Origin of the sequence: Dongia sp., assembly GCF_041910485.1 — a bacterium.
Taxonomy (GTDB): domain Bacteria; phylum Pseudomonadota; class Alphaproteobacteria; order Dongiales; family Dongiaceae; genus Dongia.
The window spans coordinates 1-56,474 of sequence record NZ_JAYRQR010000054.1; the positions used below are offsets into that span (position 1 = coordinate 1).

General features: G+C 62.2%; 52 protein-coding genes (1 of these 52 running past the window's edge). 30 read left to right on the forward strand and 22 right to left on the reverse strand.

The genetic code is table 11. From position 1 onward, the window contains the following. The 3 genes from ACE3PP_RS18090 to ACE3PP_RS18100 all read left to right on the forward strand — a co-directional run. The coding region (locus ACE3PP_RS18090; protein WP_374384667.1) for an exodeoxyribonuclease VII large subunit at positions 1-833 on the forward strand (833 nt) is incomplete at its 5' end. Beyond that, positions 830-1,636: a M23 family metallopeptidase gene (locus ACE3PP_RS18095; RefSeq protein ID WP_374384668.1), complete on the forward strand. Its 807-nt coding sequence runs from the start codon at positions 830-832 to the stop codon at positions 1,634-1,636. The genes ACE3PP_RS18090 and ACE3PP_RS18095, both read left to right, overlap by 4 nt. 67 nt (positions 1,637-1,703) lie before the next feature. Then, on the forward strand, positions 1,704-2,903 hold the full coding sequence (locus ACE3PP_RS18100; RefSeq protein ID WP_374384669.1) for a hypothetical protein: 1,200 nt from the start codon (positions 1,704-1,706) through the stop codon (positions 2,901-2,903). Positions 2,904-2,906: 3 nt separating this feature from the next. Here ACE3PP_RS18100 and ACE3PP_RS18105 read toward each other — a convergent pair whose 3' ends face one another. Further along, positions 2,907-3,605: a pyridoxamine 5'-phosphate oxidase family protein gene (locus tag ACE3PP_RS18105; RefSeq protein WP_374384670.1), complete on the reverse strand. Its 699-nt coding sequence runs from the start codon at positions 3,603-3,605 to the stop codon at positions 2,907-2,909. Positions 3,606-3,718: 113 nt separating this feature from the next. On the opposite strand from ACE3PP_RS18105, the gene ACE3PP_RS18110 reads away from it, so the two are divergent. Both ACE3PP_RS18110 and ACE3PP_RS18115 read left to right on the forward strand, forming a co-directional pair. Then, a complete protein-coding gene (locus ACE3PP_RS18110) occupies positions 3,719-5,215 on the forward strand; it encodes a PLP-dependent aminotransferase family protein (protein ID WP_374384671.1) in 1,497 nt (498 codons plus the stop codon). Positions 5,216-5,248: 33 nt separating this feature from the next. Further along, the gene (locus ACE3PP_RS18115) at positions 5,249-6,163 is read left to right on the forward strand and encodes a C13 family peptidase (protein WP_374384672.1); all 915 of its coding nucleotides are present in this window, start codon (positions 5,249-5,251) and stop codon (positions 6,161-6,163) included. Positions 6,164-6,167: 4 nt separating this feature from the next. Here the strand turns inward: ACE3PP_RS18115 and ACE3PP_RS18120 are convergent, their stop codons facing one another. Next, complete coding sequence (locus ACE3PP_RS18120) at positions 6,168-6,644, reverse strand: DUF1203 domain-containing protein (protein WP_374384673.1); 477 nt, start codon at positions 6,642-6,644, stop codon at positions 6,168-6,170. 149 nt (positions 6,645-6,793) lie between these two features. Here ACE3PP_RS18120 and ACE3PP_RS18125 point away from each other — a divergent pair, with 149 nt between their 5' ends. The 5 genes from ACE3PP_RS18125 (at position 6,794) to ACE3PP_RS18145 (ending at position 11,290) form a co-directional block, all read left to right on the forward strand. Next, positions 6,794-7,627 carry a GyrI-like domain-containing protein gene (locus tag ACE3PP_RS18125; protein ID WP_374384674.1) on the forward strand — a complete coding sequence of 278 codons (834 nt, stop codon included), beginning with the start codon at positions 6,794-6,796 and terminating at the stop codon, positions 7,625-7,627. 3 nt (positions 7,628-7,630) lie between these two features. Further along, positions 7,631-8,671, forward strand: a complete 1,041-nt coding sequence (locus ACE3PP_RS18130) for a serine hydrolase domain-containing protein (RefSeq protein ID WP_374384675.1) — start codon at positions 7,631-7,633, stop codon at positions 8,669-8,671. A gap of 65 nt (positions 8,672-8,736) precedes the next feature. Then, positions 8,737-9,717 (forward strand): ATP-binding cassette domain-containing protein, encoded by a 981-nt coding sequence (locus ACE3PP_RS18135; protein ID WP_374384676.1) that lies wholly within the window; start codon positions 8,737-8,739, stop codon positions 9,715-9,717. Further along, positions 9,714-10,511 carry an ABC transporter permease gene (locus ACE3PP_RS18140; protein ID WP_374384677.1) on the forward strand — a complete coding sequence of 266 codons (798 nt, stop codon included), beginning with the start codon at positions 9,714-9,716 and terminating at the stop codon, positions 10,509-10,511. Before ACE3PP_RS18135 ends, ACE3PP_RS18140 begins: the two co-directional genes overlap by 4 nt. After that, a complete protein-coding gene (locus ACE3PP_RS18145; RefSeq protein WP_374384678.1) occupies positions 10,508-11,290 on the forward strand; it encodes an ABC transporter permease in 783 nt (260 codons plus the stop codon). Before ACE3PP_RS18140 ends, ACE3PP_RS18145 begins: the two co-directional genes overlap by 4 nt. 54 nt (positions 11,291-11,344) lie before the next feature. Here ACE3PP_RS18145 and ACE3PP_RS18150 read toward each other — a convergent pair whose 3' ends face one another. The 6 genes from ACE3PP_RS18150 to ACE3PP_RS18175 all read right to left on the reverse strand — a co-directional run bounded on the left by ACE3PP_RS18150 (position 11,345) and on the right by ACE3PP_RS18175 (position 18,679). Further along, positions 11,345-11,974, reverse strand: a complete 630-nt coding sequence (locus tag ACE3PP_RS18150) for a transposase (protein WP_374384680.1) — start codon at positions 11,972-11,974, stop codon at positions 11,345-11,347. Between the two features lie 371 nt (positions 11,975-12,345). After that, on the reverse strand, positions 12,346-13,074 hold the full coding sequence (locus ACE3PP_RS18155; RefSeq protein ID WP_374384681.1) for a hypothetical protein: 729 nt from the start codon (positions 13,072-13,074) through the stop codon (positions 12,346-12,348). 200 nt (positions 13,075-13,274) lie between these two features. Further along, positions 13,275-14,567, reverse strand: a complete 1,293-nt coding sequence (locus tag ACE3PP_RS18160; RefSeq protein ID WP_374384682.1) for an HlyD family type I secretion periplasmic adaptor subunit — start codon at positions 14,565-14,567, stop codon at positions 13,275-13,277. A gap of 245 nt (positions 14,568-14,812) precedes the next feature. Then, the gene (locus ACE3PP_RS18165) at positions 14,813-17,191 is read right to left on the reverse strand and encodes an adenosylcobalamin-dependent ribonucleoside-diphosphate reductase (protein ID WP_374384683.1); all 2,379 of its coding nucleotides are present in this window, start codon (positions 17,189-17,191) and stop codon (positions 14,813-14,815) included. Between the two features lie 205 nt (positions 17,192-17,396). Then, complete coding sequence (locus ACE3PP_RS18170) at positions 17,397-18,212, reverse strand: alpha/beta hydrolase (RefSeq protein WP_374384684.1); 816 nt, start codon at positions 18,210-18,212, stop codon at positions 17,397-17,399. A 74-nt stretch (positions 18,213-18,286) separates the two neighbouring features. Next, complete coding sequence (locus tag ACE3PP_RS18175) at positions 18,287-18,679, reverse strand: hypothetical protein (protein WP_374384685.1); 393 nt, start codon at positions 18,677-18,679, stop codon at positions 18,287-18,289. A 69-nt stretch (positions 18,680-18,748) separates the two neighbouring features. Between ACE3PP_RS18175 and ACE3PP_RS18180 the strand changes: the two genes are divergently transcribed. Together ACE3PP_RS18180 and ACE3PP_RS18185 are read left to right on the forward strand one after the other, a co-directional pair. Beyond that, on the forward strand, positions 18,749-19,720 hold the full coding sequence (locus ACE3PP_RS18180; RefSeq protein ID WP_374384686.1) for a fatty acid desaturase: 972 nt from the start codon (positions 18,749-18,751) through the stop codon (positions 19,718-19,720). Between the two features lie 158 nt (positions 19,721-19,878). Beyond that, entirely contained in the window at positions 19,879-20,307 is a 429-nt protein-coding gene (locus tag ACE3PP_RS18185) for a cold-shock protein (protein ID WP_374384687.1), read from the forward strand. 176 nt (positions 20,308-20,483) lie between these two features. Here the strand turns inward: ACE3PP_RS18185 and ACE3PP_RS18190 are convergent, their stop codons facing one another. Then, positions 20,484-20,981: a GreA/GreB family elongation factor gene (locus ACE3PP_RS18190; RefSeq protein WP_374384688.1), complete on the reverse strand. Its 498-nt coding sequence runs from the start codon at positions 20,979-20,981 to the stop codon at positions 20,484-20,486. Between the two features lie 272 nt (positions 20,982-21,253). Here ACE3PP_RS18190 and ACE3PP_RS18195 point away from each other — a divergent pair, with 272 nt between their 5' ends. The 5 genes from ACE3PP_RS18195 to ACE3PP_RS18215 all read left to right on the forward strand — a co-directional run bounded on the left by ACE3PP_RS18195 (position 21,254) and on the right by ACE3PP_RS18215 (position 29,041). Next, positions 21,254-22,429, forward strand: a complete 1,176-nt coding sequence (locus ACE3PP_RS18195; RefSeq protein WP_374384689.1) for an NAD(P)/FAD-dependent oxidoreductase — start codon at positions 21,254-21,256, stop codon at positions 22,427-22,429. 25 nt (positions 22,430-22,454) lie between these two features. Continuing rightward, positions 22,455-22,982, forward strand: coding sequence for a glycine cleavage system protein R (locus ACE3PP_RS18200; protein WP_374384690.1), 528 nt, complete (start codon positions 22,455-22,457; stop codon positions 22,980-22,982). A 9-nt stretch (positions 22,983-22,991) separates the two neighbouring features. After that, positions 22,992-23,945, forward strand: a complete 954-nt coding sequence (locus tag ACE3PP_RS18205) for a GlxA family transcriptional regulator (protein ID WP_374384692.1) — start codon at positions 22,992-22,994, stop codon at positions 23,943-23,945. Positions 23,946-24,029: 84 nt separating this feature from the next. Further along, complete coding sequence (locus tag ACE3PP_RS18210; protein WP_374384694.1) at positions 24,030-27,329, forward strand: EAL domain-containing protein; 3,300 nt, start codon at positions 24,030-24,032, stop codon at positions 27,327-27,329. A gap of 113 nt (positions 27,330-27,442) precedes the next feature. Then, positions 27,443-29,041, forward strand: a complete 1,599-nt coding sequence (locus tag ACE3PP_RS18215) for an alkaline phosphatase (protein ID WP_374384695.1) — start codon at positions 27,443-27,445, stop codon at positions 29,039-29,041. On the opposite strand, the gene ACE3PP_RS18220 is transcribed toward ACE3PP_RS18215, so the two are convergent. Then, positions 28,985-29,356, reverse strand: a complete 372-nt coding sequence (locus ACE3PP_RS18220) for a hypothetical protein (protein WP_374384696.1) — start codon at positions 29,354-29,356, stop codon at positions 28,985-28,987. The two genes, ACE3PP_RS18215 and ACE3PP_RS18220, sit on opposite strands and share 57 nt — an antisense overlap. Before the next feature lie 251 nt (positions 29,357-29,607). Between ACE3PP_RS18220 and ACE3PP_RS18225 the strand changes: the two genes are divergently transcribed. Beyond that, positions 29,608-30,948, forward strand: coding sequence for an NAD(P)/FAD-dependent oxidoreductase (locus ACE3PP_RS18225; RefSeq protein WP_374384697.1), 1,341 nt, complete (start codon positions 29,608-29,610; stop codon positions 30,946-30,948). Between the two features lie 50 nt (positions 30,949-30,998). Here the strand turns inward: ACE3PP_RS18225 and ACE3PP_RS18230 are convergent, their stop codons facing one another. Further along, on the reverse strand, positions 30,999-31,676 hold the full coding sequence (locus tag ACE3PP_RS18230) for a FadR/GntR family transcriptional regulator (RefSeq protein ID WP_374384771.1): 678 nt from the start codon (positions 31,674-31,676) through the stop codon (positions 30,999-31,001). Positions 31,677-32,079: 403 nt separating this feature from the next. On the opposite strand from ACE3PP_RS18230, the gene ACE3PP_RS18235 reads away from it, so the two are divergent. The 5 genes from ACE3PP_RS18235 to ACE3PP_RS18255 are packed head-to-tail and all read left to right on the forward strand — an operon-like array spanning position 32,080 to position 37,250. Further along, on the forward strand, positions 32,080-33,549 hold the full coding sequence (locus ACE3PP_RS18235) for a glutamine synthetase family protein (RefSeq protein ID WP_374384698.1): 1,470 nt from the start codon (positions 32,080-32,082) through the stop codon (positions 33,547-33,549). Between the two features lie 51 nt (positions 33,550-33,600). Next, positions 33,601-34,536, forward strand: a complete 936-nt coding sequence (locus ACE3PP_RS18240) for a glutamine amidotransferase (protein ID WP_374384699.1) — start codon at positions 33,601-33,603, stop codon at positions 34,534-34,536. A gap of 29 nt (positions 34,537-34,565) precedes the next feature. Beyond that, on the forward strand, positions 34,566-35,402 hold the full coding sequence (locus tag ACE3PP_RS18245; protein ID WP_374384700.1) for a GXGXG motif-containing protein: 837 nt from the start codon (positions 34,566-34,568) through the stop codon (positions 35,400-35,402). 49 nt (positions 35,403-35,451) lie between these two features. Next, entirely contained in the window at positions 35,452-36,834 is a 1,383-nt protein-coding gene (locus ACE3PP_RS18250) for an FMN-binding glutamate synthase family protein (RefSeq protein WP_374384701.1), read from the forward strand. An 11-nt stretch (positions 36,835-36,845) separates the two neighbouring features. After that, positions 36,846-37,250 (forward strand): hypothetical protein, encoded by a 405-nt coding sequence (locus tag ACE3PP_RS18255; RefSeq protein WP_374384702.1) that lies wholly within the window; start codon positions 36,846-36,848, stop codon positions 37,248-37,250. A 50-nt stretch (positions 37,251-37,300) separates the two neighbouring features. Here ACE3PP_RS18255 and ACE3PP_RS18260 read toward each other — a convergent pair whose 3' ends face one another. After that, the gene (locus tag ACE3PP_RS18260; protein WP_374384703.1) at positions 37,301-37,903 is read right to left on the reverse strand and encodes a hypothetical protein; all 603 of its coding nucleotides are present in this window, start codon (positions 37,901-37,903) and stop codon (positions 37,301-37,303) included. Positions 37,904-38,072: 169 nt separating this feature from the next. On the opposite strand from ACE3PP_RS18260, the gene ACE3PP_RS18265 reads away from it, so the two are divergent. The 5 genes from ACE3PP_RS18265 (at position 38,073) to ACE3PP_RS18285 (ending at position 43,421) form a co-directional block, all read left to right on the forward strand. Further along, a complete protein-coding gene (locus tag ACE3PP_RS18265; RefSeq protein ID WP_374384704.1) occupies positions 38,073-38,219 on the forward strand; it encodes a hypothetical protein in 147 nt (48 codons plus the stop codon). Between the two features lie 190 nt (positions 38,220-38,409). Continuing rightward, entirely contained in the window at positions 38,410-40,098 is a 1,689-nt protein-coding gene (locus tag ACE3PP_RS18270; protein WP_374384705.1) for an APC family permease, read from the forward strand. 15 nt (positions 40,099-40,113) lie between these two features. Beyond that, complete coding sequence (locus tag ACE3PP_RS18275; RefSeq protein WP_374384706.1) at positions 40,114-40,998, forward strand: phytanoyl-CoA dioxygenase family protein; 885 nt, start codon at positions 40,114-40,116, stop codon at positions 40,996-40,998. Positions 40,999-41,204: 206 nt separating this feature from the next. Next, positions 41,205-42,548, forward strand: a complete 1,344-nt coding sequence (locus ACE3PP_RS18280; protein WP_374384707.1) for an NAD(P)-binding domain-containing protein — start codon at positions 41,205-41,207, stop codon at positions 42,546-42,548. A gap of 162 nt (positions 42,549-42,710) precedes the next feature. Next, complete coding sequence (locus tag ACE3PP_RS18285; protein WP_374384708.1) at positions 42,711-43,421, forward strand: methyl-accepting chemotaxis protein; 711 nt, start codon at positions 42,711-42,713, stop codon at positions 43,419-43,421. A gap of 7 nt (positions 43,422-43,428) precedes the next feature. On the opposite strand, the gene ACE3PP_RS18290 is transcribed toward ACE3PP_RS18285, so the two are convergent. The 4 genes from ACE3PP_RS18290 to ACE3PP_RS18305 form a co-directional block, all read right to left on the reverse strand. Then, positions 43,429-45,804, reverse strand: coding sequence for a DUF1989 domain-containing protein (locus tag ACE3PP_RS18290; protein ID WP_374384709.1), 2,376 nt, complete (start codon positions 45,802-45,804; stop codon positions 43,429-43,431). A 141-nt stretch (positions 45,805-45,945) separates the two neighbouring features. Beyond that, positions 45,946-46,656 carry a hypothetical protein gene (locus ACE3PP_RS18295; RefSeq protein WP_374384710.1) on the reverse strand — a complete coding sequence of 237 codons (711 nt, stop codon included), beginning with the start codon at positions 46,654-46,656 and terminating at the stop codon, positions 45,946-45,948. Continuing rightward, a complete protein-coding gene (locus ACE3PP_RS18300) occupies positions 46,646-47,203 on the reverse strand; it encodes a tetratricopeptide repeat protein (protein WP_374384711.1) in 558 nt (185 codons plus the stop codon). Before ACE3PP_RS18300 ends, ACE3PP_RS18295 begins: the two co-directional genes overlap by 11 nt. 57 nt (positions 47,204-47,260) lie before the next feature. Further along, complete coding sequence (locus ACE3PP_RS18305; protein ID WP_374384712.1) at positions 47,261-47,974, reverse strand: hypothetical protein; 714 nt, start codon at positions 47,972-47,974, stop codon at positions 47,261-47,263. Between the two features lie 121 nt (positions 47,975-48,095). Between ACE3PP_RS18305 and ACE3PP_RS18310 the strand changes: the two genes are divergently transcribed. After that, positions 48,096-49,181, forward strand: coding sequence for a M14 family metallopeptidase (locus ACE3PP_RS18310; RefSeq protein WP_374384713.1), 1,086 nt, complete (start codon positions 48,096-48,098; stop codon positions 49,179-49,181). An 8-nt stretch (positions 49,182-49,189) separates the two neighbouring features. Here the strand turns inward: ACE3PP_RS18310 and ACE3PP_RS18315 are convergent, their stop codons facing one another. From ACE3PP_RS18315 to ahpC, 4 genes are all read right to left on the reverse strand, one after another. After that, positions 49,190-49,717, reverse strand: a complete 528-nt coding sequence (locus ACE3PP_RS18315; protein WP_374384714.1) for a GNAT family N-acetyltransferase — start codon at positions 49,715-49,717, stop codon at positions 49,190-49,192. 2 nt (positions 49,718-49,719) lie between these two features. After that, entirely contained in the window at positions 49,720-50,280 is a 561-nt protein-coding gene (locus ACE3PP_RS18320) for a helix-turn-helix domain-containing protein (protein ID WP_374384715.1), read from the reverse strand. Positions 50,281-50,410: 130 nt separating this feature from the next. After that, the gene (gene ahpF, locus ACE3PP_RS18325; protein ID WP_374384716.1) at positions 50,411-51,994 is read right to left on the reverse strand and encodes an alkyl hydroperoxide reductase subunit F; all 1,584 of its coding nucleotides are present in this window, start codon (positions 51,992-51,994) and stop codon (positions 50,411-50,413) included. Positions 51,995-52,093: 99 nt separating this feature from the next. Next, complete coding sequence (gene ahpC, locus ACE3PP_RS18330; RefSeq protein ID WP_374384717.1) at positions 52,094-52,657, reverse strand: alkyl hydroperoxide reductase subunit C; 564 nt, start codon at positions 52,655-52,657, stop codon at positions 52,094-52,096. Between the two features lie 294 nt (positions 52,658-52,951). Here ahpC and ACE3PP_RS18335 point away from each other — a divergent pair, with 294 nt between their 5' ends. Further along, a complete protein-coding gene (locus tag ACE3PP_RS18335) occupies positions 52,952-54,124 on the forward strand; it encodes a helix-turn-helix transcriptional regulator (protein ID WP_374384718.1) in 1,173 nt (390 codons plus the stop codon). Between the two features lie 4 nt (positions 54,125-54,128). Here the strand turns inward: ACE3PP_RS18335 and glcF are convergent, their stop codons facing one another. Beyond that, positions 54,129-55,424 (reverse strand): glycolate oxidase subunit GlcF, encoded by a 1,296-nt coding sequence (gene glcF / locus ACE3PP_RS18340; protein ID WP_374384719.1) that lies wholly within the window; start codon positions 55,422-55,424, stop codon positions 54,129-54,131. Positions 55,425-55,427: 3 nt separating this feature from the next. Beyond that, a protein-coding gene (locus ACE3PP_RS18345) for an FAD-binding protein (protein WP_374384720.1) crosses the window boundary here: on the reverse strand, positions 55,428-56,474 show its 3' portion. Its footprint extends 96 nt past the window's final position; only the last 1,047 of its 1,143 coding nucleotides appear in the window; its start codon lies beyond the right edge, outside the window — the gene reads right to left on this strand; the stop codon is at positions 55,428-55,430.

The window sequence follows — 56,474 nt, forward strand, 5'->3', positions numbered from 1 at the left end:
GCGGGTCGATCGAGGATCTGATGGCTTTCAACGAAGAGATCGTGGTGCGCGCGGCGGCCGAGAGCGCCATCCCGCTCATCTCCGCCGTCGGTCACGAAACGGACACGACGCTCATCGACTTCGCCTCCGACCGCCGCGCGCCAACGCCGACGGCCGCCGCCGAAATGGCTGTGCCGGTGCGGGCGGAACTTGCCTCGCTGCTGGGCGAGATCGGGCATCGCTTGGCCAGCACCGTGACGCGGCGTCTGGGCGAGGCACGCATCACGGTCGAAGGCCTGGCGCGGGGGCTTCCGGAACCCATGCGCCTCATCCAGGAAAAGGGCCAGCAACTCGACAGCTGGGCCGAACGCTGGGCCAATGCGCGGCGTCCCTACTTCCACCGCCGCCTCGATCGCCTCGCGCAATTGCGGGCCGAGTTGAAGACGCCCCACCAGCAACTGGCCGAAGCTCGGAGTGCCGTCGACCTCACCGCCAACAAGCTGGGCAACGCCTTCAATCTCGCCCTCGAGCGGCAGCACCGTTCGCTTGAGCGGGTGGCGAGCGGGCTCACTCCGCGCCTCCTCACCGATCTTGCGACGCGCAAGCGCACGCTGCTCGAACATCTCGGCCAATTGCTCGACAGCTACTCCTACGAAAAGATTCTCGAACGCGGCTTCGCCCTGGTGCGTGATGCAGCGGGCAAGCCGGTCCTCGCCGCCGCATCGGTGAGCGACGGCGATGCGCTCACCCTGCAGTTCCGCGACGGCTCGGTCGAAGCGGTCGCCGGCAAGGGGCCAGACAAACCGAAACGCGGCAAGGGTTCCGCATCGGGCACGCAAGGGTCATTGCTGTGAAGCTGCATCTGATATTGGGCGCGGCCATGTGCCTGCTCGCCACCTCGGCAAGTGCTGTCGACCTTCAGGGTCATCTGCAACCCGGCGGCTTTGCCGTGGGACATGTGGAACCCGGCGCCACCGTGCTGCTGGGCGAGAATCCGATTGAGGTGGGGAGCGACGGCACGTTCGTGATCGGCTTCGGCCGCGATCAGGGCACTGCCGCACAGCTCACCATCGTCCATGCCGATGGCAAGGTCGAACAGCAGGAACTTTCCGTGGCACCGCGCAGCTACGAAATCCAGCGCATCGACAAGCTGGATCAGAACATGGTGACGCCGGACCCGGCGACCGAAGCCCGCATCAAGGCGGACCAGGCCAAGGTCAAGGCCGCGCGCGCCAACCCATCGAACCGGCGCGATTTTCTGGCGACTTTCATCTGGCCCGCCGAAGGGCCGATCAGCGGGGTCTATGGCAGCCAGCGCATCCTCAACGGAACACCCAAGGCGCCCCATTTCGGCACCGACATCGCGGCCCCCGAAGGCAGCCCCATCGTCGCCCCGGCCGCCGGCATGGTGCGCCTCGCTGAAACCGATTTCTACCTGACCGGCGGCACCGTGATCATCGACCACGGCCTCGGCATCTATTCGAGCTATCTCCATATGAGCCGGATTGACGTCGTGCCGGGCGAGGAGGTCCGCCAGGGCCAGGTGATCGGCGCCGTCGGCAAGACCGGGCGCGCCACCGGCCCCCACCTTCATTGGGGGCTCAATTGGAACGAGGTCCGGCTCGATCCGGCCCTGCTTTTGCCGCCCCGGCCTTGATCGGCGGCTTGACGACTCGGCGACCGGCCCCATACTGGCCGTCTTCTTTAGAATGGGTTCCCACGGCATGAGCGAGATCGACGAACTGGTGGACTGGATCAGCAATCCGCCGATCAATCGTGGCATGGTGCCCTATGTCCTGGTGCTGAACCTTGAGGAGTTCACCCGGACCAAGGAAGGAATCGAATTCCTGAAGGCCTTTGCCGACCGGCTGGAGGAATTCTTCTCCGGCCGCGGCTGCCGGCTTTATCGCCTGAGCCTCGCCAGCCTTGTGATGACGGTGGCCGACCAGGAGGTGCTGGTCTCCGGCATCCTCTCCGACACCAAGCTGCAGCTCCTGCGCATGATCGGCCGGCAGCTGCCAGACTATTTCGGCGCGGTCGACGTCAACCGCATCACCCAGATCATCGATTTGCGCCGCGACCGGCCGCGCGCCTTGGAGCTGGTGCGGCGCCTCGCCGATCAGGCCGCCAATGTCGACCAAGTCTCGCACATGATGGATATGCTCCTCCTCGAGCATATCACCAAGATCGAGGCCGCCTACCGGCAGCTGGGCGACGCGCGCTTTGCGGATCTGTTTCTGCGCAGCCAGCAGATCGCCATCCATGAGGAAGGCAAGCCGCTGCATCCGGTGATGAGCGAGTTCTTCGCGAGCATGGCGGCGCTCCGGCAGCATCTCCTCGTCGGCGTCGACATGCGCCACAACAAGAACGTCTTCAACCAGATGACGGTAACCCTCGACCGCATCATCTTGAAGGCGATCGAAGGTATCAAACGCCCGGAACAGCGCGCCTCGCTCAACCTCAATATCGAAAGCGTCTTCTCCAGCGATTTCGACGTCTTCGAGAAGCGCTCGCTGAATTCCCTGCGGCGCTTCAATTTCGAGTTCCGCATCGGCGACATCATGCAGAACTTCAACGAGTTCCTCGCGGCCCGCGACCTCATTCAAGGACGCGGCGGCACGGTGGCGATCGATGGGCTGCTGCCCTCGCTCATCAACGTGATCGACCTTGCCCAGCTCAACCCGAACATGGTGAAGGTCTTCTGGCAGCCGGGCATCGGCGCGGAACTCATGCGCCGGCGCAGCTATTTCGACCGCATGCGACAGGCCGGCATCGTGCTGGCCCTGGCCCGCGTCGATGACGAGGACGGCTATATGACCGGCCGCGATCTGGGCTTCGGCATGTTCCAGGGCTATCACATCGACAAGCTGCTGAGCTCGCCGACGCCGGTTCCCCTGTCGGAATATCGCGGCGTCGGTCGCTAGGCCCTATTCCGTCATCTGCGCCACAAGCAATTCGTCGAAGCGGGCACCATCGCGATAGCGCGTGAGACCCGTCGGGAAATCGACGCCCTTCTTCAGGCGCGGATCGGCTTCCGGCTTTCCCACCACTTGCTGGATCGGGATCACGCCCGCCCAGCAATCGAGCGCATAGTCCGCCTCGTCATCCTTGGGGTGGCCGGTGCGGGTTTTCGCTGAGGCTTCCTCGATCTCCATCGCGATGACGGTGGTGCCTTTCAATTCCTGCGTTTCGTTGGGACGCAGCTCGGCCCGGCGGCCGGGATAGAGACGGTCGATGAAAAGGTCGAGCTGCGCTGCCTCTTCGCGCGGATCGTCGACCAGCTTCGCCGTGCCGAAGGCCATGACCGAGCGATAGTTGATCGAATGATGGAAGCCCGAGCGCGCGAGGACGAGACCGTCGAGATGGGTGACGGTGACGCAGGCCGGGACGCCTTTCTCCTGGAAGCGCAGCATGCGCGAGGCGGCGGAACCGTGCCAATAGAGTGTCCGCCCCTGCCGCCAGAAAGCAGTCGGCGTCACGAAGGGCTGACCTTCCATGACATAGCCGACATGGGCGATGAAGGCGGCGTCGAGGATCGCGAAGATGCTGGCCTCGTCATATTTCCCGCGTTCGTGCAGGCGTTTGACGCGGCTGCGGTCGGTCGGCGTAAAGCTGGCATCGGGCATGATCGGCGCTCTCGGCAATGGGTTGCGACATGCGCAAAGGATCGCCTGAAAAGCGGTTCCTTATAAAGATCCGGATCATGTTATAGTCTGGTACCACTTTGGGAACGCCCACCATGCCCAAGCCATCCGGCATCGGCTCGCTGCTTGCCGTCAGCCTCGACCCGGCGGCGCCGACGCCGCTCTTCCAGCAACTCTATGCCGACCTGCGTCAGGCGATCCTCAATGCGCGCCTGCGGCCGGGCGAGAAACTGCCGGCAAGCCGGGCGCTGGCCGATGAGTTGGGCATTTCGCGCAACACCGTGCTCGGCGCCTTCGACCAGTTGCTGAGCGAGGGCTATCTGGTGATGCGCGGCGGGTCGGGAACCTATGTGGCGAGCGATCTGCCTGACCTCCGCCCCGAGACGGCGCGCCGTTCCGGCACCGCCGCCGCCGCACCGAAGATCGCCCAGCGCGGGCAACGGCTGCTCGATGCGCCGCGCGCACGCCCCGCGCCGACACCTTCGCTGCTCGCTCCCTGTTTCATGCCGGGTCATATCGACAGCAGCGACTTTCCCTTTGCGCTGTGGTCACGGCTCCTTGCCAAAAGTTGGCGTCATCCGGCGACGGCCGTGATCAATGGCGGCGATCCCGGCGGCTATCCACCCTTGCGCGCGGCCATTGCCGACTATCTGCGCCAGGCGCGCGGCATCGATTGTGCGGCCGAGGATATCCTGATCGTGAGTGGCATCCGCCAGGCGGTCGACCTCACCTGTCGTTTGCTTATCGACGCGGGAGACAAGGTCTGGGTCGAGCGGCCGGGCTTTCCCGGTATCGGCGCCGCCATCAGCGCCTCGGGCGGGAGCCTCGTCCATGTCACCGTCGATGAGGAAGGGCTCGATGTCGAGGAAGGCTTGCGCCAAGCCCCCAAGGCACGCCTCGCTTGCGTCGCCCCTTCACATCAATATCCGCTGGGCATAGTGATGTCGCTGCAGCGGCGCCTCGCCCTCCTCGCCTGGGCACGCGCGGCGAAGGCCTGGGTGCTGGAGGACGATTACGACAGCGAGTTCCGCTATTCGGGCCGGCCCCTCGCCGCCCTGCGCAGCCTCGATGAGGATGGCCGCGTCATTTATGTGGGCACCTTGTCGAAGCTGCTGTTCCCCTCCTTGCGCGTCGGCTATCTGGTAGCACCACCCACGCTCTCGGAAGCGTTCCGCCAGGTCCGCGCCGTGGTCGACGATCAACCGGCGATGGCGACGCAGCCGGCGCTCGCTGAGTTCTTCGCGAGCGGTCACTTGGCCGCCCACGTCCGCCGCATGCGCCGCCGCTACGCCCATCGCCAATCCCTGCTGCTGGACGCGGCCACGCGCCATTTTGGCGACAGGATCGTCATGAAGCCGGATGCGGCGGGCCTGCATCTGGTAGCAAGGCTGAACGACCCCATTTTGCGCCGGTTGGGGGATGCGGCGGTCGCGCAGAAAATTGCCGCTGCGGGCGTGACGGTCTCCCCCCTCTCCGCCTATGATGTGGGGAAGACGCGCCAGAATAGCGGATTGATGTTCGGCTATGCCGCCGTCCCCGATGACCGTATTGCGGCCGGGGTCAAGGCCATCGCCGCCGCCCTTCGCTTGTAGTACCGGCGCCTTTGGATTTAGGGATGGATGTTGATGATGCGTTTCGGAAAATTCCTGTCGGTCCTGCCGTTGATCGCCATGCTGGGCGGATGTTTTGGCAGCGGCCAGCAAACCGCGGAACCCGCCGCTGCACCGGCCACGGCGCCGGTCGCTGCACCTGCTGCCGAGGTAGCTGCGCCCGAGACAACGGTGCCTGAGACAACGATGCCTGAGACAACGATACCTGAGGCAGCCGCGCCGCAGCCCGCCCCGGACAGCAATGCCCAGCAGCAGACGGCCATCGCCTCCGTCCCGCGCAAGAACGAATGGGGCGCCTTGTTCGTGGCCGGCGATCATTCGATCAAGGCGTTCGACAATGCGACGCGCCGCTTCTATTCCCTCATCGAGCGCAAGCCCGATGTGGTCATGAGTCGCCTCACTTCCGACCCCAGCATCGCGCCGTCGGAGAATGAGATTGCCGATGTCGGGACGATCGATGCGGCGCTCGGCTACGTCACCAAGAGCCAGCAGGAGAAATGCCTGGTCTTCATGACCTCGCACGGGACCAAGGACGGTTTCTATCTGAGCCAGGCGAGCGGCACCGGCGCCTTGTTGCCGCCGCGCGTGCTTGATCAATGGCTCGACAATCATTGCGGCACGCGACCGACGGTCGTCATCGTCTCCGCCTGCTACAGCGGCATCTTCCTGCATGACGGGATGGAGCAGCCCAACCGCATCATCCTCACCGCGGCGCGCGACGATCGGCCTTCCTTCGGCTGCGGTGCGGGGCAGGTCTATACCTATTACGACAAGTGCCTGCTGGATTCCTGGACCTGGGTCTATACTTGGGCTGAACTCTATGACCGCACCAAGGCCTGCGTCGCCGAGCGCGAGGCGGAACTGGGCGCGACCCCATCGGAACCACAGGCCTATTTCGGCGCCGATGTCGCCAATCTGGCAATGCCCTGATCGCTCACGCCCGCTCGATCCGGCATTGAAAGCAATTGTTGAAGGCCGAGCGGACGTGGAGATAGGCGACGTCGTCGCGTTCCAGCACGCGCGCGGCAGCATCCTGCATTTCGGCCGGCGTCACCAATTGGCCGGTGCCATAGACGATGCGGTCGGCCGCATTGTAACCCTTGATGAGGAAGAGCTTGCGCACGGCAATGACCGGCGGCAACTCGCCGGTTTCCGGATGGCGCGGGCAGCCATCGGCATGGAGGAAGATCGGCCCGGTCTCGGCATAGGGCTGCGCTGACGGAAAAGGCCGGTAGTTCAGGATAAGATAGATATCGCCCGCCGCCACATCCTGCTGGCAATGCCGGCAGGGGACGCCGTCGCCATCGGAAATGTGCCTTTCCGGCAGTTGTCCGTTGGCGTCCGGAGCGCCACCCTGGAGGGCGCGCACTGTTTCGGTCGGCAGCGAGACGAATTTGATGGCGGCGGTCATAGTGCTGACTCCAGATCGGTGAGATGATCCGACTATCGCCAACCGGCAGGATCGCCGCTATCCGATGCTTGCTGTCCGGCAACAGCAAGATCGATCAAATGGGGCGCCGGCCGGTTTGGCATAAAGGGCCGGCCAAGTGAGAGTGCAAGATGAAGCCAGTCGACAGAGCCCTGTGGTACATCGAGAGTCATTTCCGCGACGATATTTCGCTGGATGACATTGCGAAAAATGGCGGCGTTTCCCGCTTCCACCTGTCGCGCGCTTTTTCGGCCGCCACCACCCATTCCGTCATCGGCTATCTGCGCGGCAGGCGCCTGACGGAAGCGGCACGGCGGCTGGCCGACGGTGCCCCCGATATTCTCGATGTGGCGATCGAGATCGGCTATGGCTCGCACGAGGCCTTCACTCGCGCCTTTCGCGATTTCTTCGGCCTGACGCCGGAAGAGGTGCGCCAGCGCGGAAGTTTGCAAGATCTTTCCTGTCTGGAGCCCATGCGCATGGACGATATCAGAACGATCGCCTTGAACGAGCCCCGTTTCGCGGAGATGCCGGCGCGCCTTTTTGTCGGCATCAACGACAAATTCAACAGCGGTAACGTGGCTGGCATCCCAGCCCTGTGGCAGCGTTTCAACGCCTATTGGGGCGCAATACCGCACATGGTTCCCGGTGCCGGCTATGGCATCTGCCATACCCACGACGATAGCGGCAATTTCGACTATGTGGCGGGCGTCGAAGTGACGGAGTTCACCGACGTGCCGGCAGAGCTGTTCCGCCTGCGCGTGCCAGCGCAGCGTTATGCCATCTTCGCCCATGAGGGGCACGTATCCGACATCCGCAGCGTCTGCCACACGATCTGGAACAAATGGCTGCCGGCATCCGGTTTCAAGGCCGCCGACACGCCGGTGCAGGAACGCTATCATGCGCGCTTCGATCCCGCGACCGGGTTGGGCGGTTTCGAGATCTGGCTGCCGATCAAGGAGTAAGCGATGCCGTATCAGTGGCAAGCGGATGCACCGACCGAACATGGTTTCAGCGCCGCGTTCGAGCCGAAGCTCGATGGCGCCGTTGCCGATGGTGCGCTGCCGGACCTGCATGGGCTCGTCATCGCGGCCGACGGGAAGCGCATTCTGGAGCGCTATGTGACCGGGGAGGACGAAGCCTGGGGCCGACCCTTGGGATGCGTCGATTTCGGCCCCGACACGCTTCACGATCTGCGATCGGTCAGCAAATCGATCGTGGGTCTGCTCTACGGCATCGCATTGGGGCTGGGCCAAGTGCCGGCACCAGAGGCGCCGCTTCTCGCGCAATTTCCGGAACATGCCGATCTTGCCCAGCATCCGCATTTGCACGAACTCACGCTCTTCCATGTTCTCACCATGACGATGGGGCAGGAATGGAATGAGGATCTCCCCTACACCGATCCGGCCAACAGCGAGATCGCGATGGAGATGGCGCCGGACCGGTTCCGTTTCATTCTGGAACGACCCGCCTGCGCAACGCCGGGGTCGAAATGGACCTATACAGGCGGTGCCTCGGCGCTCCTTGGGCGGATCATCGAGAAGGGCTCCGGCCTTTCTCTGCTCGACTTCGCGCGCACACATCTCTTCACGCCACTCGGCATAGATGCCGCCGACTGGACCAGAGGCGGCGATGGAACCTTCTCCGCCGCGTCCGGATTGCGCCTGACGCCCTGGGATCTCGCGGCGATCGGGCAATGCGTGCTGCAGGACGGGCGTTTTACAGGGCGCGATATCATTCCCGCAGCCTGGCTTGCGGCAACGTTCACGCCGCGTATCGCCTGCTTCGACGATATCATGTACGGGTATCAATGGTATCTGCGCGCCGCCACCGATGGGCATGGGCCACGCCGCTTTGCCATGGGCAATGGCGGGCAACGCCTGATCCTCATACCCGAACGCGGCCTGTCCATCGCCATCCTCTGCGGCGCCTACAACCAGCCCGACCAATGGAAAACCCCTGCCGCCATCATGCTGGAGCATGTATTGCCGGCGCTTTCCGGCAACTAGGGCCGTTGTTGGCGAATCGGAAAGGCATGCGATAATTCATCCCACGCTGATGGCAGGGGTGATACGTGATCTCGCTTCGCAATCTTTCCATGCATTTCAAGGTTCATGTGAAAGAGGCCGGATTCCTGGGGAGCCTGCGATCACTGGTCCGGCGGCAGTATCGCGAAATCGTCGCCGTCGACGGCATCAGCTTCGACATTCCGGATGGCGAGGTCGTCGGGTTCTTGGGCCCCAATGGCGCCGGCAAGACCACGACCTTGAAGATGATGTCGGGCCTGCTGCACCCGAGCGCCGGCACCGTCACCGTCAACGGGCACACGCCGCACAAGCGCGACAATTCCTTTCTGCAGAGCATCACTCTGGTCATGGGGCAGAAGCAGCAATTGCTGTGGGATCTGCCGGCGAGCGATTCCTTTCTGGTCAACCAGGCCTATTACGGCATCGGCGATGCAGATTATCGCCGGCGCCTGGGCGAACTGGTCGAGTTGCTGGCACTCAAACACATCATCGACAAGCCGATGCGCACGCTGTCGCTGGGTGAGCGCATGAAGTGCGAGCTGGCGGCCGCCCTGCTGCACCAGCCCAAGATCCTGTTCCTCGACGAGCCGACCATCGGCCTCGACATCACCATGCAGCAGAATGTGCGCGATTTCATCCGCGACTATAACCGGCTGCACAAGGCGACGGTGGTTCTCACCTCGCATTACATGGGCGATATCGCGGCGCTGGTTTCGCGCGTCATCGTCATCGATCAGGGCCGCGTGGTTTTCGACGGAAGTTTGCGCGATCTCACCCAGCGCATGGTGGACCGCAAGATCCTGAAGCTGCATTTCGCGACACCGGTCACGCGGCAGGCGCTGGAACGGTTCGGCCTGGTTGAGCGGCTCGATGGCCATGCCGCCACCCTCCGCGTCGAACGCGGCGCGGTGCCGCAGGTTGCCGGCGCGATCCTCGCCAACTTTCCGGTCGAGGATATCGCCATCGAGGACATCCCCATCGAGGATGTTTTGCGCTCGCTCTTCGCCGGATCGGGAGCGCCATCGTGATCGGCCGGCATCTCCGCGCCATCGGCCGTTCCTTCGCCAGCGCCTATGCCAGCAATCTGCAATACCGCGTCGAGTTCCTGCTTTATATGAGCGCGGGGCTGATCCCCATCTTCATGCTGTTCGCCTGGCGGTCGCTGGCCGATGCAGGCTACACCGGCGACGTCGATCGTACCTGGTTCGCCGCCTATTTCCTGTTCGTCTTCGCATCACGGCAGTTGAGCCCGATCTGGCTCATCCGCGAAATGGACCGGCAGGTGCGCCTTGGCCAGCTGTCGCATCACCTGCTGCGCCCGGCACCGCTCTATTGGCGGCTGATCGGGCATCAGCTCTCCGACAATGCGATCCGCCTGCCGGTGATCCTCATCATCGTGCCGCTGGGCCTCTTCCTGTTCGACGCCTGGCCCGCCGTGCAGGGTGCGCGCCTGCCGCTGTTTCTGCTGTCGCTGCTGCTGGCGGTGCTGATCCATTTCCACCTCGAACTCAGCATCGGGCTCACCGCTTTCTGGACCGACCAATCCTGGGCGTTCGAGGATTTCTATACGGTGGCTTTCTATCTCCTCACCGGATTCACCGTGCCGCTCACGATGTTTCCGGAAACGATGCAACATGTCCTTTCCTGGCTGCCCTGGCGTTACATGTTCGGCCTGCCGGTCGAGTTTCTGATGGGTGAGCATGCGGGCGCGCAGCTTGTGGGATTGATCGCGGGGCAGATCCTGTGGCTTGGGCTGACGGCGGGGACGGCCTTGCTGCTGTGGCGGCGCGGCCTGCGCCGGTTCACCGGAGCCGGCGCATGAGATCGGCGCGCCTCCTCGGTTGCTTCATCACCAATTCGGTGCAACAGGACATGGCCTATCGCACCGGCTTCATCGTCAACATGGTGAGCACGCTGGTGGCGCTCGGCGCCAACTTCCTGGTGCTGCAGGCGCTGCTCAGCCGGGGCGGCGATATTGCCGGCTGGGACCAGCATGCGGTGACGGCGCTGCTCGGCGTCTTCACCTTGTGCGATGCGACGGTGGGCCTCGTCTTCCGCCCCAGCCTGCGCAAGATCGCCGAATATATCGAGCTCGGCAGCATGGACTATATGCTGCTGAAACCGGTCAATCTGCAATTCACCATGTCGCTCCGGGCCTGGAGCGTCTGGCAGCTGCCGAACTTCTGCATCGGTGCCGCCTTGATCGGCATCGGCATGGCGGGCGCCGGGACGTTGAGCAGCGAGCGTATCGCGATGGCGATTCTCGCCCTCGCCGCCGGCATCACGATCCTCTACACGCTGTGGGCGATGGTGACGGTCTCGGCTTTCTGGTTCGTGCGCATCAGCAACGCGCAGATGATCCTCTATGCGCTGATGAGTGCCGCGCGCTATCCGGCGACGATCTATCCGGCGGGTTTGCGCCTCTTCTTCACCTTCGCGCTGCCCATCGTCTTCATCACCAACATCCCCGCCGCCACCGCCGTCGCCAAGGCCAATTGGGAAAACGTCGCCCTGGGCTGGCTCATCGCCGCCCTCCTCTTCGCCCTGTCGATGCTGATCTGGCGTCATGCGGTGCGCCACTATACGAGTGCCAGCAGCTGAGGCCTCACCCGCACTTGCTGTAGCCGCAGGAAGTGCGGAGGTCGCAGAATAATCTCACTCTGACCCCGATTTCATTCTCCTGCCCAGGGCCCAGCCACCTTGCGTGGCGTGGCGCAAGGCCGCCACCATGTCCTCCGGCAGGGCGGCTCGAAACAGCTGGCGATAGGCTTGATGCCGGGCCGCCGGTTGGCGGCCGAGCGCCAGATAGATCGGATGATCGGTGAGCAGCGGGTTCTCTTCTCCCGTGGCGTGGGCGCGGTAGCTGGACCAAGGATAGGCCGATGGCTGGCGGGTCATGCGCGCGCGCACCGGGTTGAGTTCGATGTAGCGCTGGCAGGCGAGCAGATAGGCGTCCGCCTCAATCGGCGCGGCGCGGTAGCGCCCCTCCCACAAGGTGCCGCTGCGCCGATAGGTGCGGTTGACATGCCCGACATAGCGCCGCCCCAGGCTCTGCATCGCGCGCGGCAAGCCGTCGGCATCCGAGGGACTCAGCAGCAAGTGGACGTGATTGGTCATCAGGACATAGGCGTGAATGCGCACGCCGTTCGCCGCCGCTGCCTCACCCAGCCAACCGAGATAGAGCTGATAGTCTTCCCCATCGAAGAAGACCGGCTCCCGATTTTTGCCTCGCTGGATGACATGCAACGGCACGTCCTTCAGGAAATACCGACCCAATCTCGCCATCACCAGCCCCCAAGCTGCGCCTCATGCTTCACCAAACAAGCGCCTCTAAATAAATCTCACTCTGACCCCGATTTCCACTGACCCCGATTTCCATAGTACGTGCCGCGCGTACGTGCTCGACCAGACCTCGAAACGAACTGTCGTGTCACGTTTCCAGACATCTTGGTAAATCTTATAACCTGGAGTGGACATACCGAGCTGATACGTATCCAAGTACAATTGCACTTCGCGCTGCGTAGTGCCTTTGAATGTTACACGCTCAATCGTCGCAACAAATGCGCCGAGCTTGTCGCTGTATTTGATCTCATAGACGGACATAATTGTTCTCTGAAGCTATAGGGGTGATAAGAATAGACGGGTGTGTGCTACGGTTAGTGACGCCAGAGCTTGGCCGTGAATGCCGCGTAGCAGGCCCGTATTTGCGTGATTGACGCGGTCAACTTCTGTTCATCGACGACTGTTGACGAGGCAGGCCAGCTTGAAAACTGTTCTACGGAAACATCGAACAAGCTCAGCTCCAAGACACCGATCTTTGTTCCATCGTGACGATGCCACATAACGGTTTCGCAGCTCACCGCTGGCGAAAGCATTAAGTCACGTTCGGGCTGTGTTTCGATCTCTCGCGCCGGGTCAATAAGCCACTTCGGCGAAGGTATGTTGCTCGTAGATGCAAAACTATCTGGAGACCCATCTCCGGGTGTCCTCGCTGCCTGAAGTCCTGAATAGTTACCCACTACCGGCAACGCAAATGTACTCACACGCACGACTCCAGCAAGATCCGGGATAGCTTTATATGGGTGCTTGACCCCGTCCTTATCGAAGAGTTCTCGAAATCCAATCCAGCGGATAGCGAGAGCTTGCGTCGATGAATTCTTGTTTTGCTCTTCAAGTGCCTCTTTAACAATAGCCGTCGATGTAGGGGGCAAATTGATATCAAATGCAACAATGGAGAGAGCTGGTGGCGAGCTTGCCACAGAGCGAGTGGCGCAGCCGCCAAGTACGAGTGTTGCCAAACCGACAACTACAAAATTTCTCAACTGCATCCGATTAATGGATACACGCCAAGCCCTTATTGCAATAGGAAGTCCGACAGTAGTCATGTTTAGTCGCCTCAAAAAAATTAGGACGTAAGGCCTCAAGCGACGCATATGGTGTTGGCCGCCAAAGAACGAGCGCTGCAGTGCCAGCCGCTACATAGGCAGCTGTCAAGTTGCTAGTTGTAGGCATATGTAGACTAGGTGATTGTTAGGCACTCGAATTCCTGACTCGTTTTGAGGGCTGGGAAAGAAAATTGGATGCTTCACCGCTCCCTCCCCGCTTCGTCACCCATCCGCATCAACGGCGAGAGCACAAACTCAATCAGCTTCCTGGTCCCGGTCTTGATCTCCACCGCGGCGACCATGCCGGGGGTGAGTTGCACGTCTCTACCATCCACCTTCATCGTGTCTTTCTCGAGGCGGATGCGTGTCGTGTAGATGAGCCTGGGCGGGCCGCTGTTTGCTGGCTGCTCGACGGCATCGCCTGAGATGGTGGCGACATGGCCGACCATGGTGCCGTAGCGGGTGAAGGGGAAGGCGTCGAGTTTCACCACAGCCTCCTGACCCTCTTCCACAAAGCCGATATCCTTGTTCTCGATCTCCGCCTCGATCTCGATGCCGGCATCTTCCGGCACGATGACCATGAGGGGTTTCGCGGGTTCGACGACGCCGCCGATCGTGTGAAGCTGCAACTGCTGCACCGTGCCGGCGACGGGGGCGGTGAGGCGCTGCAGGGCCTGGCGCTGGGTCGCTTTTTTGAGTTCCTCGGTCAGCTGCGCGGCTTGGGCTTCCGCTTCCGTCAATTCCTTCAGCCGGTCGCGGTCGAACTCCTCTTTCGCCTGGGCGATCTGACGCTCTATCGTGGCGATGACAGCCTGGGCCTCATTGGCGCGCGCGTTCGCCACACTTGCCTCGCCTTCCATGGCGATGAGTTCCTGTTGCATCTCCAGGAATTGCTGCTTCGGGGTGAGACCCTTTTCAAGGAGGCCGCGCCGTGCTTCCACCTGTTCGCGCTTCAGGGGGAGCTGCGCTTCGATCTTGGCGATCTCGGCTTTCGTGCCGACCGCGTTGGCACGTTGGCGCTCCAACTCGCGCGCGAGCGCCGCCAGCTTCTCCTGCTGTTCGCCCAATTGGGTGGCACGGAAGGAGCGCGCGAGAGCGAGCGACGCTTCGTCGAAGCCGGAAGCAGCGCCCTCGTCATCCAGCGCCTCGCCACCGGGGAGGCCCAAAATCGAGCGCAGGCGCGCCACATCGAGGCGCTTTGTGGCGAGCTCCTTGGTCAGCCGGTCGGTATCGGCGCCGGTCGCGGTGGAATCAAGCTCGACCAGCAGATCGCCCTTTTCCACATGCTGGCCTTCCTCGACCGCGATCTTCGTGACAACGCCCGTCTCGAAGGCCTGGATCATCTTGGTGCGGCCCGAGGGCACGATCTTCCCCTGGCCCACCGCGACGATGTCGATCTCCCCCACGCAGGCCCAAAGGAGGGCGATGGCGGCGAAGGCGGAGATGGAGAGCGCCAGCGCTCTCCCTAAGGGCGAGGGCGGCGTCTCCAGCACCTCGACCGCGGCGGGGAGGAATTCCAGGGAAATCGCGTGAATGATCTGTGGTCCTTAAAGCCAACAAGATTGGCCTGGACAACTTATCAGAGAGAATTAATGATCCGCAACAGCTGACCGCAACATATGATTCGGCTGTCAGGTTCACGCTGCGGTCGACGGGCATGACACAGCCCGATCACCACCCGTCGTGGTCGGGTTCATGTCTGGCGTGAGCATAGCAGCAGGGAGCGCGGCGCTCACCCTCATCCGCACTTGCTGTAGCCGCAGGAGGTGCAGAGGTCGCAGCCTTCCTGGCGGATGAGCGAGGGGGAATTGCATTTGGGGCAGTGCGGCAGTTTGCGGCCGCCGGCATCGCCATTGCCTTGCCCGTCGGAGAGGTTGGCGACTTTGCGCGCCACCATGCGTTCGAGTTCCTCGCGGTCCTGGCGCGGGTCGGGCATGAAGCCGATGGCAATGAGGTGGCGTTCGATCACTTCGCCGATGGCGGCGAGGAGCGAGGGCACGTAGCGGCCACTGACCCATGAGCCGCCGCGCGGATCGAACACAGCTTTCAATTCCTCGACCACGAAGGAGATGTCGCCGCCGCGGCGGAACACGGCCGAGATCATGCGCGTGAGGCCGACCGTCCAGGCGTAATGCTCCATGTTCTTCGAGTTGATGAAGACCTCGAACGGGCGGCGGCGGCCATCCTGGATGACATCGTTGATGGTGATGTAAATGGCATGGTCGCTTTCCGGCCAGCGCACCTTGTAGGTGGCGCCGGGCAAAGCCTCGGGCCGGTCCAAGGGCTGGGTCATGTAGACGACGCCGCCCGCCTCGTAGACATCCTGCGGCTTGGTCGCATCGATGCGCACGGGCTCGGATTGCGGCACGGGCTTCTGCACCACGAGCGGCAGTTCGGCCTGGGGCTTGGGCGCGTCCTTTTTCACTTCGAGCACCGAGCCGGTGACGTCGTTGGGCCGGTAGGTGGTGCAGCCCTTGCAGCCCATTTCATAGGCTTCGGTGTAGACGCTCTTGAAATCCTCGAACGAGAGATCGACCGGGCAGTTGATGGTCTTCGAGATCGAGCTGTCGATATGCTTCTGCACCGTCGCTTGCATCACGACATGGTCGTGAGGGCTCAAGCTCTGGGCATCGACGAAGTAATCGGGGAGCGGCGTGTCCTCGCCCTTCAGCCGGTGGAACAGGCGATAGGCATAGTCGGTCACGTCCTCCGCCTGGCGGGTGCCGTCGGGCATGAGGACATGGCGGGTGTATTTGAAGCTGAAGACCGGCTCCAACCCCGAGGAGACATTATCGGCAAAGAGCGAGATCGTGCCGGTGGGGGCGATCGAGGTGAGGAGCGCGTTGCGGATGCCGTGCTTGGCGATCGCCGCCTGCACATCCTTGTCGAGGGTCTTCACCGTCTCGGAGGCCAGGAACTTTTCCTTGTCGAAGAGCGGGAAGGCGCCCTTCTCGGCCGCGAGTTCGGTCGAGGCGAGATAGGCCGCGCGGGAAATGGCGCGGAGCCAATCGTCGGTGAGCTTGATGGCCTTGGGGCCGCCATAGCGCGCCTCGCACATGATGAGGGCGTCGGCGAGGCCGGTGACGCCGAGACCGATGCGGCGCTTGTTCTTCGCCTCCTCCCGCTGGGCCTCCAGCGGGAAGTTCGAGACGTCGATGGTGTTGTCCATCATCCGCACGGCAGTCCTGACCAATCGGTCAAGTGCCTGGACATCGAGATGCGCCTCGGCCGTGAACGGGTCGCGGATGAGGGTGGTGAGGTTGATCGACCCGAGGAGGCAGGCGCCATAGGGCGGCAGGGGCTGCTCGCCGCACGGATTGGTCGCACTGATCGTTTCGACGTAGTGCAGATTGTTCTTCTGATTGATGCGGTCGATGAAGATGACGCCGGGTTCGGCATAGGCATAGGTCGCCCGCATGATCCGGTCCCAGAGCTCGCGCGCCTGGACCACCCGGTAGGTGGTGCCGCCGAACTTCAGCTCCCACGGTTCGTCGGCCTTGACCGCCGCCATGAAGGCGTCGCTGACCAGGACCGAGAGGTTGAACATCCGCAGGCGCCCGGCGGTCTGCTTGGCGTCGATGAAGGCTTCGATATCCGGATGGTCGCAGCGCAGGGTCGCCATCATGGCGCCGCGCCGGTGGCCGGCCGACATGATGGTCCGGCACATCGCGTCCCAGACATCCATGAAGGTAAGCGGGCCGGAGGCATCGGCCCCCACCCCCTTCACCGGGGCGCCCCGGGGCCGGAGGGTCGAGAAATCGTAACCGATGCCGCCCCCCTGCTGCATGGTCAGCGCCGCTTCGCGGAGGTGGGCAAAGATGCCGCCCATATCGTCCGGGATCGTCCCCATGACGAAGCAGTTGAAGAGCGTCACGGTGCGCTTGGCACCGGCACCGGCCAGGATGCGGCCCGCGGGCAGGAACTTGAAATCGGCCAGCGCCTCGGCAAAGGCCTCGGTCCATTTCTCGCGGGTCGAGGGTGCCTCGGCCTCGGCCAAGGCGGTGGCGACGCGGCCCCAGGTCTCCTCGATCGTCTTGTCGAGAGCGATCCCGTCCAGCGATTTCAGCCGGTATTTCATGTCCCAGATCTGTTGGGAGATCGCCGCAACCTGCGCCATTTCAGTCCATCCTCACGCGGGGTAATCAAGCCTCTGAGTTAACCACTTTCGACCCCGCAACGTCAATCCATGTTCCTTGTTTATTCTCCCCAGAATATCCACAAGGAATGAAATTCAATATTCTGAAATTAAAAGATATTTCTGAAGAATACACACCCCGCAAGGCCTGTGGATAAACTTGTCCACGCAATGCTCTTCGGCGGGTCTATTGGGCCGACTTGCCGAGCTCTTCGAGGAAGGCCAGAACCCGCTCCGGCATGCCGTGCTGCATGAGGTCGTTATGGCCGGCAAGCGGCGGAAAGAAGCCGGCTTTCGGTTCGCGCGCCGCCTCGAAAACCATGCGCCCGAACATGGCCGGGGTGGTGCGGTCGAGATCGCCGTGGATCACCAGCAAGGGCATGTTGACCGCCGCGATCTTGGAAAGCGTATCGAACTTGTCCCGGACCAGGAGATCGAAGGCGAGATAGCGGTAGCGCTGCCGCGCCGAGCGCAGGATCGAGGCGAAGGGGGCTTCGAGAATGAGCCCCCGCGCCGGGCGCTCGGTCGCCATCTGGGTCGCCACCGCCGAACCCAGGGATTCGCCGAAGATGATCAAGCGATCCGGGCCAACACCTTGCTTCTGCAGGAAATCAAGTGCCGCCCGGGCATCGGCATAGAGCCCCTGCTCGGTCGGCGTGCCGGGATTGCCGCCATAACCGCGATAGCCCGCCAGCAGCACGCCATAGCCTGCCGCCGCATAAGGGACGATGCGCACCACCCGGTCGCCATGATGGCCGGCATTGCCGTGGAAATAGGCGATCGTCTGCCCATCGGGCCGGGCGGGCGGCAGATACCAGCCAATGAGGTCGACCCCATCCTGGGTCCGGTAAGTGACGGGAGCGAGACCCTGGGGTGCTGCATAATCTTCGAGCCGCGCCGTCTCGCTCTTCGGGTTGAAGACGATCTTGCGCTGGCGGGTGAAGAGCAGCAGGAGGGCCAGCAGATAGGCGGCACCCAGCAATATCAGAACAGCCCAAATCATCCCCGCCCGCCCCCAGTCCGAACTCAATCTCAACGCGCAGCGTTACGCACCAATCACATGGATTTCAAGCAAAGTTACGGTGACGGCGGTGGCAATTGGCGGTTCCTGAAATAGGCTGTGAAGCGCCGGACGGCATCGCCCCCTTCGGTCCGGCACCAGGTCTTTTGGCCGGAGAGGCCCCGGTCCTGATACTCATCATCGACCGCCCGCAAGGCCATGATGCGGACCGCCTTCTCGTCCGTTGGCCCGACATGCCCACGCGCCAGCTGATCGAGCCGCAGCAGGGCAAAGCCGTTATGGACCGGCGCGTCGACCAAACCGCAATATTCGGCAACGCCGTAATCATAATAGGTGCGCAGCAGGTCGGGATGCGGGCTTGCCGGGAGGGTCGGTTCGGCCCATGCCGGGAGGGCCGCCAACATCACGGCGACCGGCTGGACGGAGAACCAAAAGCACCTGCGCCGCATCGCCGCCCCTCTCTTTCGACCCCACGATTGCCCGTTGCCTCATCCGCCATGTTACGTCATCAAAGGGTCATGACGGAGTTAACATCGCATCCTGAGACGCGCCGCTTTCGGCGGATCAATCGCGCGCTCCTCGGCTTCTATGCCGGTTCGACCCTCTTTGCCTTCTTCGGCCTGCCGCTGCTGGTACGGACCGGGTCGCCGGCCTGGATCTGGTGCCTCCTCCCCCTCGCCCTCATCGCCAACGGCTATTGGGCGACACTGCATGAGGCGATCCACGGCCAGCTGCTGGGGAATGCCGAGCGCAACCGGACGGCCGGTCGGGTCCTTGCCATCCTGTGGGGCTCGTCCTTCCGCCTGCTGCGGTTCGGCCATTTGATGCACCACCGATTCAACCGGCATAAACTTGACCGACCGGACAGCTTCGATCCCGCAACCACCTCGCCGCTGGTGGCGCGCCTGCGCTTCTTCGGTGAAGCGCTGGGCGGGCTCTATGTGATCGAGGTGCTGACCCCGCTCCTCTATCTGCTGCCGCGATCCTTCGTGGCGGGCATGGTGCGGTCGCTCTATGCCGGGGATGAGGCGCCGATGCCGCGCCTGCGCCCGCTGGCGGAACAAGCGCTGGCAGGTCCCAAGGGGATCGCCGAGATCCGGCAGGATGCGGTGTTCACCCTCATCATCCTGGGGACGGCGGCCCTCGCTTGGGGCCCCTGGTGGCCGGCTCTGGCCGGGTTCCTGCTGGCACGCGGTCTGCTCGTCTCGTTCCTGGACAATGTCTATCATTTCCGCACGCCGCTCGATCAGGTCGACTACGCCTACAACCTCGCTTTGCCCGGACCGCTGCAGGCCCTGTTCCTCAATATGAACATGCACCGCGTCCACCACCGTAGGATGCATTTGCCCTGGTGGCGGCTGCCCCGCCAGTTCGCCCAGGATGGGGAATTCTTCGACGGCGGACTGCCAGCTGCTGCATTGCGGCAACTAACGGGGCCAGCTTCCGTGACCCAGTTGCAACAGGTCGCACGGACACCGGCCTCGACTTAACCCGCCGCAACAAGAAATGGCGGAAAGCGTATTACCAGTCTTGCATTTCCGTTTGGTGCAGCCCATTCTGAACGCGGCTTTTCGGCATGACCCGCTCATCCTCGATTGGCGGTCATGGTGGAGTGCCTATCTCTAGTCCTGATTTTAAGAGCGCACTCATGACTGACCAATACCAGTCCTCCGGCGGCAGCGAGCTCAGGGGGAAGATTAAGTGGTTCAATCCGGAGAAGGGCTTCGGCTTCGTCACGCCGGCGGATGGCTCTTCTGATGTGTTCCTGCATATCTCGGCCCTCAAAGATGCCGGTCTGCAGGATGCGCCCGAAGGCTCGACCATCACCTGTGAGGTTGGCCAGGGACGCAAAGGGATCCAGGTGCTTCGCGTGATCAATCTGGATACATCGACAGCGGCACCTTCGCGCCCGGCGGCACCGCGCCGTCCGTTCGGTGGCGGCGGCGGTGGTGGCGGTGGGCGTCGTGACTTTGGCGATCGCGGCGGCTATGGCGGCGGTGATCGTGGCGGCTATGGTGGAGATCGCGGTGGCGATCGCGGCGGATATGGCCGCGGCTCGCGTCATCACGACGATTGAGGCCGGGTTCAGGTTCCAATCGGCAGTGATGTCGGCCTAGCGGCAAGCGGCGACCGCAATCAGGTCGCCGTTACAAGCCGCGTTGCGCATCCATTTGTACGGAAGATCGAAAAGCCCACGCCCGTCACCGGGTCGTGGGCTTATCTGTTTGCGGCCCGCGCCAAGCTGCGCGGCCCTCAAGCCTTGGCGTAGGAAATCCGCGTCACTTCCAGCTGCAAATTGCCGGCCGGGCGCTTCCAGAGGACGGTGTCGCCGACTTTGGCATCCTTGAGTGCCAAGGCGATGGGCGAGACCCAGGAGAGTTTGCCAGCGTTGGGGTCGGCTTCGTCCTCGCCGACGATCTGGAAATGGCGCTCCACATCGTTCTCGTCGACCGTGTCGACGATGGCGCCGAAATCGACGACGTCCTGGGGCTGCGCCTCGATATCGACCACGACAGCGCGCACGAGCCGCTCTTGGACGTAACGCAGATCGCGTTCGACCACGAGCAATTGCTCCTTGTCGAGCAATTGATCTTCGCCCAGCAATTTGGCGCGCTGATCCTCCAGCGCCGCCTCCTGCTGGCGGAGAAGATCGAGGCCGTGGGGCGTCACCAGATTGGGATGCGGCGATTGCGGGCGCTCCGGCAATTCGGTCGCCTGGTCATCATTTTCCTTCACAAACGCGCGGCTCATGCAAACTCTCACTCAATAAATGTACGTTCTTCCTAAGCTAGGCAGCAAAAGGACGCCGTCAAGACCGGGATGCATCCTTTGGCCCCAACCTGCCCTGCCGGTCCATTTACCAAATCCAGCTGACGATTCCATCACCACCCCCAACAATCGAAGCACCCGACCGTTGCCGTCTTCTTCTGTTACCGCTGTCAGGTACCGTGGGTGTGGACCGTGACGCGCCGGCCCCTTATAACGAGCGCAACCCCAATCACAGCAAACGATCGCGCCTCAAAATGCAAAGCTTCGACGTAGTCATCATCGGTGGCGGTGTGGTCGGCTCCTCGGCCGCCTACTTCCTCAGCACCCAGCCGGATTTCAACGGTACCATCGCCGTGATCGAAAAGGACCCCACCTATGCCGAGGCGGCGACGCCCCGATCGGCCGGTGGCGTGCGCCTGCAATTCTCGACCGCCGAAAACGTCCTGATGGGTGCCTTCGGCGCCAGCTTCATCAAATCGGCGGATGAGCATCTGAAGGTCGGCAATGAAGGGGCGGGCGTCGAGTTCCGCGAGAACGGCTATTTGTTCCTGGCAACCGGCGCCGGCCTGAAGACGCTGCTCAACAACCAGCGCCTGCAGCACGAACTGGGGGCGGCGACCGAGCTGCTCAATCCGCGCGAATTGCAGGATACGTTCCCCTGGCTGAATACCACCGACCTTGCCGGCGGCAGCTTCGGCCCGATCAATGAAGGCTGGACCGATCCCTACAGCCTGCTGCAGGCCTTCAAGCGCAAGGCACGCTCGCAGGGCGTCACCTACATCAACAACACGGTGACGGGCCTGACGCGCGTGGGCAACCGCATCACCGAAGTCAAGCTGGCGAGTGGCGAGACGATCGCCTGCGGCTGCGCCATCAACACGGCGGGCTGCCAGGGCCGTACCATCGCCGCCATGGCTGGCATCGATCTGCCGGTGCATTCCAGGAAGCGTTTCATCTATGTCTTCGATTGCCGCGACGAGCTCGAAAAGGTGCCGCTCACCATCGATCCGAGCGGCGTCTGGTTCCGCCCCGAAGGCGCGCAGTTCATCTGCGGCGTCTCGCCGGAGGAACATGACGACCCCGACAGCTTCGATTTCGAGCTCGACTATCGCCTGTTCGAGGAACTGATCTGGCCGACGCTGGCACACCGCGTTCCCTCGTTCGAGGCTATCAAGCTGGTGCGTGCCTGGGCGGGCCATTACGATTACAACGTCTTCGACCAGAACGTCATCGTCGGCTTCGCCCCCGGCATCGACAACATGCTGCTTGCCAACGGCTTCTCGGGCCACGGGCTGCAGCAGTCGCCCGCCATCGGCCGCGCCTTGAGCGAACTGGTGACTTTCGGGCAGTATCGTAGCCTCGATTTGCGCCGCTTCGGCTATGACCGGTTGATGACCGGCGCCGCCTTGCGTGAGCAGAACGTCGTCTGACCGGCCACAGGGGAGCGATCCATCCATGAACAGCACGGCCCTTATCTCCATCATCTGCGAAGATCATTCCGGCCTCATTGCCGAGGTGACGGGCCGGCTGTTCGACCTGGGCATCAATCTGGGCGACACCACCTTTGCCGTCCTCGGCGGCGGTGCCGAATTCACGCTGGTCGCCAAGCTGCCGCAAGGGACGTCGCTCGGCGACGTCGAAAAGGAATTGCGCACCCTGCCCCTCCTCAAGGACGCCAAGCTCACCGTCACCACTTTCCAATACCGCGAGAGCCATGATGAGCAGGCGCTGATCACACACCGCGTCGAGATCACCGGCGACGACAGTCCGGGCCTGATCGCGCGCCTATCCGAGGCGCTGCCCAAATTCGGCGCCAATATCGTGCGCCTCAATTCGGAATCGATCCCGTCGGCCTCAGGCGCGCGCTTCCTGTTGCGCATGGCCTTGTCGGTGCCGGCGGCCAAGGCCGCCACCTGCATGGCGACCATCGCCAACACGGCTTCGCAATTGAATTTGCGCTGCCACTGGCAGCAGGTCGGCTGACGGCAAAACGTGAGTACCGACGCCACCACACGCCAAATCGGCATCGTGCTGGTGCCGGACTTCGCCCTGGCGTCCTTTTCGATGGTGATCGAGCCGCTGCGCATCGCCAATCGCCTCTCCGGCCGCAAGCTCTATGATTGGACGTTGCTGTCCGACAGCGGCGGCGCGGTGGCGTCGAGTGCCGGTATCGAGTTGCAGACGGTGCCGATGAGCGCCGTGCGCGACCGGATCTTCGATCTTGCTCTGATCTGCGCCGGCTTTCATGCCGAGCGCTTCAAGGCGGCGAGCGTGCTCAACTGGCTGCGCCGGCACCATCGGCTGGGCCGCGATGTGGGCGCCGTTTCGACCGGCACCTTTGTCCTGGCACGAGCCGGGCTGCTGACCGGGCGTCGCTGCACCGTGCATTGGGATTTCCGCCCGAGCCTCGCCGAGCTCTATCCGGATCTCGACCTGGCCGACGAATTGTTCGTCATCGATCGCGGCATCGTCACCTCGGCCGGGTCGATCGCGGCACTCGATCTGATGCTGCGCCTCATCGCCGACCAGCAGGGTCTTGCCTTCTCGAAGGCGGTCGGTGAGCAGTTCGTGCATAGCGGCGCCCGCGGTGCCGGCGAGCATCAGCGCGGCGACCTCATCCACCGCCTCGGGACCGCCAAGCCGATCCTCATCGAGGCGGTCAAGAAGATGGAGGAATGCCTTGACCGCACGCTGTCGCCAGCCGACATCGCGCGCTCCCTCGGCATTTCGCAGCGCCAGCTGGAGCGCCAATTCCGCACGCAGTTGGGGCGCACACCCGTCGCCTATCACCGCGATCTCCGGCTGGATCAAGCCCGACGGCTCCTCTCCCAGACGAGCCTTGCGGTGACGGATATCGCGCTTTCCTGCGGCTTCGGCTCGCCATCGCATTTCGCCCAACTCTATCGACAACGTTTCGGACATCTGCCACATCAGGAGCGTAATTAGGCATTCTTGCCTGGATCCTGCAGTTAAGACGATTTTTACGCGCCATTGGTAGCCTCCGGCTCGACGAAATCGCAGACGGCTCGGATGAAACGCTGGAAACGCAATCGCCTGATCTTCTCGGTCGCCGCTGCCTACAGCGTGGGCGCGACTTTGTGGATTCTCGGCTCTGACGCGTTGCTGGGCGGTTTCACAGACCCGGCGATGGGACAAGCGCTCGGCACATTGAAGGGTCTCGCCTTCGTCGGCATCACGACGGCGCTGTTGATCATTGTCTTGCGCTATATGCCTTGGGCCGCATCGGCTCCAACCGCGACCGAACCGAAGGGGTCCAATCTTCCCAACGTCGTCGCCATTGCAGCCCTCGGCGTCAGCATCGGCATCGTCGCCTTCATCGCCTATGGCAGCGAAGCGGAGATCGCCAAGCACAACAAGCTGTTGGAGCTGCAAGCGGTCGCGCGATTGAAAGTTACCGGCCTGTCGCAATGGCTGACGGAGCGGCGGGCCGACGCCGATTCAATCGGCCATGAGACTCTGCTGCAGGAAACAATCTTGGCATGGCGCCGGCAGGATACAGGGGCGACGCGGGATCGAACCCTCGCCGCCCTCCGAGAAGCGCGTCTAGCCCACGGCTTTGCCCGCATCAGCCTGCTGACCGCCAACGGTGATCTGCTGCTGTCGACCAACCCGCTGATCCAGGACGGCAGCCGCTATGCCGAAATTGCGCGCGCAGCAAACGCCAGGCGCAACGCAACCTTCGTCGATCTCTATCGTGAGCCGAGCGATCAACTGGTTCATCTGGCTTTTGCCGTCGCCCTGCCGACATTGGACGGTTCCGACAGCCGCGGACGCGATGTGCTGCTGTTCGATTTGCGGGCGGCAGATTTCATCGACCCCTATCTGGCGAGCTGGCCCTTCCCCGGTGCACAAGGGGAGATCGTCATGGGCCGCCGCGAAGGTGACATGGCGGTCGTGCTCAATTCGCTGCCCGACACGCCGAACAGCGCCCTCGTCATCAGCGTTCCCCTGACGCGCAAGGATTCGCCGGTCGTGCGTTATTTGACGGAAGGGGAGCAACTGATCGACGGCCTCGACTATAACGGCCGCCCGGTCCTTGCCGCCGTCCTTTCCGTGCCTCGCACGGAGTGGGTCGTCGTCGTGAAGATGGACCGGGCCCAGGCATTGTCGGGTATTCAGGGTCGCACGATTTTCACCAGCGTTACCACATTGGCCGGTCTCATCGCGCTCATCGCCATCCTGTCCTATCTGTGGCAGCGTCGGCGCCTGAGGCACGCCCTGGCGGTTCTTGCTGAACGGCACGCGGCTGAGATCGCAGACGCGCATTTCCGCGCTTCCTTCGAGGAGGCACCGGTCGGCATCTGTCACATGGATTTCGACGGTAAGATCCTGCGCGCCAACAAGGAATATTGCCGCGTCCACGGGCAGCCGCTGCAGGTCATACTTGATGGCGGTGTCTTGGAGCTCGCCTTGCCGGAAGATCGCGAGGCGGATACGCGGCTGCTGGAAGCCTTTCGTACCGGACAGATATCCACGTACCGCGGCGAACGGCGCGGCTATCGCAGCGACGGCAGCGAAGTCTGGATTGCCGTTTCGATGTCGGTGGTCCTCGATGCCAACAATCACCCCGGCTATCTGATCGACGTCATCAGCGACATCACCGATCGCAAGAATGCGGAAAAGTCGTTGCAGCAAGCCAACACGGTGTTCAGGAACACCCAGGAAGGCATTGTCGTCACCGACACCAATGGCGATATCATCGCCGTCAATCCAGCGTTCAGCACCATCACCGGCTACGATGAGAAAGAACTGATCGGCAAAAACATCCGCATTCTCCAATCCGGTCAGCACGACCGCGAATTCTATCGCGATATGTGGCTTTCCATCGCCCGCGACGGGTCGTGGCAGGGTGAAATCTGGAACCGGCGCAAGAATGGCGAACCGTTCCCGGAATTCCTCACCATCTCGGCCGTCAAGAATGCCGAGGGGCAAGCAATCAGCTATGTCGGCACCTTTGTCGACATCACCGGCATCAAGGAGACGGAATCGCGCCTGGTGCATCTTGCCCATCACGACGCCCTCACCGGCCTGCCGAACCGGCTGCTGGTGATGTCGCGCCTGAGCTTTGCGATGCAGATCGCGCGACGCAAACACACAACCGGGGCCGTCCTGTTCCTGGATCTCGACCGGTTCAAGAACGTCAACGACAGCCTGGGACATCCGGCCGGCGACGAACTCCTCCTCGCCGTTACCAAGCGGCTGGGATCGCGCCTGCGTGAAAGCGATACGCTGGCGCGGTTGGGTGGTGACGAATTCCTGGTCGTGGTCGAGGATATCAGGGATTCGAATGCCGCGGCTGACCTGGCGCAGGCGCTGCTCGATCAATTCGACGCACCTTTCTCGCTCACGGGTGGGCACGAAGTCTATATCGGCACCAGCATCGGCATCAGCCTGTTTCCGGACGATGGCGACCAGGCGGATGAAATCGTCAAGAATGCGGACGCGGCACTCTATCGTGCCAAGGAAGAAGGGCGCGGCATCTATCGCTTCTACACGGCGGCCCTGACCGACAAGGCCAATGAACGGCTCAACATGGAACGCCGCCTGCGCCGCGCCATCGAGCGCGACGAGTTCCTCCTCCACTATCAGCCGCTGGTCCGTGTGGAAGACCGCCGCATCGTGGGCTTTGAGGCGCTGGTGCGATGGCATGAACCGGGCAACGGGCTGGTGCCGCCCGGCAGCTTCATCCCCCTGGCGGAGGAAACCGGCATCATCCTGCCGCTCGGCGAGCGAGTCCTGCGCATGGCTTGCCTGCAGATGAAGGCGTGGCTCGATGCGGGGCATGAACTTGAAACCATCGCCGTCAATCTGTCGCCGCGGCAATTCCATCTGCCGGACATCGACCAGATCGTGGGTGATATTCTCAAAGATACCGGATTGCCGGCGCACTATCTCGAACTGGAACTCACGGAGAGCGCCCTTATCGACCAGGGCATCGGCGCCGAGATGCGCCTTGCCGCCTTGCGCAAGCTCGGCGCGCGTGTCGCCATCGACGATTTCGGCACCGGCTATTCCTCGCTTGCCTATCTCAAGCGCTTCCCGATCAGCAAGCTGAAGGTCGACCAGAGCTTCGTGCGCGACATTCCCGGCGATCAGGCCGACATGGAGATCACCTCGGCCATCATTGGTCTGGCGCGCAGCCTGCATCTCGATTCCATCGCCGAGGGCGTCGAGACGGAGGCGCAGCTGGACTATCTGCGCGAACAAGGCTGCGGCTTTGCCCAAGGCTATCTTTTCAGCAAGCCGGTCGAACCCGCCCAGGCTGAGACCCTCATCGCCCGCAAGTTCGCCGAGCTTGTCGGCGCATAGTCATCAAACGGACTCGCATTCTTCAGCGTTCTGACTCGCGTCCACCATCCCTTGGTCACGGTCCCTCTCTAATACCCTAAGTGCTGCTAACCCTCTGGCCGCACGGAAGCGCTTTGGGACGACCGACGATCGATCGCCGCCGATTTCTCCTGACAGCCGGATTGGGCTGCGCAGGTGTCGCTGTTTCCAGCAGTGGTTTTGCCAATTTCGCGCCGTTCTACGGAAGCCCGAGCGCGCCGTTCGCACTGTCGCGCAACCCTTTTACGTTGGGGATCGCCAGCGGCGCGCCGCGGGCGGACGGCTTCGTCTTGTGGACCCGGCTTGCACCTGATCCGCTTGATCCCGATCCGGCATCGCCGGGCGGCCTGTCGCTGCGGCATCACCGGCCTGGGATCGAACTCGGCTATGAGATCGCGCGTGATCCGGAATTCCGGCAGATCGAGCGGCGCGGCACCGCGCTGGCCGAGGCCGCTTATGCCTTCTCAGTCCATCTGGACGTAAAGGGCCTCGCCAGCGACCGCCCCTATTGGTACCGGTTTCATCTCGGCCATCATGTGAGCGCCGTAGGTCGCGCGACAACCTTGGCACCCGCCGGCAGGCCACTCCAACGCCTGCGCCTCGGCTTCACCTCCTGCGCCAATCTCGAACGCGGCTATTTCTCGGCCTATCGGCATTTGGCGGCGGAAGAACCCGATCTGGTGTTGATGCTCGGCGACTACATCTATGAGCAGGTCGAACGGAATCGCCCCGTGGTGCGCCGGCACAGCGACAATGCGGTGCCGACAACGCTCGATGGCTATCGCCGCCGCCACGCGCAATACCGGTTGGACCGCGATCTCCAACGTCTCCATGCGACAGCGCCCACCCTGGCGACATGGGACGATCATGAGGTCGAAAACGATTATGCCGGCGATCTGTCGGAGCGCTTTGCCGACCCGATGCAGTTCGCACTGCGGCGGCAGGCTGCCTACCAAGCCTTCTATGAGCATATGCCGCTTCGCGAACGGCCGACGGCCACCGGCCTGCGGGTCCATGACAGCATCACCCTTGGCGATTTGGCGCGGATCTCGCTTCTCGACGGACGGCAATTTCGCAGCGCCGGGGCCTGCTATGGCAAGCCGGACCGCGGTGGCGGTCATCTGGTCGACAGCGTCAGTTGCCCGGAACTCATGGATCCGACACGGTCGATGCTCGGTCCCGTACAAGAGCGCTGGCTCGGTGCCAATCTCGCCACATCCCCGGCGCGCTGGAACCTGCTGGCACAGAACGTCATCATGGCCGAATTGGGCGCGCGCGACGGCGATCGTGTCACTGCCTGGACGGACGCCTGGGACGGCTATCCGGCCGCACGTGCGCGTTTGCTGCAGCAACTGCAGGGCGCGCGCAACCCCATCGTCTTCAGCGGCGATATCCACTCATTCTGGAACAATGACTTGGTGCTGGGCGGGAAACCCGTCGCCAGCGAGTTCGTCACATCCTCGGTCACGTCGGATGGTCCACCACAGGCGCATCTCGCCTCCTTGCTGGCAAGCCATGATCATCTGCGCTTTGCCGACAGCCGCCATCGCGGCTATCTGCTGACCGACATCAATGGCGGGACTTTGACAGCACACATGCGCTCGGTCAGCGACGTGACCGATCCCGATGCCAGCCTGTCAACCTTGCGCAGTTTCGTTGTCGAGGATGGTCGAGCCGGCGCCGCCGCTGCTTGAGACGCTCATCGTCACTTCTTCGACAACCAAGGTTCCGACAATCGCGATGATCGGCAGGGCGCAGGCGAGCAACGCCTTGCCAGCCGGCTGCTGGCGCATCAGATCGCGAATGAGCAAGACCAGGTTGACGAGAAAGAACACAAGGGATGTGAGCCCCCAGACGATCAGCCCGAACATGATGCCGCCCCCGGAATCCGGTCCCTGCGGCCCACCGGCTTCCAGCAACAGGCCGATTCCGGTGATCAAGGCGGTAAAGAGCACATAGCCGATGTTGCGGCGGCCAATTCGCTTGATCAGATTGGTTGCGCCAGCCATGCCTCCCCCTCTCCTGTTGTGATCCCCTTCTCCAATTAGATGATGGCGCCCCCTTGTCAAGCGCGGCGGGACTAGGGTCAGCGCCTTCCGCGGCGCCTCACCGACGCAGCGGCCGGCACCGGCAAGCCCCCCACTTCGCCACGGACAAGATTGACGATTTTACTGTATCGGTCGACGATTTCACGGTATCCGCCAACGCGATCTTGGGGGAGGCTCGGGAGAGCTAAATTCTGACCAAGCGGAGTCTTTTTATGGCCCTTCCCACCCACGTCAAATATGTCGTCATCGGCGCCGGCATTCACGGCCTCTCTTCGGCCTGGCATTTGGCCGAGAACCTCCGCAAGACGGGCAAGGGTTCGGGCGCCGACGTCCTCATCATCGACAAGACCTCCATTGCCGCCGGTGCTTCCGGCATCGCCTGCGGCGTCGTGCGCAACAATTATTTCCAGCCGGCCATGCGCCGCCTGATGGCGCATTCGGTGAGTGTGTGGGAGAGCGACCCCAAGGCCTTTTCCTATCACCCGGTCGGCTACATGCAGATCAGCCCGGAAGTCATGCACAAGGACGTGGCCTCGATCTACGAACAGCAGAAGGAGATCGGCTACACCTCGACCTTCATTGAGGGCGAGAAGGATTGCATGGCCTATATGAAGGGTATCTTCGACGATTGGCAGGCCAAGGGAATCACCTCGGTTCTTCATGAAAAGAAGGGCGGCTATGCCAACAACACGGCGGCGATGTATGGCCTGGCGAAAAAAGCCGAGGCCGAAGGCGTGCGCATCGTGACTGGCGTTGAAGTGAAGGGCCTGAAGCGCGATGGCAAGGGTGCTGTGACGGCAGTCGAGACCAACCAAGGCAGCATCGGCTGCGACTTCGTTATTGCCGGCATGGGACCCTGGGTACGCTCGGTCTGGAAGATGCTGGATTTGCCCGACGCGATTTCGATCAAGGGCAAGGACGGCAAGATGCACGAGAACGTACCGATGTGGGTCTATTGGTCGCTGCAGGAAGGGACGCTCGGCGTCGATCCGGACTTGCAGAAGACCAATGACGGCAAGATGCCGCCGGTCATCCATGTCGATACCGACGCGCCGCTTTATTCCGACGAGGACGGCTCCCTCATCACCGACAAACTCTGGGGCATCTATTACAAGCCGGATTTCCATTTCGGCGGTGTCCAGGGCGGCGCCATGCCGTTCAAGGTGAAGACCCAGACCGACAAGGTGCGTGTCGACCCCTATGGTCCGGAAAGCCCCGAGTTCATTGTCGGCGACGATTTCGCCCATATGTGGGTTTCGGCCCTGGCCTTCTGCCAGAAGCGGTTCATGGGCACGATGCCGAAATACAAGAAGGAACCCTCGGGCGGCATCGGCTGCTTCACGGCCGACAGTTTCCCCGTTTTCGACAAGTTCGCCGAGAACGTCTACATCATCGCCGATTCAAACCACGGCTATAAGATGATCGGCGTCGGCAAGCTGGTGGCAGACGATATCTGCGGCATGGGCGACGAATTGCTGCGCCCCTTCCGCTTCTCGCGCTTCGCCGAAGGGAAGCTGCATCCGACCTCGAACTCGCCTTTCCCGTGGAGCTGATCGGGAAAGCATCGCTATGTGAAAAAGCCGGCCTTCGGGCCGGCTTTTTTTTACGCACCCTCGATCCCCATCAGCTGCCGCCGCGCGAAGTGGAGATGGCTCGTCACCATTGCGGCCGCACCTTCCACGTCCCGGCTGGCGATGGCACCCAATAGGGCCCGGTGCTGTCGGTTGTATTCGGCAATGCGCGCGGGTGTCAGCACCTTGTCGCGCATCGAGGCCCATTGGTCATGGGAGCGGATCTCGTTGATATGCTGATAGAGCCACAGCACCAGCCGATTGTGGGCGGCCTCGGCGAGGAGCAGATGGAACTGCGTGTCCCATTCGGTCCACACTTCCGGGTCTTCGCCGGCGGCCTCCGCCTTCTCGATGGCTTCGCCCATCTTCTCCAGATCGCGATTGGTCGCATTGAGGACGGCAAGCCGCGTCATATGCGGTTCCAGTCCCAGCCGGGCTTCGATCAATTCCAGCGGCGAGGTAGAATCGGCGATGCTGTCGAGGTCCGAAACCGGGCGGTGATTGACGAAAGTTCCGCTGCCCACCCGCCTCGTCACCAACCGTTCCTGTTCCAATTGATCGAGCGCCAAGCGCACCGTGGTGCGGCTGGCACCGAACGCATCCGCGAGATGGCGTTCCGCCGGCAGCTTCTCCCCGTGCTTGTATGTGCCCGAAACAATTGCCTGACGTAGCTGGCCGGCAATCCAAACGGAGCCGCGATTGCCATCCACCGGCAAGACGCTGCCCTCGGTTGCGGTGCGGGGGGAGGACGATGCCGTCGTTTCCCGCTGAGGTGTACCATTTCGACCCAATTCTGTTCCTTTGAAAAAATTGGTTGGCAGTGAGTAAACCGCCGTGCAAGGATCGGATTATGCGAGTGGGGTAGCCAAACGGTCAATCGCCGTCAGCCGCGCCCGCCCACGAGCTGAAGTTGCGAGCGCGACTGCCCGATCGGAGGACCGCGTTAGACCAGTAAGGCCAAAATCTCCACCGCCCGCGAAGGATCGCTGCAGCCGGCACTGAAAGACCGGATCGGCGAAACGAAGAAGAGTTGTTCATGAGCAACTGACGCGGAATGCCGGGACAGGCCCGGCATCGCTCAATTGCGGCCAACGTGCCGCTTTGGGGAGGGTGATGATGACTGACCTTGAGGCTTACGTCGCACAAAAAGGGCGCAAAGAACTCATCAAGCAAGTACGCGCCCAGATCAATCAGCTCGGCATCAAATACATCTACTACCAGTTCGTTTCCGTGACCGGACGCATCGTCGGCAAAGGCGTGCCCGCCGATCATTGGGAAAGCGTTGCCGAAAAGGGCTTCCAACTGGTTTACGGATCGACCGCCAACCTCTTTGTCGACCGGCACAAGAACTATATCGGCTATGGCCCGGAAGCATCGGAGCTGGTCGGCATTCCGGACCCTGAGACGTTCGTGCAGTTGCCCTGGGACAAGCGGGTGGCGCGCGTCTTTTGCACCTGCTTCCGCAATCGGGAAGAAAAGGTCAATCCCGGGGGTCATCTGACCTCGGACTGCCGCGGCAATCTCCGGCTCATCCACGATGAGTTCAAAAAGAAGCACAAGGGCCTGCATCTCCGTCACGGCTGCGAGCCGGAAATGATGTGGCTGAAGAAAGGCGAAGACGGATTGCCCGATGGCGGTTTCTCGAAGCCAAACTGCTATCACATCGACCAGTTCGAAAGTCTGCGGCCGGTCTTCATGAAGGTGATCGAATACGCGCAGGCAATGGGCCTCGATATGATCCAGGGCGATCATGAGGACGCGCCGGGCCAGCTCGAACTCAACTTCATGTTCGACGATTGCCTGCGCACCGCGGACCGCCTTACCACCTACCGGCAGATCTGCGCCCAGGTCGCACGCGAGAACAATCTGATCGCCTGTTTCATGCCGAAGCCCTTCATGGGCGTTTCGGCATCGGGTTGCCACCACAACCTTTCGCTCTGGACCGGTGGCGAGGATGTCGTGAACAACCTCCATAACGACAAGCTGCCCGGCAGCAAGGACGTCTTCTCCTATCGCAAGGGCGGCGAGAACACTTTCGCGCCGCTGAAAGGCCAGAAGAAGCCGGGCCCGATCGGACTCAATTGCATCGGCGGCGTCATCAAGCATCTGGGTGCGTTGACGGCGATCGGCTCCTCGACCGTCAACTCCTACCGCCGCTTGTGGGATACCGGCTTCTGGGCACCGGTCTTCGCCGATTGGGGCTACCAGAACCGCACTTGCGCCCTGCGCATCTCGGCGCCGGGACGTTTTGAGTACCGCTCGGTCGACGCGGCCGTGAACCCCTATCTGATGGCTGCCGCGCTGCTCAAGGCATTCGACGACGGCATCACCAACAAGCTCGATCCGGGCGAGCCGGAGGAGCGCAACATGTATGAAGCGATCGCTGCCGGCAAGAAGGTGAAAAAGCTGCCGATGAGCCTCGGCGATGCACTCGATCATCTGGAAAAGGACAGTGTCATCAATTCGGCCCTGCCCGACGAGATGATGCGTGTCTTCATGCACTACAAGCGCGACGAGGTGGAGAAATTCATGGCCACCGTCACGCATTGGGATCGGGAGCAGTATTGGGACATCCTGCCCTGATGGGCAGGACCTGATCGCTTCTCCGACGTTTAACCTCAAGGAGAGTTACCCATGTGTGGAATCGCAGGATTGATCCACCGCGGCAAGACCGGGGACATCGGCACCGAGATGACCGCCATGCTGCAAAGCCTCAAGCATCGCGGGCCTGATTCAACCGGGTTCGCGCTCTATGGCAGTCCGAAGGGCAACACGCTGGTCATGCGCTTCAAGGTCGCCGAACAGGATGACATGAAGCACGGTTTTAAGATCCATGACCAGGTCAAGGAGCGGAAAGCCGAAGTCGACAAACGACTCAAGGAACTCGGCGCGAAGATCGTTATGGCCGAGGATGCGACCGAGTATGCCTATCGCTACACGCTCGATTTCGGCGGCGACAAACGAAAGCTTGCCGATTACATCGAAGATATCGACGGCGCCGAGATCCTGTCGCTGGGCTACGGATTGGAACTCATCAAGGATCTTGGCGATGCCGCCGTCGTATCCGGCCAGTATCATCTGAAAGGCTTCAAGGGGAGCCATGCGCTGGGGCATACGCGCATGGCGACCGAATCCGATGTCGACATTCGCTCGGCCCACCCCTACTGGGCCTATCCGTTTGCCGACGTTTCGGTCGTTCACAACGGGCAGCTCACCAATTACTGGACCGGGCGGCGCCACCTGGAACGGCGCGGTCACCGCTTCATGTCGAATTGCGACAGCGAGCTCATCGCCGTCTATCTCGCCGACAAGATGCAGCAGGGCGCCGAACTCAAGGACGCGATGAAGGATTCGATCGAGGAGCTTGATGGCGTCTTCACCTATCTGGTGGCGACGGCCGATAGCTTGGGCATGGCCAAGGACGTGATGGCCGCAAAGCCGATGGTCCTCTATGAGAGCGACGATTTCATCGGGCTCGCATCGGAGGAAGTCGCCATCCGCAGTGTCTTCCCGCACGAGATCGATACGTTCGACCCCTATGAGGGCGAAGTCCGGGTCTGGAAGCGGTAGTCAGCATCATCTCTAGCCAGGAGCCGAACATGGCGCTTCGCACGCAGTCACACGAAATGGGGATGCATACCGAAAGACTTTCGGGCCGCACCCAGCAACGTTTCTTCTCCCCTTCCGAAGAAGAGAATTTCACCTATCCGGGATCCTACGACGTCGATTTCAACAAGCGCGCCGAATTCGACGCCGACAAGCTGTCGACGTCGGAGATCAACCTCAAGATCCGCGAGCTGATGAAACAGGGTTACGGCACCATTGTCATGCGCAATCCCGGCGCCAAGCACGCGATTGCCGTCGGCATCCTCAACAAGCTCAACCTCCAGATCGAAGGCAGCCTCGGCTATTTCGGTTGCGGTCTCATCGACGGCCCCAACATTCACATCAAGGGCCGCGTGGGCTGGTCCTGCGCCGAGAACATGCTGGCCGGAACGGTCGTCATCGAAAAGAATGCCGGCTCGACGTTCGGCGCCGCCATCCGCGGCGGCGACCTCGTCTGCAAGGGCGATGTCGGTGCCCGTATGGGTATCGACCAGAAGGGCGGCACGATCATCGTCGGTGGCCGCTGCGGTGCCTTCTGCGGCTTCATGATGCAACGCGGGCGCATGGTGATCCTGGGCGACGCCGGCAAGAATTTGGGTGATTCCATGTATGACGGCACGATCTATGTCGGCGGCAAGATCGAGGGCCTCGGCGTCGACGCCGTGCCGGGTGAGATGACCGATCTCGACTGCCAATGGTTGGAGCGCAAGCTGAAGCTCTATGGCCTCAAGACACCGAACGGGGCCAAGAACATGACCAAGATCGTCGCCGGCAAGCAGCTTTGGAATTACGACAATCTCGAGCCTTCGGAGAAGAAGCTCATCCTGTAACGGGACTGGAAGACACGCTCCTCCTCCGCTTCATTGAAGGAATAGCCAGATGGCAAAAGAGAAGAAGGCTCCGGCCACCGAACCAAAGACCAAGAAACCGCTCTCGCGCGATACCTCGCGCCTCGGCAACAGCTTCATGTTCCCGCCGAGCGTCATCGACGACATCCATATCAAATCCGAGCTCGGCCGCTATCGCATGCGCGGCTTTTCGCTGTTCAAGAAGATCCCGAGCTGGGACGATCTCACCTTCCTGCCCGGCACCCTTACCCGCTTCGTGATCGAGGGCTATCGCGAGAAGTGCGAGACCAAGACCGTCATCGGTCCGAAATGCAAACGCCCCCTGATGCTCGACGTGCCGGTCTATATCACCGGCATGAGCTTCGGCGCGCTCTCCTATGAAGCGAAGATCGCGCTGGCGCGCGGCGCCACGATGGCTGGGACAGCAACCTGCTCGGGTGAAGGCGGCATGATCCCGGACGAGCGCCGCTTCAGCTCGAAATGGTTCTATCAGTGCATCCAGTCGCGCTATGGCTTCAACCCGCACCATCTGCAATTGGCCGATGCCTGCGAGTTCTTCATTGGCCAGGGTTGCAAGGTGGGCCTCGGCGGCCATCTGATGGGGCAGAAGGTAACCGACCAGGTCGCCGAGATGCGGTCCCTCCCCGCCGGCATCGACCAACGCTCGCCGGCGCGTCACCCGGACTGGCTGGGTCCGGACGATCTGGCGCTGAAGATCCAGGAGATCCGCGAAGCTACCAATTGGGAGATTCCCATCCAGCTGAAACTGGGTGCCGCCCGCGTCTATGACGATGTGCGCATGGCCGCGAAGACCGGTCCCGACAGCATCTATATCGACGGCATGGAAGGCGGCACCGGCGCAGGTCCGCATATTGCCACCGAGGAAACCGGCGTGCCCGGCATTGCCGCGATCCGTCAGGCCCGGAAGGCGCTCGACGATGTGGGCAAGTCGGGCGAGATCAGCCTGGTCTATGCCGGTGGCATCCGCAATGGCGGCGATGTCGCCAAGGCGCTCGCGCTCGGCGCCGATGCGGTCGCCATCGGTCACTCGGCCTTGATGGCGCTCAATTGCAACAAGGATATTCCGGAAGCCGATTTCGAGAAGGAGATCGGTTGCGAAGCGGGCTATTGCTATCACTGTCACACGGGCCGCTGCCCGGTCGGTGTCGCGACGCAGGATCCCGTGTTGCGCAAGCGGCTTGATCCGGATGAGGCGGCGGAGCGCGTTTACAACTTCCTCCATTGCCTCACCATCGAGGCGCAGATGATGGCGCGTGCCTGCGGCAAGACCAATGTGCATTCGCTGGAACCGGAAGATCTGGCGGCCCTCACCATGGAAGCCTCGGCGCTCGCCCAGGTACCGCTCGCCGGTTCGCAGCACACCGTCGGCCGCCCCGACATGACCCGTTACTGAGGAGGTCCGAAATGGCAGATAAAAAGCCGGCTGGCAAAGAAGACGTCGATAAATATCTGAAAGGTGATGGTCTCGATTCCAGTCGCGAAAAGGAGATCGGCCAGCACATTGGCTATCGCTACGACGTCAACCTGGTGCCCGATTACACGCGGCTGACACCCTTCTTGAAGAAGTATATCGAGACAATGGGCTGGGACGACCTCAATTGGCTCGAAGATGTCCATATGGGCTATGAGGAGGGCCGGGCCGCCGTGTTCGACCGCAACATCAATGGCTGGGTAACGGTGCCTTCGGACCTCAAGCTTCCCGACAATCAGCAGGATCGCGACATGATCGCGCGCGAATTGCTGATCAAGTTCCAGATGTCGAAGAAGCACCCGATGGTCGATCTCAACAAGGCCTACCGGAAGTTCTGAACGACGCCCTCAAGGTCCTGCCCCGCCGCCGATGGAGCGGCGGGGCTTTTTTATTCGCTTTCGTCAAATCCGGCCTCGGCCTCGCTACGCCCCCAATCGGGTGTGAAGGAAATGACCCGGATACCTGCCGGAATGTTCGGATTGAACATCCGATTGTGCCAATAGGTCGCTTGAAAGAGCTGCTCATGCTCGGTCAATTCGCGCACCTGGCACAAAAGCCGGTAACGCTGATTGAGTTCCGCAAAGTCGAGATAGATCCTGCCGAGGTTGAGCAGCTGATCGACCAGCTCGTTGGCCGGCCCGAAAAGGGCCGTGAGCGTATCGTCGAAATCACGATGGCGCTGAAAGTAGCCGGCCGCCATATGCTCGGTCGCCTTCTCCCACCGCTCGACCGGATCTTGGGTCTTGAGCACCTGGTGACGGAAAAAGGCCGTCGAGTCCGATGGATCGGCTTTGTGCAACAGGACGACTGTCGAACCGGCCAGTTGCCGATCGTCGCGAGAAAAAATGAGCGGACGCATGCCGGCACTTGGTCGCCCGCCACCCTCGCGCATCGCCATTTGCCGGAGCCGGCACTGCCAATGCAGGAAATCCTCGCGCAAGGCAGCCGCCGCTTCGCCGATGAGGATCACCTTGTCGCCATCCTTGCTCATGCCGCCCTTCCCTTCCGTTGAGCCTCGCAACGATATCGTGCCGCCTGCCGTGCGGCAACCAATGCTGATCCACATTTAGTGAGATTGTGCTGGATTGGGCGGTCACTTTGTCGCATCATATTGGCGAGTGATTGAGCAGCAACGCGTGACCGGCGAGGGGGAATTTCGCTTGGCATTTCAGCGTTTCAGCAGTGCGATCAACACAAGCCGCGCCACCGGGTTGGCAGCGGTGCGCGATGCCGGCACAGGTATCAAGTCCGGCATCCTCTGCTTCGCCCACACGACCGAAAAGACCAATTCCGACCAAAGCTGCTAGCTGCGTTCCGCTGGCGGCCGAAATGCGTTGTCGATTGTGTTTGGTTCCGAGTGTCTTGCCCATGCGTTGCATTGCAAGCGAGTACCAATGGCCGGCGGTGGCGGGGACTGCACGGCCACACCCAGAAGAAGCAAGGAGACAATGACCCCGCAGCGTACCTGAAACTCAAACAGTGAGGGGATCTGGAGAGATGTCTGCGGAAACGATGTCAGGCCCGGTCAAGGGCGAACTTCTGCGCACCATCGACTGGCGTGGTGCCTTCTGGGTAGCGAGCGGCGTGCCCGCCCTCGTCCTCTTCTCGATCGGCGGCATCGCCGGCACGGTCGGTATCCCGGCTTTCGCCATTTGGGCGGTGTCGATGGTGATGGGCTTCATCCAATCCTTCACCTATGCCGAAATCGCCGGCCTCTTTCCCAACAAATCGGGCGGTGCCTCCGTCTATGGCGCAGCTGCGTGGCTGAAATACGGCAAGTTCATCGCGCCTCTCTCCGTCTGGTGTAACTGGATCGCCTGGACACCGGTGCTCTCTTTGGGTTCAGCGATTGCCGCTGGCTACATTCTTGGGATCATGGAGCCAACGCCGGGCGCCGAGGCCATCGCAGCCGAAATCGCTCGGGCGCTCGCGGCCGGATCGCCGATTGACGAGGCACAAGCCACGATGAACCTGATGCCGCTCCATAATTGGGGCCACTCATGGAGTCTTGGTCTGTTCAGCCTTTCCTTCAACTGGACCTTCGTGATTGGCGCCGTCTTGATGCTGCTGGCCTTCGCCATCCAGCATCGTGGCATCCTCGGCACCGCCAAAGTGCAGATGGTGGTCGGTCTCATCATCGTCCTGACTTTGTTCATCATTGGCGTGGTGCCGTTCCTCAACGGCAATTTCGACAGCGCCAATTTCTCGCCCTTCGTGCCGTTGGCCGTGCCCTACGCGCCGGAGCCGGGAAGCTGGAACGTTGCCGGCTGGACCTTGATTCTCGGCGGCATGTTCATTGCGGCTTGGTCGACTTACGGTTTCGAGACGGCCATTTGCTACACCAGCGAGTTCAAGAACCCGGAAAGCGACACCTTCAAGGCGATCTTCTATTCTGGCCTTCTGTGTCTCGTTCTCTTCATCCTGGTGCCGATCACCTTCCAGGGCTATCTCGGCCTCACCGGGATGCTTGACGGCGGTGTTGTGGCCGGGACCGGTGTTGCCGATGTAATGGCCAGGATGGTCGGTGGTGGCGGGGCCATCAACATCATCTTCGTCTTTTTGATGATCGCCTCTCTTGTCCTGATCATCATCACCGCGATGGCGGGCTCGTCGCGCACGCTCTATCAAGGTTCCGTGGATGGCTGGCTCCCCAAGTATCTGAGCCACGTCAATCACAATGGCGCGCCGACCGGTGCGATGTGGACGGATCTCGGTTTCAACCTGATCCTTCTCTCCATCGCGGCAACGGATGCCACCGCCTACTACTTCATCCTGGCGGTGTCCAACTGCGGCTACATCATCTTCAACTTCCTCAACCTCAACTCCGGCTGGATCCATCGCATCGACAATGGTCACGTCAAGCGCCCGTTCAAGGCGCCGACCATCGTTCTTGCGGCGGGTACGCTCCTCGCCTTCGTCAATGCCATGTTCATGGGTGCCGGCGCGAAGGTCTGGAATCCGGTGGCGCTCTGGTACGGTCTGGGTGCCGCGGCCTTGATCATTCCTGTGTTCTGGTTCCGGCACTATGTGCAGGACAAGGGCAAGTTCCCTGACCGGATGCTGGAAGACCTCGGGATCAAGGATGCGGGTCATCTGGGCGAGCGAAAGGCTGGGATCCTGCCCTATATCACGCTCGCAGCCGGTCTTGTCGTGGTCTTGGTCTCGAACTGGATCTTCACTGGTTGATAGATCCACTCACCGATGGGCGGAGCCAAATCGGCTCCGCCCTTTTTCTTTGCGTTCAGCAGGGATCAAATCTTGATCGCACCCGATCTCATCGACACGTTCCGCCGCGATGGCTTCGTGATCGTCCGTAATTTTCTCACCGGCAGTGATGTTGACGCCGCGCGCACGCGCTTCGCACCATTATTCGAGGGAAAATTCGAAACCGGTCTTTACCCCGACGAATGGAATTGGATCGAGGGCCGCGACCCACCGGACCGCACACGGCAGATCTGCAACGGCTGGAAATCGGACAGCGTCATCGCACGGATCGTGCTTTCAAGGAGAGTCGGCGAAACATGTGCGACCCTTGCGGGCTGGGATGGGGCACGCATGGGCCAGGACAATGTGCTGTGGAAGCCGCCCGGCGCCAAATCGCTCGGCTTCCATCAGGATGATAGCTATTGCCATTGGGTCGTGCCGGCGGGCTATGTCACTTGCTGGATGCCGCTCGACGATACGACGGCAGCTGGCGGCACCATCGAGTATGCGCGTGGGTCGCATCTATGGCCGCTGACGCCGCCGCGCGGGCAATTTCATGCGCCCGAAGACTATCATGCCACTTTGCGACAGGCAGCCGAAGAAGCCGGGGCCGAAATCGACATCGTACCCATCGAAGTAAACGCCGGGGACGCTGTCATTCATCACGGCCGTACCTGGCACGGGTCCGGCCCGAACAAGGCCGATGTGCCCAGACGCGCGCTCGTCTCCCACTGTATTTCTGCCGCATGCCACTTTCACCCAACCAATGTCAGCTACATCTACAGCCGCTATCGCCGGCATGACGACCTTGCGATGGACGAGAGTTTCTTCCCCATCCTGTGGCGACGGGACGGCTACCGCTCGCCGTGGCTTCCCTCTTGAGTATTGGTTTTATATTGGTCGTTATTTGTCTGCCTTTGGTAATCGAATTGTTGAAAACCCTTTCTGCCATAGGCTATTGTTTTGCCCACAGATGCGCGGCTTTCAGCGCGTTCGCGCAGGCGGCGATTGGTTGCCGTCACGGCTTGGAAACGAGGTCACGAACACAGAGTCGATTCGCCAAAAATTAAGATCCAGGGAGCCCTTCCATGAAGAAGCGAGTAGCTGTCATCGGTGCCGGCCCATCAGGAACTGCCGTGCTGCGTGCCTTCCAATCCGCGGCCGCCAAGGGCGCCGACATCCCCGAAATCGTCTGCTTCGAAAAACAGGATGATTGGGGTGGTCTCTGGAACTACACGTGGCGCACGGGTCTCGATGAATATGGCGAGCCTGTGCATTGCTCGATGTACCGCTATCTCTGGTCGAACGGCCCCAAGGAATGCCTCGAATTCGCCGACTATACGTTCGAGGAACATTTCGGGCGCCCGATCGCTTCCTATCCGCCGCGCGCCGTGCTGTGGGATTATATCAAGGGTCGCGTCGAGAAAGCCGGTGTCCGGAACTGGGTCCGCTTTCGCACGCCAGCGCGTGATGTTCGCTATGACGCGGCCAGCGGAAAATTCACCGTCACGGCACACGATCTCAAAAAGGATCTGAAGACAACCGAAGCTTTCGACCATGTCGTCGTCTGCTCGGGCCATTTCTCGACGCCCAACGTGCCTGAATTTCCCGGCTTCAGCAGCTTCAATGGGCGCGTCCTCCACGCCCACGATTTTCGCGATGCCGTCGAATTCAAGGGCAAGGACATTCTGATCATCGGCCGCTCCTACTCGGCCGAGGATATCGGCTCACAATGCTATAAGTATGGCGCGAAATCGATCACGACGTCCTATCGCTCACGGCCTATGGGCTTTAAATGGCCTAGCAATTGGGAAGAGCGGCCGCTGCTGCAGCGGGTCGACAACAAGACCGCCTATTTCAAGGATGGCTCCTCGAAGGAAATCGACGCCATCATCCTGTGCACGGGCTATCAGCACTATTTCCCCTTCATTGAAGACAGCCTGCGCCTGAAGACCGAGAACCGCATGTGGCCGCTCGGTCTCTATCGCGGCGTGGTCTGGGAGGAAAACCCGAAGCTGCACTATATCGGCATGCAGGACCAGTTCTACACGTTCAACATGTTCGACGCCCAGGCCTGGTACGCACGCGACGTGATCCTTGGGCAGCAACCGCTGCCATCGCTTGACGAGATGCGCAAGCACAGCGCCGCCTGGCGCGCCCGCGAGGAGAAGCTTGAGGATGCCGAGCAGACGATCTGGTTCCAGGGCGATTATGTGAAGGAGCTGATCGGGCTCACCGACTATCCGAGCTTCGATATCGAGACGGTCAACAAGACCTTCATGGAATGGGAGCATCACAAGGCGGAGGACATCATGGGCTTCCGCAACAATTGCTATCGCTCCGTCATGACCGGCAACATGTCGCCCAAGCACCACACGCCCTGGCTGACGGCTATGGATGATTCCCTCGAAAGCTATCTGAAATCGAAATAGGGCATTTCGCCCCCACAAATGACTTGGCGCCGCTTGGAGCGAAGCAGGATTACCATTTGTTTACGGATCAGGGATATTTTCCCGTAAATGGATGTATGATCCGCGGTACCGGAGAGGCCCATGACTCTCAATGTTGTGACTCCTACTGATCCAGGAAATGCCATGAGCGATGAGAGCCCATTCCTTGGTCAAAGCGGTGCGGTGCCTGTCGACGAGCGCCTCGCCGCCCTGCTCAGCATCACCGGCCGCATGGACGGCTTTCTCTACCGTTGCCGCAACGACGCCAACTACACGATGCTCTATATCAGCGAGGGGATCCTGACGGTGAGCGGCTATCCGGCCAGCGATTTCATCGGCAACAAGGTTCGCGGCTACAGTTCGATTACCCATCCCGACGACATCGCCTCAGTCGACGCCGCAGTCGGCAAGGCCCTCGAGCAGCACGGCAACTGGACCATCGACTATCGCATCGTGCCCCGGCAGGGAGAGCCGGTCTGGGTGCATGAGATCGGCGGCGGCGTCTTTGATGCCTCAGGTCAATTGGAGTTCCTCGAAGGCTTCATCATCGACATCAGTGAGCGCAAGCATCTCGAACAGGCGAACCGCGACCTCATCGACCGCATCGCCGTGATTTCCGAGCATATCGTCAAGGATACCGGCAATATTCTCGAGGTTCTGCGCGCCCTCAAGATGTTGGCTTTGAACGCGCGGATCGAAGCGGCGCGCGCCGGTCAAATGGGGCTCGGTTTTGCCGTCGTGGCACAGGAGATCAAGACTCTTGCCACGACGTCCGGCGCCTCCGCCGAACGCATCACAAAGCTCATGGATGAACTCCAATCCGTCCTTGCCGAACCTGCAAAGCGCGAGCGTTGAGCCAGAATCAGCTGCGCGGCTTCAGCTTTTCCGGATCGTAGAAGGGGAAGCGCACGACACGTGCCGGCAGGCGCTTCTGCTGGCCATCGATCTTGCCAACCTCGACCTCCGTGCCGATCGCAGCATAGGTCACATCCATCCGGCAAAGGGCGATGTTCTTGCCGAGGATCGGTGAAATGCAGCCGGAGGTGACCACACCCACCTGAGCGCGGCCCACATGCACGCAATCGCCGTGGCCGACCGCTTGCTTGGCATCGATTTCCAGCCCGACCAATACGCGTTGCGGATGCTCCTTGCGCCGGATGAGGGCGTCACGACCGACGAACGCCTCATTGCCCTTCAGGGCCACGGTGAAGCCGATGCCGGCCTCGAACGGGTCGGTCTGGTCGTTGAATTCGTAATTGGCGAAAATGAGACCGGCCTCGATACGCAGGATATCGAGCGCTTCGAGGCCGAGCGGCAGCAAGCCATGTCTCTGCCCGGCTTCCCAGACGGCATCCCATACCTTGGTGGCATCTTTGGGGTGACAGAATATCTCGTAGCCGAGTTCGCCGGAATAGCCGGTGCGCGAGACCAGTACCGCCGTGCCGTTGTAGTCGCCGATGCGGCCCACGGTGAAATGGAACCATTGGATCTCATCGACACGGGGCCTTGCCGGCGGCGTCCAGATGATCTCCTTCAGGATCTCGCGGCTCTTGGGACCTTGGAGTGCGATGTTGTGCAATTGATCGGTGGCCGACTTGACCCAGACTTGGCGCAAACCTTTTTTCTCTGCGAGGTCCCGCAGCCATTTGCCGCCGAATTCATCGCCGCCGATCCAGCGATAGCGATCGGGACCCAGCCTGAAGACCGTACCGTCATCCACCATGCCGCCATGCTCGTAGCACATCGCGGTGTAGACGACCTGTCCGTCGCTGAGCTTCCGGATATTGCGCGTGCAGGCCGCCTGCAGCAGATCCTCGGCATCCGCCCCCAGCACTTCGAACTTGCGCAAGGGCGAGAGGTCCATCACGGCAGCGCCTTCGCGGCAAGCCCAATATTCGGCGGTCGGTCCTGCGTTGTTGAAGCGGCTGGGCAGCCAGAAGCCGCGATACTCGGTGAAGTTCCGCGTGAGTGCACTGGTGCGGTGATGAAAGCCGGTCTCGCGCGTCAGTCTCGGTTCGGCATCTGGTGTCATGCGATAGGCCATGGCTCGGGTGAAGTCGTGTCTGGCATCATAGATGCGCACATGGATGTCGGTCGGGTTCCAGGCATTGGTGGCGTCGATATCGTCGGGACAGGCTGACGAGCCGCAGACCAGATCCTTCAGGGCCCGCATCAGCACATAATCGCCCGGCCGCGACCAGGGATCGTCGAGGAAGATCGCGTTCGCCGCATTGACGCCGGTATTGTAGAAGAGATTGACCGCCTGCCAGCCGCGGCGGCGTTCAAGGCCGAAGCGGTCGAGGGTATTGTTGAAATTCTCCGAGCAGGAGGGATGGCCCGGATAGCCTGCGTCTTCGTAGAAACGCGCCGTGCAGGCAAGGCCGAACGTATCGTGCCGGCCGCAGGTATCGCGCACCACCTCGGTCAGCGCCTGCATGTCCATATCGAAGAATTTCGACGCCAGGCCCGGACCTGGATAGATCGCCCCCAGCATGGTGCGCGTGGTCGTCATGTCGATGCCGCGCTCGCGCCCAGCCTGCAGCTGCCGCGCATCGAAGGCGACGAAATCGGAGCATTGCCGACCAGCGACATCGATGATCTGGATGAACTGGCCTTCCTTCACCTCGTAGGAAAGCGCCGTGCATTTGTCGACGCGATATTCCGCCACCAATTCACCCAGCGGTGCCGGCAGCGGTGGGGCCACAAGCGCATGTACCTGGGCGCGGCGGACGATGACGGTGAGATCGGTGGCCGGGGACTGCTCTTCCGGCAGCAAGACGCCAGACTGGCCCGGCGCATGCAGCACGACGATGGCCGCGCGCGTCGCGGTGAGGCTCACCCCCTCGCCCGCGTGCGTGTCACCCGTCAGCACGCGCGCCACCGCATCGACACCTTTCGGCAGATGCCAATGCTGCAATTGATGGCGCAATTGCGCGATCTCGTCCGGCAGGATGCCAAAGCCGAGCGGCCTGCCATCCAGCGCTGCATTGATGCCCGGAGAGGCGCCGTCCGGCTTCAAGCCGAGGGATGCGAGATCGGGGCGGAGATCGCCAGAATGGAAGGCCGCGATTTCGCAGGGCTGCCGGCCTTCGCGGTCGATGATGTCGAGACGGTCGCCTTCCTCAAGGCGAAGGATCAAGACGCCAAGGCCGGCAAGACGGTAGCGTTCGGTGCCCGGTTCCCAGCGCGGCAGGCCGGGTTCCCGCACCCGTGGTCGCACACCCGTGTCGCCTGCCATGATGCCCATTCCGACCTCGGCTGCTGCTGATGCGGACCACACCATTTAGAGCCCAATACTAGGCCATTCCAGGCCACCAGCTCAAGCGGTCAATCGACGGCAACAGGCGCCCGAGCGGCCCCAATGCCATGCCAATTTCCGTCACATCGGCCCGGCGCGCTGGATGATGGCGGAGACCGCCGCCTCGCCACAGATCTTGTTCGGCCGGCTGTACTCCGCGGCCGTGTCGATCTTCAATTGCTCGGCATCGCGCGCCCTCTGGAACTCGCTAACCGCCTGCCGGGTTGCCTTGCTGAGGAGCGCCCCCAGCAAGGTGCGCGCTTCGGCCTGGCTGCGCGCCACGACCGAATGGGAAATGGCCGCGAGCACCCGCGGCCGGATCAAGCCGGACATTTTCGGGAACAGTTGCTGATCGAGGTGCACATGCTTGGCCTCATGCTTCACCACCTCGTTCCACAGGCATGACCCGCGCGGGATCTCCTTGGCGATGAAGACCCGCGTCGAGACCGTGGCGATGATCTTTGCCTGCGTGATCCACCAGCATTGGCGGCCGTCGGGCAACGCCTGGCCCTGCATGTCCCATTCGGTATGCCCGGTCGCATCCGCCGCCGTGACGCCGACCGCATAGCGGAAATTCTCCAGCCCGCGCGGCACGGCGAGATTGCCGTCCTTCGAGAGTGAGGCGACACCTCGGCTGTGATCCTGTGTGGGCGGCCGCGCGTCCGTGCGCACGGTGAGGGTGGGCGGTGCGATGGCGCCACCGCAGGCATCGGCCCTGGCCGGTGTGCTGGATAGAAGGCTGGCGACAAGAGCGGCGACGAGCGCGAGACCGCCCAGCAAATCAGATCGCACTATCGTCCAGCCTCTGCTTGACCAGTTTCAGATTCTCGCGGGCCGGCATGTTGAGCGGATAGAGCGACAGGACCCGCTCGAAGGCGTCGCGCGGGGCTTCGTCATGATGGCGCGCGAGATTGACGACGCCGAGGCCAGAGATCGCACCGAAATGTCGCGGCTCCAATTCCAGCACATGCTCGATATCGGCAAGCGATGCATCGTAATCCCCCGCAAGATAGTGGACCGTCGCCCGGCGGTTCCACCCTTCGGCAAAGTCGGGCTTGGCCGCGATGACGGCACTGAACTTGGCGACGGCAGCGTCGTAATCCTTGTCCTCCATCGCCGTCTCGCCCTCATGCATCAGCCGGTCGAGTTTCGCCTCCCCACTCTCGCCCCAGATACTCCAGATCATGAACTCGGTGAGGCGGGCAATATTGGCATTGGCGGTGTCATGGAGGCGTTGGAAAAGTTCGGGGAGGCGCGGGTCTTTCTGGTCGGCACGGAGCGGCTGCTGCGCCATCAGCAACATCGCTGTTACCCCGATCGTCAGAAGCCGCCATCGCATGACCAGCCGCGCCACCTGCCTTGCCCAGAGGAAGAGCCATTGTAGCAGTGTTCGGGCTCAGTTGATACCGGCGCGGCTGAACGCTTTCTGCCACTCATCCTCAGGGCAAGCGGCATCGACGCGGGCATATTCGGCTTCCGTGTCGATCACCCGTTTCTGTTCCCGCTGATGCCGCACGCTGGCTTCCTTCAGCAGCGGCTCCAACGCCTTCTTCGCCAGCGCGGTAAAGCTCGCCGAAGCATCCTTGCTGCTCTTGAAGGTTTCGGCACCGCTCAGTGCGGGCTGCAGCTTTCCCGGCAAGACGGCCTGCAGCGCTTCACGCTGCCGCTTGTTATAGGCGACATGCTTGCGCTCATGCGCCAGCACCGCTTTCCAGGAACAGGAATCCCGGTCGATCTCCTTGGCGATGCTGATGGTCGGCTGCTCGATGAGGGTCATCTCCAATGCGACGATCGACCAGCAATAGCCGCCCTTATAGGGCCGCCCCTGCATGCGGATACTGGCCGACGTGCTCCATTCGGTGCGCGTCAGTCCCATGCTGTAGATCGAACGATCACCTGGCAGTGCCTGATTGTCGCGCGCCTCGCGCGTCAGAATCTTGATGCCCGCCGCATGGTCGAATTTGGGTTCGTCGGCTCTGGTCGTGATGGTGATTTTGGGCGGATCGAATGGTTTGGGACAAACCTCAGCCCGGGCGGGAAAGGCTGCCGTGGCCAAGATCAGGCCGGCGGCAAAGAGCCCGCCGATAAAGGGGATATGGGTGCGGCGCACACGTCGTTCCCGCCTCAAACGATCACCATTTGGGGGTTTCGCAGTCCCGCCGCCATCTCTAAGATTGCCATCAACGGCCACCTTTCGCCTTAGCCTACGCACCATTTTTATACCGGAAATCATGACTGCTGAAGCCTATTTCTCCCCCACCTACGCCGCTGCCCGCGCCCGCTTCCGCGATGCCGCCAAGGCTGCCGGCGCCGAGACCGTTACTTATCAAAATCCGCAACGCGGGCCCGATGGCGGCGATCTCTCGACCGACGTCGCGCGCATCGGCCCCAGGAATGCTGAGCGGCTGCTCATCGCCATGTCGTCGACGCATGGTGCCGAGGGCTTCTGCGGCTCCGGCATCCAGACCGGCTGGCTTGATCAGGGCGCGTTCAAAAACCTGCCCGCCGGCACGTCCGTTCTGCTCATCCACGCCATCAACCCCTTCGGCTTTGCCTGGGTCCGCCGCGTCAACGAGGATAATGTTGACCTCAACCGCAACTTCCTCGATCACGGCAAGGTGCTGCCGCAGAATGACGGCTATAAGGAACTGCGCGCTTTCATATGTCCGGACGATTGGTCGGATGAATCCGAAGCCGCGGTGAAGAAAGTGTTCGGCGAATACGTCGCCCGCCACAGCAAGATCGATCTGCAGGCCGCCATTATGAACGGCCAATATTGGGACAAGGAAGGTGTCTTCTATGGCGGCACCGGGCCCACCTGGTCGCGCCGCACGCTTGTCGAAGCCCTGTCACCCTATGCCGCCACCGCGCGCAACGTGGCCTTCGTCGATCTGCATACCGGCCTTGGCCCTTACGGCGTCGGCGAAATCATGTCGAACGATTTCGGCGGCACCCCGGGCGCTGCCCGCGTGCGCGACTGGTTTGGCGCGGAATCGACAATGCTCGATGACGGCTCCTCAACCTCGACGGCGGTCACGGGCGACACGCAGCTCGGTGTCGTCGCGGCCTTGCCCGATGTGACCCTTACCGGCATCACGCTCGAATACGGCACCGTGCCGGTCGATGCGATGATCGATTCCGTTCGCGCCGACAATTGGCTGCATATCCACGGCGATCTCGACAGCGCCAAGGGCCGCAAGATCAAGAGCGAGATCCGCTATACCTTCTATCCCGACGAAAAGAAGTGGAAGGAAATGGTGTTCGACCGCGCGGTCGACGTGCTGGGCCGCACGATGAAGGGGCTGACCCAGAGCTGAGGGCCACCTCACAGCCTTTTATACATTACCGTGGTCGCATCGAGGCGGGGCGAGAGGGTGTCGCGGCAGTAATCGGGAATGATGCCGGCGGTCTCGTAGCCGAGGCTGCGGTAGAGCGGTTCGGCACTGTCGCCGGTCCGCGTATCCAGCACCAGGATTTGGCGGCCGAGGCCCCGCGCCCGCGCTTCGACTTCCAGCATCAGGGCGCGGGCGATGCCGCGGCGGCGGAAATCCGGATGCACCAGCAGCTTCTTCACATCCGCCCGGTGACACTGGTTGGGCATCATGTCGTGGTCGAGCTGCACCGTTCCCACAATGCGGTCGCCCGACCGCGCCGCCAGCAGGACAAGGCCACCCGAAACGGCTGCCGGCAAGACCTTGCGCCGCCAATAGGCCTCGGCGTCAGCCGGTGCAAACGGCAGCACGAAGCCGACGCTGGCACCGTCGAGCACGCAGGCATGCAGCAGCTCGCCGAATGCCTGCAACGACGCCATCAGTTCATCGGCGCTTACTTCGGTCATGTCGATTGCGGACATGGTCACACCAGGAAAATGAGATAGCGGGCGCCCTTCTTGCCCGTCACAAAAGCGCTGCTGCCAAAGAGCTGATAGCGCAGGCAGTCACCCGGGCCGAGCGCATGATCCTTGCCCCCGATGCTGAGCGTCAGCGCCCCCTCCAGCATGACCAGATGGTGTTCCAGTCCCGGTCGCGGCGGCACGTCGTAGTCGATGCGGGTGCCGGGCTTCAGGTGGCATTCGATCACCTCGCCCGCCAAGCCTTGCGCCGGTGGCGATACCGAGCGGCGATCGAACCCCGTCTCGGGGTCCTGCCAGACCGGCTGTTCGCCGCGCGTCACCAGCGCCGCAAACCCTTCTTCCACCAGATGCATCAGGCGCGAAACGGTGAGGCCGTAGGCGGCGGCAAGCTTGCCGAGCGCATTCGCCGTGGCGCTCACTTCGGCATTTTCGAGGCGCGAGAGCGTCGCGCGACTGACGCCGCTACGCTCGGCAAGATCGTCAAGCGACCAGCCGCGCTCGCCGCGCAACGCCTTGAGGCGAAGGGCGATGCGCTGGTCGATACCGGCATCCGTATTTCTCATATATGAGAATATTTCTCATATTTCCACGAGAGTCAACACGGATCGAGGCGGCAACATGCGGCCATAGCAAAGCACCGCCGGAATGGGGGTTTCCGGCGGTGCTTCTGCTGTGCGCGAAGGGCGGCGGGGCTTATGCCGCTTTCGCTTCCCCGTCTACCGGGGCCAGTCGGATGAGATAGTCGAAGGCCGAGAGAGATGCCTTGGCCCCCTCGCCCATCGCGATGACGATCTGCTTGTAGGGTGCCGTCGTCGCATCGCCGGCCGCGAACACGCCGGGGACAGACGTGGCCCCACGATGATCCACCTCGATCTCGCCGCGATTGCTCAAGGTCAGCGTTTCCTTCAGCCACTCCGTATTCGGCACCAGGCCGATCTGCACGAAGATGCCTTCCAGTTCCACGCGGTGCAGCTCATCCGTGTCTCGGTTCTTGTAGGAAAGGCCCACGACCTTCTGCCCATCGCCATGCACTTCGGTGGTGAGCGCCGAGGTGATGACTTTCACATTGGGCAGCGAATTGAGCTTGCGCTGCAGGACTGCATCGGCGCGCAGCTTGCCGTCGAACTCGATCAGCGTCACATGCGTGACGATGCCGGCCAGATCAATCGCCGCTTCGACGCCGGAATTGCCGCCGCCGATGACCGCGACGCGCTTGCCCTTGAACAGCGGGCCGTCGCAATGCGGGCAATAGGCAACACCCTTGTTGCGATATTCCGCCTCGCCCGGCACGTTCATCTGCCGCCAGCGGGCACCCGTTGCCAGGATGACGCTGCGTGCTTTCAGCACGGCACCGTTCTTCAGATGCACTTCGGCAAGGCCGCCCGGAATGGATGCCGGCACCAGCTTCTCGGCGCGCTGCACATTCATGATGTCGACCTCATAGGCCTTCACATGCTCTTCCAGCGCCACGGCAAGCTTCGGCCCCTCGGTGTGCGAGACCGAGATGAAATTCTCGATCGCCATCGTGTCCAGCACCTGGCCGCCGAAACGCTCGGCAACGACACCGGTGCGGATGCCCTTGCGCGCGGCATAGATCGCCGCCGCGGCGCCGGCCGGACCGCCACCCACGACCAGGACCTCATAGGGGGCCTTGTTCTTCAGCTTCTCTGCCGCACGAGCTTCAGCGCCCGTGTCGATCTTGGCCAGAATCTGCTCCAGATCCATGCGGCCCTGCCCGAAGGGCTGGCCATTGAGATAGATCGACGGCACGGCCATCACCTGGCGGCCGTCCACTTCCGACTGGAAGCTGGCGCCGTCGATGGCGACGTGGCGGATCCTGGGGTTGAGTACGCTCATGAGATTGAGCGCCTGCACCACATCGGGGCAGTTCTGGCAGCTCTGCGAGAAATAGGTTTCGAACTGATAGTCGCCGTCCAGCGCCTGGACCTGTTCGATCACATCCTGCTCGGTCTTCGATGGATAGCCACCGACCTGCAGCAGAGCGAGCACCAGCGAATTGAATTCATGCCCCATGGGCAGGCCCGCGAAGCGCACGCCGACAGCGGTGCCGGTGCGATGGATCGCGAAGGACGGCTTCCTGGCATCGTCGTCGCGGCGCTCATAGGTGATGAGGTGGGAGAGCGACGCGATCTCCTGCAGCAGTTCTTCCATCTCGCGCGCGGTGTCGCTGGCATCGAGCGAGGCGACAAGCTCGATCGGCTGCGTGATGCGCTCCAGATAGGCCTTCAGCTGTTCCTTGAGATTGGCGTCCAACATGATGTTTGGCTCCCCGGTGATGGTGTGCGGTGGTAAAGGCGTGCCGGCCGGCACGGAGCTGATCGCTCCGTGCCGTTCCGGACTTCTTGCTCGTCAGGCTTAGATCTTGCCGACCAGGTCGAGGGACGGAGCCAAGGTCTTGGCGCCTTCCTTCCAGGCCGCCGGGCAGACTTCACCCGGATGCGAAGCGACATACTGCGCGGCCTTGATCTTGCGCAGCAGTTCCTTGGCGTCGCGGCCGATGCCGCCGGCGGTGACTTCCACGATCTGGATCACGCCGCTCGGATCGACGACGAAGGTGCCACGATCGGCAAGACCGGCATCCTCAATGAGGACGTCGAAGTTGCGGCTGAGGCGCAGGGTCGGATCGCCGAGCATCGTGTACTTGATCTTCTTGATCGCGGCCGAGGTGTCGGCCCAGGCCTTGTGGGCGAAATGGGTGTCGGTCGAAACCGAGTAGATCTCGACGCCCAGCTTCTGGAACTCGGCGTAATTGTCGGCAAGGTCCTCAAGCTCGGTCGGGCAGACGAAGGTGAAATCGGCCGGGTAGAAGAAGAAGACCGACCACTTGCCCTTCAGATCGGCGTCCGTGACCGTAATGAATTTGCCGTCTTTGAAAGCTTCGGCTTTGAACGGCTTAATGGTGCTGTTGATCAACGACATAACGAACTATCTCCAATTTCAGAGTTGGTTGCGGGTTAACTCGCGGAATGAGAGATAGGCGATTCTTATCCATCGATGAAATGGATTATTTTTGAACTTTTGATCGATCTAATCGATCAAAAGGTAAATTCTCCCATTCTAAATTGTGATATCGGTCATTTTGTCGCAGTTTAATGTTGGCAATCACAACTTAATGCCGTATCCACGCCTCTCGTTTGCTCATACCAAACCGCTTGGCCACCCCCTTGGCCCGCCGGCCACGGGGACGGCAACCCGCTTTTCGCGAGGTGATGCATGGACGAGGCATTGGCACTTTCGGCGACGGTCGAACGCATCTACGACGCGGCCGTGGCGCCCGAACTCTGGCCGGCTGTGTTGGCGCAGATCGCCACCTATGTCGAAGGCTACAGCGCCGCGATCTTCTCCAAGACACCGACCCTCACCGACAGCATCATCCATCATCACGACGGTCGGATTGAGGAGGCCTATCGCGATTCCTATTTCTCGCACTACATCAAGCTCGACCCCGCGAACACGCTGCAATATTTCGCCGAGCTTGAAAGACCGGTCAGCGTCTCCAGCCTGGTCCCGCCGGAAGAGATGGTGGAATCGCGATTCTTTCAGGAATGGGCGACACCGCAAGGCCTGGTCGACTTCGTGACCGTGGCGCTCGACAAGTCGCGCAGTTCGGCAGCGCTTCTCGGCGTCTTCCGCCATGCGAGCCAAGGCGCTGCGGACGAGAAGATCATGCGCCGCATGGGCCTGCTGGCGCCACATGTGCGGCGCGCGGTGCTGATCGGGCGCGTCTTGGAGCAGAAATCCGCCGAGGCATCCGTCTTCGCCGACGCGCTCGACTCTCTCGGCAGCGCCCTCATCCTCATCGATCGCGACGGACGCATCCTGCATGCCAACGCCGCTGCTTATCTGCTCCTTGATACGGCAGAGCCTTGCCGCATTCAGGGGGGCAAGCTCACCTTCAACGATCGTGCTGCCAATGACTCGTTGCGCTGCCTGTTGACGACACCGGCAAGCGGGCGCCTGCCCTGTGATCTGCGCCTTACCCTCGATCGCCAGGATGGCGAGCGCTTCCTCGCCCATGCATTGCCGCTCACCTTTCGGCGCACGCGTGGCGGTTCACATGGGGCCGCCGCCGTTATCTGCCTGCAACGCGCGGCCCTGGAACTCGAAGCGACGCCCAGCCTGATCGCCAAGAGCTATGGCCTGACGCCCACGGAACTCCGCGTGCTGCTCGCCATCGTCGAAATCGGTGGGGTTCCGGAAACCGCTGACTCGCTCGGCATCGGCGAAGGCACGGTGAAGACCCACCTGCGGCGCATTTTCGCCAAGACCGGCGTTGCGCGACAGGCCGACCTCGTCCGCCTCATCGCGACGCATACATCCCCGCTGCATCGCGACGACGAGCCGGCGGTCCAGCAACGCCCCCTGCTTGCCGCCGGCAAGCGATAGCGCGCTATTGCCCCAAGCCGGCCGGCTGCGGTCCGCCGCTGGCCCAGTCGAGCAGTTCCACCGTGTGCACGATGGGGCGATTGAGGCCGCCTTCGAGCTGCTGCAGGCAGCCGATATTGCCGGCCGAGACGATATCGGCGCCGGTCTTTTCGATGTTCGCGATCTTGCGGCTGCGCAGTTGATTGGCGAAGCCGGGCTGCAGCAGGTTGTAGGTACCGGCGGACCCGCAGCAGAGATGCGCCTCGGCAATGTCGACCACGTCGAAGCCGGCACCGCGCAGCAGATCCTTGGGCGCGGTGAGCACGCGCTGGCCGTGCTGCAATGAACAGGCCGCGTGATAGGCGACCTTTTGGCGCGGCTGGCCCGGCTGCGGCTGAACACCACCGATCTTCACCAGATATTCGCTGATATCCAGCGCCTTCGCCGCCACGGTGCGGGCCAGGGCCTCGTCGGCATCGCCCCGGAAGAGATGCCCCCAATCCTTGATCGCCGTGCCGCATCCCGATGTCGTGATGACGATCGCATCAAGACCGGCGCCGTTCATCTCGGCGGCCCAGGCGTGCAGCGTCGGCCGCGCGGTGTCCTTGGCGGCGTGTTCGCGTCCCATATGCTGCGTCAGCGCCCCGCAGCAGCCGGCACCTTGTGCCACCACCACTTCAATGCCGAGCCGGTTGAGAAGCCGGATCGCCGCCGCATTGATGCTTGGCTTCAGCACCGGCTGCGCGCAACCGGCAAGGATCGCGACGCGGCCCCGGCGCTGCCCTTCTGCCGGAAAGGTGCCCGGCTGATCGGTCGTGGCAGGCGACGCTATCTCGCGCGGCACCATCGCCAGCATCGCTTTGAGCCGGCCGCGCAGCAGATGCTGGATTCCGGTGAGCCGCGCCAGCTTCGCAAGGCCAAGCGCCAGGCGCAACAGAGTCTGCCGGGGCAGGACCAATGCCAACACGTCGCGCAGCAGCCGATCCAACAATGGCCGTTGATACTGCGTCTCGATCCGCACGCGCGCCTGATCGACCAGATGCATGTAATCGACGCCCGACGGGCACGTCGTCATGCAAGAGAGGCAGGTGAGGCAACGGTCGACGTGGCGGGCGACGATCGCGTCCGCCGTCTCGTCACGCTCCAGCATGTTCTTGATGAGATAGATGCGCCCGCGCGGGGAATCGTTCTCGTCGCCGGCGATGACATAGGTGGGACACGTCGCCGTGCAGAAGCCGCAATGCACACAGGTCCGCAGGATCTTGTCGGCAGCGGCCAGATCGGGATCGGCGAGTTGGGCGAGCGAGAAATGAGTCTGCATGGGCTATAGGTCCGGATGCAGGCGGCCGCGATTGAAGACGAATTGCGGGTCGAACGCGGCGCGGACTTTCCTGAGGAGCGGGATCGGCACCTCAGGCGTGAAGACGCGGGTTCCCCTGCGACAGGCTTCGGGCGCCAGCATGAGGGTCGCATGGCCGCGACCGTTGAGAGCGCCGTCGATCGCGCCAAGCGCGGTCGCGAAATCGATATCGCCGTGGCCGAGCCACAAGCGACCGCCGCCCCAATCGACTTGAGCCTTTGCGTCGGGAATCTTGTCGAAAAGCTGCAAGAGCACGGAGGAAAAGGTCGAAAAGGGCATGGAAACAACCCACAAAAAGGGTGTTTTCGACGCCCATCCGACAGCGAAATGGCGCAGGGCCTGCCAGCGTCGGCGTGCGGCCTCCCCTAGTTCGATCTCACCCTCACCGACGAGGGATTGCAACTGGCGAAGACGATAGGCGACCGAGGCCTCGGCCCCTTCGAGGCGGAAATGGAGGCGCCGCTCCTCCGGCAGGTAGACCGCACCCGTCGGCTCGACCGAACTTCCCAGCACGGCGATGAACCTGGCCTGCGCCGCATCGAGTGGAACATCCTCGAGGGTGAGGCTCGACACCGTTTCCGGGGCGGGCACCACTTTCAACGTCACCTCGGTCATCGCAACGAGTGTACCGAAGGAACCGGCAACGAGCTTCGGCAGGTCGTAACCGGTGACGTTCTTCACCACCTTGGCACCGGCCTTAATCAGCGCGCCGCTGCCGTTGACGCCCTTGAAGCCGAGGAAGAAATCGCGCGCGGCACCGGCAAAAGGTCGGCGCGGACCGGAGAGATTGCTGGCGATGATGCCGCCGATTGTGCCGCCACCGGGTGCGTGACCGTAGAGCGGACCGAGATCGATGGGCTCGAAGGCGAGATGCTGCCCGGCCGCCGCGAGCGCCTGCTCGATCTCGGCAAGCGGGGTGCCGGCACCGGCGGTCATCACCAGTTCAGCCGGCGTGTAGTCAATGATGCCGCTGAACTTGCGCAGCGAGAGGGGCTTGCCCTCGAACACACG

What these genes read in the sequence shown, in the direction of transcription:
- ACE3PP_RS18125 (WP_374384674.1), top strand. Translation starts at nt 6,794, where the DNA reads ATGAAGCCAGTCGACAGAGCCCTGTGGTACATCGAGAGTCATTTCCGC.
- ACE3PP_RS18100 (WP_374384669.1), top strand. Translation starts at nt 1,704, where the DNA reads ATGAGCGAGATCGACGAACTGGTGGACTGGATCAGCAATCCGCCGATC.
- ACE3PP_RS18150 (WP_374384680.1), bottom strand. Translation starts at nt 11,974, where the DNA reads ATGGCGAGATTGGGTCGGTATTTCCTGAAGGACGTGCCGTTGCATGTC.
- ACE3PP_RS18145 (WP_374384678.1), top strand. Translation starts at nt 10,508, where the DNA reads ATGAGATCGGCGCGCCTCCTCGGTTGCTTCATCACCAATTCGGTGCAA.
- ACE3PP_RS18200 (WP_374384690.1), top strand. Translation starts at nt 22,455, where the DNA reads ATGAACAGCACGGCCCTTATCTCCATCATCTGCGAAGATCATTCCGGC.
- ACE3PP_RS18280 (WP_374384707.1), top strand. Translation starts at nt 41,205, where the DNA reads ATGAAGAAGCGAGTAGCTGTCATCGGTGCCGGCCCATCAGGAACTGCC.
- ACE3PP_RS18180 (WP_374384686.1), top strand. Translation starts at nt 18,749, where the DNA reads ATGACGGAGTTAACATCGCATCCTGAGACGCGCCGCTTTCGGCGGATC.
- ahpC (WP_374384717.1), bottom strand. Translation starts at nt 52,657, where the DNA reads ATGTCGTTGATCAACAGCACCATTAAGCCGTTCAAAGCCGAAGCTTTC.
- ACE3PP_RS18235 (WP_374384698.1), top strand. Translation starts at nt 32,080, where the DNA reads ATGATGACTGACCTTGAGGCTTACGTCGCACAAAAAGGGCGCAAAGAA.
- ACE3PP_RS18335 (WP_374384718.1), top strand. Translation starts at nt 52,952, where the DNA reads ATGGACGAGGCATTGGCACTTTCGGCGACGGTCGAACGCATCTACGAC.
- ACE3PP_RS18300 (WP_374384711.1), bottom strand. Translation starts at nt 47,203, where the DNA reads ATGCGATGGCGGCTTCTGACGATCGGGGTAACAGCGATGTTGCTGATG.
- ahpF (WP_374384716.1), bottom strand. Translation starts at nt 51,994, where the DNA reads ATGTTGGACGCCAATCTCAAGGAACAGCTGAAGGCCTATCTGGAGCGC.
- ACE3PP_RS18115 (WP_374384672.1), top strand. Translation starts at nt 5,249, where the DNA reads ATGATGCGTTTCGGAAAATTCCTGTCGGTCCTGCCGTTGATCGCCATG.
- ACE3PP_RS18155 (WP_374384681.1), bottom strand. Translation starts at nt 13,074, where the DNA reads ATGACTACTGTCGGACTTCCTATTGCAATAAGGGCTTGGCGTGTATCC.
- glcF (WP_374384719.1), bottom strand. Translation starts at nt 55,424, where the DNA reads ATGCAGACTCATTTCTCGCTCGCCCAACTCGCCGATCCCGATCTGGCC.
- ACE3PP_RS18245 (WP_374384700.1), top strand. Translation starts at nt 34,566, where the DNA reads ATGGCGCTTCGCACGCAGTCACACGAAATGGGGATGCATACCGAAAGA.
- ACE3PP_RS18220 (WP_374384696.1), bottom strand. Translation starts at nt 29,356, where the DNA reads ATGGCTGGCGCAACCAATCTGATCAAGCGAATTGGCCGCCGCAACATC.
- ACE3PP_RS18225 (WP_374384697.1), top strand. Translation starts at nt 29,608, where the DNA reads ATGGCCCTTCCCACCCACGTCAAATATGTCGTCATCGGCGCCGGCATT.
- ACE3PP_RS18195 (WP_374384689.1), top strand. Translation starts at nt 21,254, where the DNA reads ATGCAAAGCTTCGACGTAGTCATCATCGGTGGCGGTGTGGTCGGCTCC.
- ACE3PP_RS18165 (WP_374384683.1), bottom strand. Translation starts at nt 17,191, where the DNA reads ATGGCGCAGGTTGCGGCGATCTCCCAACAGATCTGGGACATGAAATAC.
- ACE3PP_RS18290 (WP_374384709.1), bottom strand. Translation starts at nt 45,804, where the DNA reads ATGGCAGGCGACACGGGTGTGCGACCACGGGTGCGGGAACCCGGCCTG.
- ACE3PP_RS18185 (WP_374384687.1), top strand. Translation starts at nt 19,879, where the DNA reads ATGACTGACCAATACCAGTCCTCCGGCGGCAGCGAGCTCAGGGGGAAG.
- ACE3PP_RS18260 (WP_374384703.1), bottom strand. Translation starts at nt 37,903, where the DNA reads ATGAGCAAGGATGGCGACAAGGTGATCCTCATCGGCGAAGCGGCGGCT.
- ACE3PP_RS18315 (WP_374384714.1), bottom strand. Translation starts at nt 49,717, where the DNA reads ATGTCCGCAATCGACATGACCGAAGTAAGCGCCGATGAACTGATGGCG.
- ACE3PP_RS18275 (WP_374384706.1), top strand. Translation starts at nt 40,114, where the DNA reads ATGGGCGGAGCCAAATCGGCTCCGCCCTTTTTCTTTGCGTTCAGCAGG.
- ACE3PP_RS18105 (WP_374384670.1), bottom strand. Translation starts at nt 3,605, where the DNA reads ATGCCCGATGCCAGCTTTACGCCGACCGACCGCAGCCGCGTCAAACGC.
- ACE3PP_RS18110 (WP_374384671.1), top strand. Translation starts at nt 3,719, where the DNA reads ATGCCCAAGCCATCCGGCATCGGCTCGCTGCTTGCCGTCAGCCTCGAC.
- ACE3PP_RS18250 (WP_374384701.1), top strand. Translation starts at nt 35,452, where the DNA reads ATGGCAAAAGAGAAGAAGGCTCCGGCCACCGAACCAAAGACCAAGAAA.
- ACE3PP_RS18310 (WP_374384713.1), top strand. Translation starts at nt 48,096, where the DNA reads ATGACTGCTGAAGCCTATTTCTCCCCCACCTACGCCGCTGCCCGCGCC.
- ACE3PP_RS18320 (WP_374384715.1), bottom strand. Translation starts at nt 50,280, where the DNA reads ATGAGAAATACGGATGCCGGTATCGACCAGCGCATCGCCCTTCGCCTC.
- ACE3PP_RS18175 (WP_374384685.1), bottom strand. Translation starts at nt 18,679, where the DNA reads ATGCGGCGCAGGTGCTTTTGGTTCTCCGTCCAGCCGGTCGCCGTGATG.
- ACE3PP_RS18240 (WP_374384699.1), top strand. Translation starts at nt 33,601, where the DNA reads ATGTGTGGAATCGCAGGATTGATCCACCGCGGCAAGACCGGGGACATC.
- ACE3PP_RS18255 (WP_374384702.1), top strand. Translation starts at nt 36,846, where the DNA reads ATGGCAGATAAAAAGCCGGCTGGCAAAGAAGACGTCGATAAATATCTG.
- ACE3PP_RS18270 (WP_374384705.1), top strand. Translation starts at nt 38,410, where the DNA reads ATGTCTGCGGAAACGATGTCAGGCCCGGTCAAGGGCGAACTTCTGCGC.
- ACE3PP_RS18170 (WP_374384684.1), bottom strand. Translation starts at nt 18,212, where the DNA reads ATGATTTGGGCTGTTCTGATATTGCTGGGTGCCGCCTATCTGCTGGCC.
- ACE3PP_RS18210 (WP_374384694.1), top strand. Translation starts at nt 24,030, where the DNA reads ATGAAACGCTGGAAACGCAATCGCCTGATCTTCTCGGTCGCCGCTGCC.
- ACE3PP_RS18130 (WP_374384675.1), top strand. Translation starts at nt 7,631, where the DNA reads ATGCCGTATCAGTGGCAAGCGGATGCACCGACCGAACATGGTTTCAGC.
- ACE3PP_RS18120 (WP_374384673.1), bottom strand. Translation starts at nt 6,644, where the DNA reads ATGACCGCCGCCATCAAATTCGTCTCGCTGCCGACCGAAACAGTGCGC.
- ACE3PP_RS18285 (WP_374384708.1), top strand. Translation starts at nt 42,711, where the DNA reads ATGAGCGATGAGAGCCCATTCCTTGGTCAAAGCGGTGCGGTGCCTGTC.
- ACE3PP_RS18190 (WP_374384688.1), bottom strand. Translation starts at nt 20,981, where the DNA reads ATGAGCCGCGCGTTTGTGAAGGAAAATGATGACCAGGCGACCGAATTG.